Annotated in this window: 54 protein-coding genes and 1 riboswitch (1 of these 55 only partly in view); of the genes, 25 read left to right on the top strand and 29 right to left on the bottom strand. The window is 63.3% G+C overall.

Going from position 1 to position 56,658, the window contains the following annotated elements; genetic code table 11:
• The 3 genes from ttcA to D0B32_RS31805 form a co-directional block, all read right to left on the bottom strand.
• Positions 1 to 243 carry the 5' portion of a tRNA 2-thiocytidine(32) synthetase TtcA gene (ttcA, locus tag D0B32_RS31815; protein WP_117338408.1) on the bottom strand. It extends 759 nt beyond the left edge of the window, so the window shows 243 of its 1,002 coding nt (coding positions 1–243); its start codon is at positions 241 to 243; its stop codon lies off the left edge, out of view.
• Between the two features lie 3 nt (positions 244 to 246).
• Positions 247 to 642 carry a dihydroneopterin aldolase gene (locus tag D0B32_RS31810; protein ID WP_117338406.1) on the bottom strand — a complete coding sequence of 132 codons (396 nt, stop codon included), beginning with the start codon at positions 640 to 642 and terminating at the stop codon, positions 247 to 249.
• Between the two features lie 94 nt (positions 643 to 736).
• Positions 737 to 1,561, bottom strand: a complete 825-nt coding sequence (locus tag D0B32_RS31805) for an SDR family oxidoreductase (protein ID WP_117338404.1) — start codon at positions 1,559 to 1,561, stop codon at positions 737 to 739.
• 13 nt (positions 1,562 to 1,574) lie between these two features.
• Between D0B32_RS31805 and D0B32_RS31800 the strand changes: the two genes are divergently transcribed.
• Entirely contained in the window at positions 1,575 to 2,774 is a 1,200-nt protein-coding gene (locus D0B32_RS31800; protein WP_117338402.1) for a class I SAM-dependent methyltransferase, read from the top strand.
• Between the two features lie 43 nt (positions 2,775 to 2,817).
• Positions 2,818 to 3,012, top strand: a complete 195-nt coding sequence (locus tag D0B32_RS31795; RefSeq protein WP_117338400.1) for a DUF2905 domain-containing protein — start codon at positions 2,818 to 2,820, stop codon at positions 3,010 to 3,012.
• Between the two features lie 1,100 nt (positions 3,013 to 4,112).
• Here the strand turns inward: D0B32_RS31795 and D0B32_RS31790 are convergent.
• The 4 genes from D0B32_RS31790 to D0B32_RS31775 all read right to left on the bottom strand — a co-directional run bounded on the left by D0B32_RS31790 (position 4,113) and on the right by D0B32_RS31775 (position 9,026).
• Positions 4,113 to 5,351 (bottom strand): multifunctional CCA addition/repair protein, encoded by a 1,239-nt coding sequence (locus tag D0B32_RS31790; RefSeq protein WP_117338398.1) that lies wholly within the window; start codon positions 5,349 to 5,351, stop codon positions 4,113 to 4,115.
• Positions 5,348 to 5,995, bottom strand: coding sequence for a glutathione S-transferase family protein (locus tag D0B32_RS31785; RefSeq protein WP_117338396.1), 648 nt, complete (start codon positions 5,993 to 5,995; stop codon positions 5,348 to 5,350). The genes D0B32_RS31790 and D0B32_RS31785 overlap by 4 nt, the downstream gene beginning before the upstream one ends.
• Positions 5,996 to 6,028: 33 nt before the next feature.
• On the bottom strand, positions 6,029 to 6,982 hold the full coding sequence (locus tag D0B32_RS31780; RefSeq protein WP_117338394.1) for a complex I NDUFA9 subunit family protein: 954 nt from the start codon (positions 6,980 to 6,982) through the stop codon (positions 6,029 to 6,031).
• Positions 6,983 to 7,055: 73 nt separating this feature from the next.
• The gene (locus D0B32_RS31775) at positions 7,056 to 9,026 is read right to left on the bottom strand and encodes a lytic transglycosylase domain-containing protein (protein ID WP_117338491.1); all 1,971 of its coding nucleotides are present in this window, start codon (positions 9,024 to 9,026) and stop codon (positions 7,056 to 7,058) included.
• Positions 9,027 to 9,046: 20 nt separating this feature from the next.
• Here D0B32_RS31775 and D0B32_RS31770 point away from each other — a divergent pair, with 20 nt between their 5' ends.
• The gene (locus tag D0B32_RS31770; RefSeq protein ID WP_259295231.1) at positions 9,047 to 9,637 is read left to right on the top strand and encodes a 5-formyltetrahydrofolate cyclo-ligase; all 591 of its coding nucleotides are present in this window, start codon (positions 9,047 to 9,049) and stop codon (positions 9,635 to 9,637) included.
• An 88-nt stretch (positions 9,638 to 9,725) separates the two neighbouring features.
• On the opposite strand, the gene D0B32_RS31765 is transcribed toward D0B32_RS31770, so the two are convergent.
• On the bottom strand, positions 9,726 to 10,238 hold the full coding sequence (locus D0B32_RS31765; protein ID WP_117338391.1) for a winged helix DNA-binding protein: 513 nt from the start codon (positions 10,236 to 10,238) through the stop codon (positions 9,726 to 9,728).
• A gap of 303 nt (positions 10,239 to 10,541) precedes the next feature.
• Here D0B32_RS31765 and pxpB point away from each other — a divergent pair, with 303 nt between their 5' ends.
• The 6 genes from pxpB (at position 10,542) to D0B32_RS31735 (ending at position 17,016) form a co-directional block, all read left to right on the top strand.
• The gene (gene pxpB / locus D0B32_RS31760; protein WP_404935630.1) at positions 10,542 to 11,210 is read left to right on the top strand and encodes a 5-oxoprolinase subunit PxpB; all 669 of its coding nucleotides are present in this window, start codon (positions 10,542 to 10,544) and stop codon (positions 11,208 to 11,210) included.
• On the top strand, positions 11,207 to 12,259 hold the full coding sequence (locus D0B32_RS31755) for a biotin-dependent carboxyltransferase family protein (RefSeq protein WP_117338387.1): 1,053 nt from the start codon (positions 11,207 to 11,209) through the stop codon (positions 12,257 to 12,259). The genes pxpB and D0B32_RS31755 overlap by 4 nt, the downstream gene beginning before the upstream one ends.
• A gap of 19 nt (positions 12,260 to 12,278) precedes the next feature.
• On the top strand, positions 12,279 to 13,031 hold the full coding sequence (gene pxpA / locus D0B32_RS31750) for a 5-oxoprolinase subunit PxpA (protein WP_117338386.1): 753 nt from the start codon (positions 12,279 to 12,281) through the stop codon (positions 13,029 to 13,031).
• A 127-nt stretch (positions 13,032 to 13,158) separates the two neighbouring features.
• A complete protein-coding gene (locus tag D0B32_RS31745; RefSeq protein ID WP_117338384.1) occupies positions 13,159 to 14,040 on the top strand; it encodes a DUF969 domain-containing protein in 882 nt (293 codons plus the stop codon).
• Entirely contained in the window at positions 14,037 to 14,993 is a 957-nt protein-coding gene (locus tag D0B32_RS31740) for a DUF979 domain-containing protein (RefSeq protein WP_117338382.1), read from the top strand. The genes D0B32_RS31745 and D0B32_RS31740 overlap by 4 nt, the downstream gene beginning before the upstream one ends.
• A 217-nt stretch (positions 14,994 to 15,210) precedes the next feature.
• Positions 15,211 to 17,016, top strand: a complete 1,806-nt coding sequence (locus D0B32_RS31735; protein ID WP_117338380.1) for a tetratricopeptide repeat protein — start codon at positions 15,211 to 15,213, stop codon at positions 17,014 to 17,016.
• 3 nt (positions 17,017 to 17,019) lie between these two features.
• Here D0B32_RS31735 and D0B32_RS31730 read toward each other — a convergent pair whose 3' ends face one another.
• The 10 genes from D0B32_RS31730 to D0B32_RS31685 all read right to left on the bottom strand — a co-directional run bounded on the left by D0B32_RS31730 (position 17,020) and on the right by D0B32_RS31685 (position 28,349).
• Entirely contained in the window at positions 17,020 to 18,228 is a 1,209-nt protein-coding gene (locus tag D0B32_RS31730) for a TraB/GumN family protein (RefSeq protein ID WP_117338379.1), read from the bottom strand.
• Positions 18,221 to 19,243: a peptide ABC transporter ATP-binding protein gene (locus D0B32_RS31725; protein ID WP_117338377.1), complete on the bottom strand. Its 1,023-nt coding sequence runs from the start codon at positions 19,241 to 19,243 to the stop codon at positions 18,221 to 18,223. Before D0B32_RS31725 ends, D0B32_RS31730 begins: the two co-directional genes overlap by 8 nt.
• Positions 19,240 to 20,232: an ABC transporter ATP-binding protein gene (locus D0B32_RS31720; RefSeq protein WP_259295232.1), complete on the bottom strand. Its 993-nt coding sequence runs from the start codon at positions 20,230 to 20,232 to the stop codon at positions 19,240 to 19,242. The genes D0B32_RS31725 and D0B32_RS31720 overlap by 4 nt, the downstream gene beginning before the upstream one ends.
• A 92-nt stretch (positions 20,233 to 20,324) precedes the next feature.
• Positions 20,325 to 21,242, bottom strand: coding sequence for an ABC transporter permease subunit (locus D0B32_RS31715; protein ID WP_117338375.1), 918 nt, complete (start codon positions 21,240 to 21,242; stop codon positions 20,325 to 20,327).
• Between the two features lie 168 nt (positions 21,243 to 21,410).
• Entirely contained in the window at positions 21,411 to 22,421 is a 1,011-nt protein-coding gene (locus D0B32_RS31710) for an ABC transporter permease subunit (protein ID WP_117338373.1), read from the bottom strand.
• Positions 22,422 to 22,565: 144 nt separating this feature from the next.
• Positions 22,566 to 24,194 carry an ABC transporter substrate-binding protein gene (locus tag D0B32_RS31705; RefSeq protein WP_117338371.1) on the bottom strand — a complete coding sequence of 543 codons (1,629 nt, stop codon included), beginning with the start codon at positions 24,192 to 24,194 and terminating at the stop codon, positions 22,566 to 22,568.
• A gap of 342 nt (positions 24,195 to 24,536) precedes the next feature.
• The gene (gene metF, locus D0B32_RS31700; RefSeq protein ID WP_117338370.1) at positions 24,537 to 25,367 is read right to left on the bottom strand and encodes a methylenetetrahydrofolate reductase [NAD(P)H]; all 831 of its coding nucleotides are present in this window, start codon (positions 25,365 to 25,367) and stop codon (positions 24,537 to 24,539) included.
• 33 nt (positions 25,368 to 25,400) lie between these two features.
• On the bottom strand, positions 25,401 to 25,754 hold the full coding sequence (locus D0B32_RS31695; RefSeq protein WP_117338369.1) for a phage holin family protein: 354 nt from the start codon (positions 25,752 to 25,754) through the stop codon (positions 25,401 to 25,403).
• A 123-nt stretch (positions 25,755 to 25,877) separates the two neighbouring features.
• Positions 25,878 to 27,299 carry an adenosylhomocysteinase gene (ahcY, locus tag D0B32_RS31690; RefSeq protein WP_117338367.1) on the bottom strand — a complete coding sequence of 474 codons (1,422 nt, stop codon included), beginning with the start codon at positions 27,297 to 27,299 and terminating at the stop codon, positions 25,878 to 25,880.
• Positions 27,300 to 27,330: 31 nt separating this feature from the next.
• Positions 27,331 to 27,466: riboswitch (S-adenosyl-L-homocysteine riboswitch) on the bottom strand.
• 94 nt (positions 27,467 to 27,560) lie between these two features.
• A complete protein-coding gene (locus D0B32_RS31685; RefSeq protein ID WP_117338366.1) occupies positions 27,561 to 28,349 on the bottom strand; it encodes a glycosyltransferase family A protein in 789 nt (262 codons plus the stop codon).
• A 272-nt stretch (positions 28,350 to 28,621) separates the two neighbouring features.
• On the opposite strand from D0B32_RS31685, the gene D0B32_RS31680 reads away from it, so the two are divergent.
• Complete coding sequence (locus D0B32_RS31680) at positions 28,622 to 29,575, top strand: LysR family transcriptional regulator (protein ID WP_117338363.1); 954 nt, start codon at positions 28,622 to 28,624, stop codon at positions 29,573 to 29,575.
• 140 nt (positions 29,576 to 29,715) lie between these two features.
• On the opposite strand, the gene D0B32_RS31675 is transcribed toward D0B32_RS31680, so the two are convergent.
• Both D0B32_RS31675 and D0B32_RS31670 read right to left on the bottom strand, forming a co-directional pair.
• The gene (locus tag D0B32_RS31675) at positions 29,716 to 31,461 is read right to left on the bottom strand and encodes an OmpA family protein (RefSeq protein ID WP_117338477.1); all 1,746 of its coding nucleotides are present in this window, start codon (positions 31,459 to 31,461) and stop codon (positions 29,716 to 29,718) included.
• A gap of 381 nt (positions 31,462 to 31,842) precedes the next feature.
• Positions 31,843 to 33,477, bottom strand: a complete 1,635-nt coding sequence (locus tag D0B32_RS31670; protein WP_117338361.1) for a GMC family oxidoreductase — start codon at positions 33,475 to 33,477, stop codon at positions 31,843 to 31,845.
• 461 nt (positions 33,478 to 33,938) lie between these two features.
• On the opposite strand from D0B32_RS31670, the gene D0B32_RS31660 reads away from it, so the two are divergent.
• Together D0B32_RS31660 and D0B32_RS31655 are read left to right on the top strand one after the other, a co-directional pair.
• Complete coding sequence (locus D0B32_RS31660) at positions 33,939 to 35,615, top strand: isovaleryl-CoA dehydrogenase (RefSeq protein ID WP_117338358.1); 1,677 nt, start codon at positions 33,939 to 33,941, stop codon at positions 35,613 to 35,615.
• A 107-nt stretch (positions 35,616 to 35,722) separates the two neighbouring features.
• A complete protein-coding gene (locus D0B32_RS31655) occupies positions 35,723 to 37,141 on the top strand; it encodes a coniferyl aldehyde dehydrogenase (protein ID WP_117338356.1) in 1,419 nt (472 codons plus the stop codon).
• A gap of 15 nt (positions 37,142 to 37,156) precedes the next feature.
• Here the strand turns inward: D0B32_RS31655 and D0B32_RS31650 are convergent, their stop codons facing one another.
• The 5 genes from D0B32_RS31650 to fliE form a co-directional block, all read right to left on the bottom strand.
• Positions 37,157 to 37,528 (bottom strand): EscU/YscU/HrcU family type III secretion system export apparatus switch protein, encoded by a 372-nt coding sequence (locus tag D0B32_RS31650; RefSeq protein WP_117338355.1) that lies wholly within the window; start codon positions 37,526 to 37,528, stop codon positions 37,157 to 37,159.
• Positions 37,528 to 39,042 (bottom strand): flagellar hook-length control protein FliK, encoded by a 1,515-nt coding sequence (locus tag D0B32_RS31645; RefSeq protein WP_117338353.1) that lies wholly within the window; start codon positions 39,040 to 39,042, stop codon positions 37,528 to 37,530. The genes D0B32_RS31650 and D0B32_RS31645 overlap by 1 nt, the downstream gene beginning before the upstream one ends.
• Before the next feature lie 80 nt (positions 39,043 to 39,122).
• Complete coding sequence (locus D0B32_RS31640) at positions 39,123 to 39,449, bottom strand: flagellar protein FliT (protein WP_117338351.1); 327 nt, start codon at positions 39,447 to 39,449, stop codon at positions 39,123 to 39,125.
• Positions 39,446 to 39,889 carry a flagellar export chaperone FliS gene (fliS, locus tag D0B32_RS31635; RefSeq protein WP_117338349.1) on the bottom strand — a complete coding sequence of 148 codons (444 nt, stop codon included), beginning with the start codon at positions 39,887 to 39,889 and terminating at the stop codon, positions 39,446 to 39,448. Before fliS ends, D0B32_RS31640 begins: the two co-directional genes overlap by 4 nt.
• Before the next feature lie 233 nt (positions 39,890 to 40,122).
• Positions 40,123 to 40,458 (bottom strand): flagellar hook-basal body complex protein FliE, encoded by a 336-nt coding sequence (fliE, locus tag D0B32_RS31630; protein WP_117338347.1) that lies wholly within the window; start codon positions 40,456 to 40,458, stop codon positions 40,123 to 40,125.
• 239 nt (positions 40,459 to 40,697) lie between these two features.
• Here fliE and fliF point away from each other — a divergent pair, with 239 nt between their 5' ends.
• The 13 genes from fliF (at position 40,698) to fliR (ending at position 53,679) form a co-directional block, all read left to right on the top strand.
• Positions 40,698 to 42,497, top strand: coding sequence for a flagellar basal-body MS-ring/collar protein FliF (gene fliF / locus D0B32_RS31625; RefSeq protein ID WP_117338345.1), 1,800 nt, complete (start codon positions 40,698 to 40,700; stop codon positions 42,495 to 42,497).
• Positions 42,487 to 43,482 (top strand): flagellar motor switch protein FliG, encoded by a 996-nt coding sequence (gene fliG / locus D0B32_RS31620; protein ID WP_117338343.1) that lies wholly within the window; start codon positions 42,487 to 42,489, stop codon positions 43,480 to 43,482. The genes fliF and fliG overlap by 11 nt, the downstream gene beginning before the upstream one ends.
• The gene (gene fliH, locus D0B32_RS31615; RefSeq protein WP_404935629.1) at positions 43,469 to 44,155 is read left to right on the top strand and encodes a flagellar assembly protein FliH; all 687 of its coding nucleotides are present in this window, start codon (positions 43,469 to 43,471) and stop codon (positions 44,153 to 44,155) included. Before fliG ends, fliH begins: the two co-directional genes overlap by 14 nt.
• Positions 44,149 to 45,819 carry a flagellar protein export ATPase FliI gene (fliI, locus tag D0B32_RS31610; RefSeq protein ID WP_117338339.1) on the top strand — a complete coding sequence of 557 codons (1,671 nt, stop codon included), beginning with the start codon at positions 44,149 to 44,151 and terminating at the stop codon, positions 45,817 to 45,819. The genes fliH and fliI overlap by 7 nt, the downstream gene beginning before the upstream one ends.
• Before the next feature lie 2 nt (positions 45,820 to 45,821).
• Positions 45,822 to 46,271, top strand: a complete 450-nt coding sequence (gene fliJ, locus D0B32_RS31605; protein WP_117338338.1) for a flagellar export protein FliJ — start codon at positions 45,822 to 45,824, stop codon at positions 46,269 to 46,271.
• A gap of 248 nt (positions 46,272 to 46,519) precedes the next feature.
• A complete protein-coding gene (locus tag D0B32_RS31600) occupies positions 46,520 to 48,073 on the top strand; it encodes a flagellar hook-length control protein FliK (RefSeq protein ID WP_117338336.1) in 1,554 nt (517 codons plus the stop codon).
• A gap of 896 nt (positions 48,074 to 48,969) precedes the next feature.
• A complete protein-coding gene (gene fliL / locus D0B32_RS31595) occupies positions 48,970 to 49,479 on the top strand; it encodes a flagellar basal body-associated protein FliL (RefSeq protein WP_117338334.1) in 510 nt (169 codons plus the stop codon).
• Between the two features lie 55 nt (positions 49,480 to 49,534).
• On the top strand, positions 49,535 to 50,533 hold the full coding sequence (gene fliM, locus D0B32_RS31590; protein WP_117338332.1) for a flagellar motor switch protein FliM: 999 nt from the start codon (positions 49,535 to 49,537) through the stop codon (positions 50,531 to 50,533).
• Positions 50,526 to 50,987: a flagellar motor switch protein FliN gene (gene fliN / locus D0B32_RS31585; protein ID WP_117338330.1), complete on the top strand. Its 462-nt coding sequence runs from the start codon at positions 50,526 to 50,528 to the stop codon at positions 50,985 to 50,987. Before fliM ends, fliN begins: the two co-directional genes overlap by 8 nt.
• The gene (gene fliO, locus D0B32_RS31580; protein ID WP_117338328.1) at positions 50,984 to 51,625 is read left to right on the top strand and encodes a flagellar biosynthetic protein FliO; all 642 of its coding nucleotides are present in this window, start codon (positions 50,984 to 50,986) and stop codon (positions 51,623 to 51,625) included. The genes fliN and fliO overlap by 4 nt, the downstream gene beginning before the upstream one ends.
• 129 nt (positions 51,626 to 51,754) lie before the next feature.
• Positions 51,755 to 52,522 (top strand): flagellar type III secretion system pore protein FliP, encoded by a 768-nt coding sequence (gene fliP, locus D0B32_RS31575; protein WP_117338475.1) that lies wholly within the window; start codon positions 51,755 to 51,757, stop codon positions 52,520 to 52,522.
• Between the two features lie 70 nt (positions 52,523 to 52,592).
• Entirely contained in the window at positions 52,593 to 52,862 is a 270-nt protein-coding gene (fliQ, locus tag D0B32_RS31570) for a flagellar biosynthesis protein FliQ (RefSeq protein WP_117338326.1), read from the top strand.
• Between the two features lie 34 nt (positions 52,863 to 52,896).
• Entirely contained in the window at positions 52,897 to 53,679 is a 783-nt protein-coding gene (gene fliR, locus D0B32_RS31565; RefSeq protein WP_117338324.1) for a flagellar biosynthetic protein FliR, read from the top strand.
• Positions 53,680 to 53,701: 22 nt separating this feature from the next.
• Here the strand turns inward: fliR and D0B32_RS32405 are convergent, their stop codons facing one another.
• From D0B32_RS32405 to D0B32_RS32815, 4 genes are all read right to left on the bottom strand, one after another.
• Positions 53,702 to 54,001, bottom strand: coding sequence for a hypothetical protein (locus tag D0B32_RS32405; RefSeq protein ID WP_147329593.1), 300 nt, complete (start codon positions 53,999 to 54,001; stop codon positions 53,702 to 53,704).
• Between the two features lie 1,013 nt (positions 54,002 to 55,014).
• Positions 55,015 to 55,167, bottom strand: a complete 153-nt coding sequence (locus D0B32_RS31555; protein ID WP_117338321.1) for an RHS repeat-associated core domain-containing protein — start codon at positions 55,165 to 55,167, stop codon at positions 55,015 to 55,017.
• Positions 55,168 to 55,285: 118 nt separating this feature from the next.
• On the bottom strand, positions 55,286 to 55,603 hold the full coding sequence (locus D0B32_RS31550; RefSeq protein WP_117338319.1) for a hypothetical protein: 318 nt from the start codon (positions 55,601 to 55,603) through the stop codon (positions 55,286 to 55,288).
• 86 nt (positions 55,604 to 55,689) lie between these two features.
• On the bottom strand, positions 55,690 to 56,658 hold a 969-nt coding region (locus D0B32_RS32815; protein ID WP_259295230.1), incomplete at its 5' end, for a polymorphic toxin type 37 domain-containing protein.

Below are 56,658 nucleotides of genomic sequence, written 5' to 3'. Positions count from 1 at the left end.
GAGCATGGCGTAGCTGTCTTTGCCGCCGGACAGGCACACCATCACCTTGTCGCCGTCCTCGATCATGTTGAAGTCGCCAATGGCCTGGCCGACCTGGCGCGCCAGTCGCTTGAACAGCTTGTTGTTTTCGTAGGCTTCTTTCTGTTCGCGACGCGTCAGCGCGGGCTTGCGCGCGCCGGCTTCGGCAGCCGCGTCGGCGGCCGCTTGCGCATTCTGGGCGCCTACCATTTCAGGAGCGTTCATAGCTCAATCCTCTTTGATGCCAAACACTTCGACGCCCACCGCGTCGCAGTCCGGATACACGTCCGGCTTCTCCGTCGAAACCGACGCCGCCCGCACATTGGGATGAGCGAGCAGCGCTTTCAACAGGTCGTCGCACAGCGTTTCCTGCAGATGAATATGACCTTGCTCGACACGCCGCGCGATGGTGGCGCGCATGAAGTCGTAGTCGACGACTTCGCGCAGCTTGTCTTCGACGGGCGTCGAGAGCGCGAGCGGCACGAACAGTTCGACGTTGATCACGACGCGCTGCTCGCCGCGCTTTTCGAAGTCGTGCACGCCGATGTTGATGTGCACTTCGTAATTGCGCAGAAAAAGCCGGCGGCAATCGGCTAGCCGGGGATGCGAAAGAGCGGCAAACATGGTCGTTCCAGTCAAAAAAAGCGTGCGGGGCACGCAAAGGGGGCACCTGTGGAGCACGAAGGCCGCCGGGCGGCCTTCATCTACGTCATGCGCTTCAGGCGCCCTTCAAAAACATCACGTCACGTGGCGACGGCACCAGATGCTGGCCACCGTCGACCACCAGCGTCGTGCCGGTCACGCCCCCGGCTTCCGCCAGATACAGTGCGGCGGCGACGATATCCTCCGGACGCGACGCGCGGCCAAGCGGCGTGACACGGTGCGCCGCTTCGAAGCCGTCAGCCGTCTGACCGGCCGATTGCAGCGTCAGGCCAGGCGCGAGGCCCACCACCCGCAACTTTGGCGCGAGCGCCTGGGCCAGCGCCACCGTCGCGGTCTGCAACGCCGCCTTCGAGAGCGTGTACGACAGAAAGTCCGGATTCATGTTGTACAGCTTCTGGTCCAGCAGGTTCACCACGACACCGCGCAGCGTTTCGTCGCTGCGGGCCGCCTCGGGCGTTGCCTCGTACAGCATACGCGCCAGCACGAGCGGCGCGCCCACATTGATGGCGGTTTGCTGCAACAGACGCTCGTAGCCGACATCGCGCGCGGTATCTTCCTCGAAGCTCGACGCATTGTTGACGATGCAAAGCGGCCGCCCGAGCGCCGCCGTGCAGGCCGGGATCAGCGCGGCGACCTCGGCCTCGACGGCCAGATTGGCCCGCAACGCCACGGCCCGCCGGCCCAGCGCGCCGATCTCGGCGACCACTTCGTCCGCTTCAGCCTGCGACGAACCAAAATGGACGGCCACGTCCCAGCCCCGGCTCGCGAAGCCGAGCGCGAGCGCGCGGCCGATGCGGCGGGCGGCGCCCGTGACTAGCACGACGCGCGAAGCAGCCGACCGGCCAGCGTGGACGGGGAAAGTGTCGGAAGGGACGGTCATTTACAATACGCGGATGAATCCGAAAGCTCACCAACCCGACAGTTTACCTGCTCCCGGCCCAGGCGCGCTTGCGCAGTCAGAAGCACTGGCCGCGCAGATCCGCGCGCAGATCGCAGCCGCCGGCGGCTGGCTGCCGTTCGACCGCTATATGGAGCAGGCGTTGTACGCGCCGGGGCTGGGCTACTACGGCGGCGGATCGGTGAAGTTTGGCCGCCGTCCTGAGGACGGCAGCGACTTCGTCACCGCGCCGGAGCTTTCACCGCTGTTCGCCGCGACACTGGCCCGTCCGGTCGCGCAGGCGCTGGAAGCGAGCGGCACGCGTCACGTGATGGAATTCGGCGCCGGCACCGGCAAACTGGCCGCCGGCCTGCTCAACGGACTGCAGGCGCTGGGCGCATCGGTGGATTCGTATTCGATCGTCGATCTTTCAGGCGAACTCCGTGAGCGACAGCGCGCCACCATCGAAGCCGAAGCACCGGAGTTGGCTGCGCGCGTGCGCTGGCTGGATGCGTTGCCGACGCAGTTCGAAGGCGTGGCGATCGGCAACGAGGTGCTCGACGCGATGCCGGTGCGGCTGTTTGCGCGCGCTGACGGCAACTGGAATGAACGCGGCGTAAAGTCGGAAGGCGAAGGTTTCGCGTTCGACGATCGGCCCGTTACGTCGCCGCAGGACGCAGCGTTTCTTGCCAGTGTTGAACAGGAAGGTCAGTTGGATGGCGATTACCTGACCGAAACGCACGACGCCGCGCGCGCATTCACACGCACCGTTTGCACGATGCTGACGCGCGGGGCGGCATTGTTGATCGACTACGGCTTTCCGCGCCACGAGTACTATCACGCGCAACGCGCGGGGGGCACGTTGATGTGCCACTACCGGCACCGGGCGCATGTTGATCCGTTTGTGTATCCGGGTTTGCAGGACATCACCTCGCACGTCGAGTTTACGGGTATTGCGGAAGCCGGCGTTGAAACGGGTGCGGACTTGCTGGGGTATACCTCGCAGGCGCGCTTTTTGTTGAACGCGGGGATCACCGAGGTATTGGGCGAGATCGACCCCACGGATATCGCGCGATATTTGCCGGCGGCAAATGCCGTGCAGAAGTTGTTGTCCGAAGCGGAGATGGGCGAACTGTTCAAGGTGATCGCGTTTTCGCGGGGGATCGATGCGACGCTCGACGCGTTTGCGAGTGGGGACCGGTCGCATACGCTTTAGGGATTTGCCTGCTCGTTCAATGTGGTGGCTTTAGGGGCGTGGGATGATTCGCTGGCTTTTGACGACGTTTATTGCCGTGGCGGTGTTGTCGAGTTGCTGGCCGTGGCTCAAGAAGATTGGCATTGGGCGTATGCCGGGCGATGTGACTCTCAGGTTGTTCGGGAAGGAGTATCCGTTTCCTTTTATGTCTACGCTTGTTTTGTCGATGGTTTTGTCTCTTCTGGCCAGGGTTTTATAAAGGTTTGGTTTTTTCTTGCAGAAGGCTTTTTGGTTTTTGTTTTGGCCTTTCCTTGTTTTCTTAGTGGTCTATTTGCGTTGCCCCTGTGCGGGGCGGCACTCACTTTTCTTTGCCGGCCGCAAAGAAAAGTAAGCAAAAGAAAGCGGGCTCACACCGCCAGCCTGTAGGTGTCTCCCTCGCCGCTCTCGCGGTATTGGTCCGAGACGAGATGTGCCCTCGCATCCTCCCCGTTCGTGACAAAGGACTCATTCATCCCACTCCGCACTTCGTGCGTCGCGGTTGGGTATGCAAGAGAAAGCTAATGTGCGCGCGGAGCGCGCGCTCCCTCGGTGTTGCCAAATACGCGAGAGTTCATCCTTTAATCAGGATGCCGAATCTTCGAACGAGCCGCCGCAAGCAAGGAGTTGTGCCATTCGGCGGAGCGCGCAGCGCGACGCTGGAACCCCGATGGCCAAAACCCTTAGGAAACCGACCGAAAGCCGGCTCAAACCGTTATGCCCAACGGCGGAGCGCGCAGCGCGACGCTGGAACGAATGACGGCCTGGTCACTAAGGGAAGTTGCGCGAGAGATCATCTCGTCTCGGACCAATGCTGCGGGAGCGGCGAGGGAGACACCTACAGGCTGGCGGTGTGAGCCGCTTTCTTTTGCCTACTTTTCTTTGCGGCAGGCAAAGAAAAGTAGGTGCCGCCCCGCACAGGGGCAACGCAAATAAACCAATAAGAAATCAAGGAAAGGCCAAAACCCTTAGGAAACCAACCGAAAGCCGGCTCAAACCGTTATGCCCAACGGCGGAGCGCGCAGCGCGACGCTGGAGCGAATGACGGCCTGGTCACTAAGGAAAGTTGCGCGAGAGATCATCTCGTCTCGGACCAATGCTGCGGGAGCAGCGAGGGAGACACCTACAAGCTGGCGGTGTGAGCCCGCTTTCTTTTGCTTACTTTTCTTTGCGGCCGGCAAAGAAAAGTGAGTGCCGCCCCGCACAGGGGCAACGCAAATAAACCAAAAACAAAACAAGGAGAGGCCAAAGCCCAAATACCAAAGACCAAAGACCAAACAACCAGACCAAACAACCCCACCACCAGCGCCGCAGGCAAAAACCTCACCCCCCCTTAAGAGCACCTTCAACAGCCCGAACCCTCTCCCGATGCACAGCATCCTTAATCCCGGCAGGCTGATCACTAAAACCTGCAGCAATCGCCCCCGCATCCACAGCCCGCGCAGCGACCAGCGCCACCCTTAACCGCTCCGCCTGCGGATACTCCGCCGCCTCAAACCCTAACCGCCCGCGCGCATCCGACTCACACGCCTGCAACGCCTCTGCAAACCGCGCCGGCTTACGCAAAGCATCACTGCGTTCGAACAACCGGACGAGCGCCCCCGCCCCCATCTCCATCACGCGATGAATATTTCCATGCTCACGCGCGACCAGCACAGCCAGATCGCGGCAATCATTCGGCACCCGCAAGCGCTCGCAAAATGGCTTCAGCAAATCGACGCTACGACCTTCATGTCCGATATGCCGCGGCAACACATCTTCCGGCGTTGTCGCTTTACCCAGATCATGCGTCAACGCCGCGAACCGCACCGGCAACGCATAACCCTGCGCGGCGGCATGGTCGACCACCATCATCACATGCACGCCCGTATCCACTTCGGGGTGGTAGTCCGCTCGCTGCGGCACGCCAAACAAGCCATCTATCTCCGGCAAGATCCGCGCAAGCGCCCCGCACTCGCGCAACACTGCGAACATCCGGGACGGCCGTGTCTCCATCAGCCCACGTGACACCTCTTGCCAGACCCGCTCCGGCACCAGCGCATCCACCTCGCCTGCTGCCACCATCTTGCGCATCAGCGCCATCGTTTCGGGTGCCACGGTGAAGTCCGTGAAGCGCGCGGCAAAACGCGCCACGCGCAAGATGCGCACGGGGTCTTCCAGAAAGGCATCGCTGACATGCCGGAACACGCGTGCCTGCAAGTCAGCCTGGCCGTTGAACGGGTCTACCACCGGTCCGGTCAGCGTGCCGTCGGGCCACACCTCGCGCGCCATTGCGTTGACGGTCAGGTCGCGCCGCGCGAGGTCCTCTTCGAGCGTGACGTCCGGTGCATAGAAAAACTGGAAGCCGTGATAGCCGGCGGAGGTCTTGCGCTCGGTGCGTGCCAGCGCATATTCCTCATGCGTCTGCGGATGCAGAAACACCGGAAAATCCTTGCCCACCGGCCGGTAGCCCTGCGCCACCATCTGCTCGGGCGTGGCCCCCACCACGACGTAATCGCGATCCTGCACCGGCATGCCCAACAGTTCGTCGCGGATCGCTCCGCCCACAGCATAGATGTTCATGCGACGTTGTCGTAGTAGCCGATCGCGTGACCTTCCTGCAGCGCGTCCTGAATCCACGCCTGCACGCTCGGCTCCTGCGTGACTCGCTCGGCGTACGCCGCCGCCATCTCGGACAACGCGGGCTTCCACGTGTTGAAGCGCATCACGACTGGTGCATACATGGCGTCGGCAATACTGAAATCGCCGAACAGAAACGGGCCGCCGTAATCGCAGATGCAATCCGTCCAGATCTCATCGACACGCGCAATATCCGCCAGCGCGGCGGGGGTCGCGCCCTTGCCGGGGAAGGACGCGCGAATGTTCATCCACATGTTCGTGCGCAGATCGCCGAAGCCCGAGTGCATCTCCGCACTCACGCAACGCGCGTGACCTCGCCTGATCGGGTCGCGCGGCCACATCGCATGCTGCGGAAAACGCTCGGCGAGCGTTTCGGCAATGGCCAGCGAATCCCACACCGACGAGCCATCGTCTGCGATCAGACACGGCACCTTGCCGGAAGGCGAATGCGCGAGGATCGAGTCTCTCGTGTCGGGCTCACCCAGACGCACCCCCACTTCCTCGAACGGGATACCGAAGTGCTTCATCAATACCCAGGGCCGCATCGACCACGACGAATAGTTCTTGTCACCGATCAGCAGTTTCATGTTTCACGCTGTGAAGAAGAGAAAACGGAAAACTCACCGTCCAGCCGTGGCCCGGAACGTATTGAAGCGCGAGCGCATCGACCCGCCGGTGAGATAGACGGGCGCAATGGTCTCGATGCTGGCGGGTTCGATACCCAGCTCCGGAGCAAGCGGCCCGCTCAGCACGCTCGGCACTTTCATGGAATCGAGATTGTCACGCGAGATGATCGGCTCGCCCGGCGCCATTTCGAAGCTGAGTGCCTGCAACCGCGCCAGCGAATCGGGCAGACGCATGATGCGGGCGTGCCGGCCAATGGCATCGCCGCAATACTTCACCAGTTGTTCGAGCGTGTAGACGCTCGGGCCGCCCAGTTCGTAGGTACGGCCAGTCGCGGCGTCGAGATCGAGCACGTTGACGATCGCCTTGGCGACGTCGGCGACATAGACCGGCTGGAATTGCGCGTCCGGCATGGCGAGCGGTATCACCGGAAAGATGCGCTGCAGAAACGCGAACTGGTTGAGAAACTTGTCCTCAGGGCCAAACACCACGGACGGCCGGAAAATTGTCGTGGCCAACGAGGACGCGTGCACCGCCTTTTCGCCATCGCCCTTGGAGCGCAGATACATGCTCGGACCATTCGAATCCGCGCCAATCGCGCTCATGTGGATCAGGCGATGCACCCCCTTGCCTTCGCAGGCTGCGACGATTTTGGTCGGCAATTCGACGTGCGATCGCGCAAACTCGGCGCCGTAGGGTGTGCCGCGTTTGCCATGCAGCGTGCCCACCAGATTGATCACCGCATCGGCGTTTTCGACGAAACGCGCGAGCTGCACCGGATCGAAGACATCGGTTTCGATCACATCAATGGGAAGCAGCGTGAGATGGCGCGCGTTGTAGCGGCGCCGCGTGGCAAGGCGCACGTCTTTGCCCAGCTCGACCAGCGAGTTGACGAGATGGCTGCCAATGAAGCCCGAGCCGCCGATGATCGCAATGGCTTGATGTCGCATTTTCGACTCCCTGGGTGGAAGCCGCGGCAACGGCTGCAGTGAAGCGCCGCCGCAGCACGCGGCGGCACGACGCTTACGGAGCGATATAACCCAGCCGCGCCTTCAGCGATTGCGGACGGCCCTCGAACAATGCCGCGTAGTAGACCGTGTTGGACAACACATTCTTGACGTAGTCACGCGTTTCGTTGAACGGAATCGTCTCCGCGAAGATCGCTCCTTCAACCGGGTGCGCCAGCCCTTCCCGCCATGACTTCGGACGGCCCGGCCCGGCGTTGTAACCTGCCGTAGCCAGCACTGCGGACCCGTCGAACTGATTGTAGATCATCGACAGATAGTTGGTACCGAGCAGGATGTTCGTGTCGATGTCGTTCATCTGCTCACGCGAGATGGGCCCGAGGCCGATCTTCTTCGCCACCAGTTGCGCAGTGCCCGGCATGAGCTGCATCAAGCCGCTTGCGCCGACGTCCGAGCGTGCGTTCATGATAAAGCGCGACTCTTGCCGAATCAGCCCATACGCCCATTCGACGTCGAGCCCATTGGACTGCGAATCGCGCTCGACGATATCGCGGAACGGCGAAAGATAGCGCAGCGAGAAGTCGTGATCGGTCTTCGTACGGTCCGCCGTGTTGACGGTGCGGTCATACAGTTCGATACGCCGCGCGTACTCGGCAACCGCCAGCAATTGCCGGTCGCTCATGGTGCGCAGCGGCCAGTTCCATTCGCGGTTGCCTTCCAGCCGCAGATTGAGCTGGTAGAAACGCTGCGCCAGCGCCAGGCCCGGCGTATTCGCGGCCTGCTGAATTTCCGCGTCCGTCACCACGGTCTTGGGCGGCACCGTGATCTTCTGACCCAGTTCTTCCAGCGCGAGTTGCCCATAGAAGTTGTAGCCCGACGCAATTTGCGTGAATTCCTGGCTAGCTTGCGCGGTCTCGCCCGCCTGCTTCAGCGCGCGCGCATGCCAGTAGACCCAGGCCGGCTGGTTGCGCAGCGCGGCCGGCATCTGTTCGATCGACCAGCGCACCATCGTCCAGTCGCCGGCGAGCAAGGCGCTGCGGGTGCGCCATTCGTAAGCCGGATTCGACAGCAGCGGCGCGTTGGCCGACAGCCGGTACCAGTCCACCGCCGTGGGCATCTGCTTCGCAGCCGCCTGGTAAGCAATGGTGCCCCAGCCGATGGCGCGCTCAGGCGAAGTGAGCGACGGCGCGACTGACGCAAAGGTGGCCGCCGCCATAGCCGGATCGTTGCGCGCCATGCGCGTAATGGCCAGCAGCGCCAGTTGATGCGACTGCGGATCAGGCCCGACACCGCGCGCCAGCAACAGCGGCGGCGTACTCGCGGCCTGATCGAACAGCGTCGGATCGGGACGTTGATTGCCCAGGGCGTCGACCAGTTTCGCGCCGGTGTTGGTGTTGTTCTGCTCGTAAGCGAGACGGATCTGCTGCCAGACATCGTCGGCGCTGAACTGCTGGTTGATGGCGAGTGCGGTGACCAGATCGACGCAACCGTCGCCGTACCACTTCGGGTCCACCAGTAGCGCACGCGCTGCGTCCGCCACGTTCTCACCATGCGCCGCCCGCGATTCGAGCGCGTAGCACTTCACCTGCGTGTCGTCGTTCAGCACGAAGCGCGCGTATTGCTGGTCGAAGTTGTTCCAGTCGTGACGCGCGCCAAGGATCACCAGATAGTCGTTGCGCATGCGGTCGGCGATGGCCTGACCGTCGTACTTCTGCAGGAACGACAGCACAGGGGCATCAGGCGCGTCGACGCGCGGATGCCCCGACGAATCGAACAACTGCGGCTTGAGCTGGAAGTACTCCAGATACGAAGGCGCCGGATAGTCCGGAATCATCGCGGCCAGTTGCGCGGCGCGAGCGGGGTCGTTGTTGCGCGCAGCCTCACGAAGCTGCACGAAAATCTGGTCGTCGTTGGAGAGTGCTGAAGGCGGAACAGGTCTGACCGCAGAAGCCGTACTACATGCGACGAGTGACGCAGCGGCAAGCGCAAGACCGACCGCGCGATATACTCGAAAGAGGCGTTTTGACATCGTTGTTTCTGGAGCGCGAAGTGAACCCAAGCATAGCACGCAACCCCATCGCAGAATCGAAAAACGCGCTGCGCAAACCGTTGCTGGAAGCGCGTTTACAGGCGGCTTCCGAGCCCGCTGCCCAGGAGGCGATGAACCGCCGCGTGCTCGATGTTTTGCAAATGCATCAACCGGCTTGCGTGGGCTTTTACTGGCCGTTGCGCGGCGAGTTCGATGTGCGTGGGGCGATCGCCATCTGGCTGGCCGGCAGTGCCTCGCGTGCGGCTGCATTGCCGGTGATCGGCCAGCCTGGCGAAGCCCTTCAGTTCCACGCATGGGCACCGGATACGCCCATGAAGATCGGCCATCACCGGATTCCCGAGCCCACCTCGCAAACCGTGCTGATCCCCGATTTGTTGCTGGTGCCGTGTGTTGGCTTCGATGCACAAGGCTACCGGCTCGGTTATGGCGGTGGTTACTACGATCGCACGCTGGCGGTGTGGCCCGCTGCGAGCAAACCGGTCACGGTCGGGATCGCCTACGAAACATGCCGCATTGAAACGCTCGCGCGCGAAGCGCATGACATCCCACTCGACCTCGTCATCACCGAAGCAGCCTGTTATCCGGACTGAGCCAGGCGCACCACACCCAAAGCGCACGAAGCACACAAAACGCAGGCAAAGCACACGCATCACGCAAGCGCGCGGCTCCCCTCCACATTCACAGTGAAGCCGCGGCCCGCGCCGCGGTGTCATACAACCCCGACGCGTTACGCATCAACTGCGCCGCCTCGCCGATCTGCTGGTTGGTCAGCCCGCTTTCCTTGAGCGTGGCAATCAGGCAGCTCTCGCGCACGTCGCGATACTTCAGGCATAGATCGCGGCCCGCCTGGGTGGCGGCGAAGAAGACTTCCTTGCCGGTCTTTTCGCTTTTTACATACCCTCTAGCTACGAGCTTCTTCAACGCGTAGGTGGCGACGTGGGTGTCCTCGATGTTCAGCACGAAGCAGATGTCCGCGAGTTTCTTGCGGCGCTCGCGATGGCTCACATGATGCAGCAGCGAGACCTCGATGGCGGTCATGTCCTTTTCGCCCGCCGCCGACATGCAGCGCACCATCCATCGGTTGAACGCATTGCTCGCCATGATGAGCCCGTACTCCAGCTCGGACAGCTCCGCGCTCGTTTCAGAAACAAGGTGTTCCGAGGAGACGATTTTGGTGGGATGACGCGACATGACAGTGGCTCTCGGTACGCAAAGGGAAACGTGCGCCTCCAATATGTCGCAAGACGGCGTCCCTGTTACGCATGGCCCATGTGGACCATGCACGGCGCGGGACTTCGTTCAGGACGGGAACCGGGAGGCCAGCCGGTGTTTTAAGGTGAGCGCAGTGTACGACGCGCGGCCTGATTTGATGCCTGGCAAAAACGCTTATTGATAATTTATCAATATTTTCTCAATAATGTGCACCATCACTTAGGGAAGCGACCGCGCATGCCGATAACCCAAGAACCCGCAACGAACCCGCGGTCCACCTGAATGCATGAATCAGCCATGAACGCTCCACGCATCTTCCCGTTCGGCGACGCCGCGCTTGTCTGCGAGGCGCCCGCCCCTGCGACGCTCGATTGCCAGCGGCGCGTCTGGGCGGCCGCCGAAGCTGCGCGCGGCTGGCCGCATGTGCTGGAAGTCGTGCCCGGCATGAACAACCTGACCATCGTGTTCGACCCACTCGAGGCCGATCCCGCGGCGCTCACCAATCAGTTGCAGGCGGCATGGGACAAGCCCGGCGGCAAGGAAGCCCCGGGCCGCGTGGTCGAGATTCCCGTGCAATACGGCGGCGAATTCGGTCCCGATCTGGAAGCGGTAGCCCGGCATACGGGCCTCACGCCGAGAGAAGTGGTCGAGCGGCACGCAGCGGGCGACTACGTGGTCTTTTTCCTCGGCTTTCAACCCGGCTTCGCCTACATGGGCGGCCTCGAAGCCGCGCTGCACACGCCGCGGCGGGCATCGCCAAGAACGGAAGTCGCGGCCGGATCGGTGGGCATCGGCGGCGAGCAGACCGGCGTTTATCCGGCCGTTTCGCCCGGCGGCTGGCAGTTGATCGGCCGCACTGAACTCGCCATGTTCGACCCGGCACGAGCCTCGCCCACTTTGCTGCAACCGGGTGACCGGGTGCGCTTCACGATCGCGGGAATGCACACATGATCGACGTGATTCGCGCAGGTCTCTTGACCACGGTTCAGGATCTCGGGCGGCATGGCCACCGGCATCTCGGCGTCGCCCTCAGCGGCGCGCTCGACCGTCTGTCGCTCGAAGTCGGCAATCGCCTCGTCGGTAACGCGCCCGATGCGGCAGGGCTCGAAATCACCTTCGGCCCTACCGTGCTACGCTTTCCCCGCTCCACGCGTATCGCGATCACCGGCACGGAATTCGGTGCGACGCTCGACGGCAAGCCGGTCTATTCATGGTGGAGCCTGCCGGTCGAAGCCGGCCAGGAACTGACCTTGCAGGCGGCGAAACGCGGCATGCGCGGCTATGTGGCGATTGCCGGCGGCATCGACGTGTTGCCGATGCTCGGCTCGCGCAGCACCGATCTCGCCGGCCACTTCGGCGGACTCGGCGGCCGGGCGTTGCGTGACGGCGACCGCTTGCCAATCGGTACGCCACAGGCGCGCAGCGGCTCCGGCTTCAGCCCGCAGGCGCCGGAATTCGGCGTGAAGGCGCCGGCCTGGTGCAAGTTCGTGCTGGTCCACGAGCCTTTGCGGCGCGGCCGGCATCCATCGGGCGTGGCGTGGGCCGTGCCGATTCGCGTATTGCGAGGACCCGAATACGACAGCTTCACCGCCGAGGCTCAGCAGGCGTTCTGGTCGGATGAATGGCTCGTCACGCCGAACAGCAATCGCATGGGCTACCGGCTCGCCGGCACGGAACTCAAGCGCACGCACAAGCTCGATCTGTTATCGCATGCCGTGATGCCGGGCACGATCCAGGTGCCGCCGAACGGCCAGCCCATCGTGCTGATGAGCGACGCGCAGACCACGGGCGGCTATCCGAAGATAGGCGCGGTGATTCAGGCTGACTTGTGGAAGCTCGCGCAGGTCCGCCTGAACGGTGCGATTCGCTTCATCACGACGACGCCGCGCGAGGCGCGTCAGGCATTACTGGAAGAACGCGCTTATCTGCGGCAGATCGACGCCGCGATTGCCATGCACGAGGAACGCTGCGCACGCCAGTCGGCCGTGGCGGCGCTGTAAGAACACGCAGAGGAACACTATGGAAATCGACTTGAACGCCGATCTCGGCGAAGGCTGTGGATCCGACGAGGCGCTGCTCGACCTCGTCAGTTCGGCGAATATTGCATGCGGCTGGCACGCGGGTGGCGCCAATGCCATGCACGACTGCGTGCGCTGGGCGGTGGAGAAAGGCGTCTCGATCGGCGCGCATCCCAGCTTCAACGACCCGGAGAATTTCGGCCGCAAGGAGATGGACCTGCCCGCGCGCGAAATCTACGCCGGCGTGCTCTATCAACTCGGCGCGCTGTCGGCCATCGCCCAGGCGGAAGGTGGACGCGTGGTGCACGTCAAGCCGCACGGCGCGCTCTACAACCAGGCGGCGCGCGACCCGAAAATCGCCGATGCGATCGTCTCCGCGGTGCACGACTTCGATCCGTCGATAGCGGTGTTTGCGCTGGCGAACAGCGGCCTCGTGACCGCGGCGCGCGAAGCCGGCCTCACAGCCATCGAAGAAGTTTTCGCGGACCGTGGCTACCGCGCCGATGGCTCGCTCGTGCCGCGCAAGGAGCCCGGCGCGCTGCTCGAAGACGAAGACGCGGTGCTGGCGCGCACGCTCGTCATGGTGCGTGAGCAGCGCGTGCAGGCCGTGGATGGCCAATGGGTGCCGCTCAATGCGCAGACCATCTGTCTGCATGGCGACGGTCCACATGCGCTGGCGTTCGCGCGCCGCATCCGCGCCGCGCTCGAAGAAGCGGGCGTCGGCGTGCAATCCGCCAGCGCGGCACGCGCGTAAGCCCCCACCTCAGGCGCACCCAACGCCACGCAGTATGCAAACGCCCCGCCCCGCGCGGGGCGTTTGCCAGGTGCCGCAGCAACGCCAACGCGGCCGGCCATGTCGGCCACCCTGTTTGGAGACCCAGATGCAGACAGCAGTCAATTTATGGCCGCTCATCGGCGTGGCCGTCATCATCGTTGGCTTCGTGCTCCGCTTCAATCCGATGCTGATCGTGGCCGTGGCGGCGGTCGTCACCGCGCTGACCGCGCACTTCTCGCCGTTGCAGATTCTCGACGCCATCGGTAACGGCTTCATCAAGACGCGCAACATCCCGCTGATCATCCTGCTGCCGCTGGCCGTGATCGGTCTGCTGGAACGGCATGGGCTGCGCGAACGCGCGCAGAGCTGGATCGCCAGCATCAAGGCGGCCACCGCCGGGCGCTTGCTGATCGTGTATCTGCTGGTGCGCGAACTGACCGCTGCTGTCGGCCTCACTGGACTCGGCGGCCATCCGCAGATGGTGCGACCGCTGATCGCGCCGATGACCGAAGGCGCCGCCGAGTCGCGCTACGGCACACTCACCGATGCCGTGCGTTATCGCCTGCGTGCGTTCGCTGCGGCTACGGATAACGTCGGCCTGTTCTTCGGCGAGGACATCTTCGTGGCCTTCGGCGCCATCGTGCTGATGACCACCTTCCTGCGCGAAGCGGGCATTGAGGTCGAACCGATCCACGTCGCGGTGTGGGGCATTCCCACCGCCATCTGCGCACTGCTCGTGCACGGCTCTCGGCTTTATCTGCTCGATCGCAGGCTCGACCGGGAGTTGGGGCACGTGTCGGGCCACAGGCCGGGTCAAACGCCGGCCCAAACGGCGGGAGGCGAATCTGGTCGCGGTGGTTCCTTCAACGCCGGCACCAACGCCAACGCCAACGCCAACGCGGAAGTCAACGCTCAAGCTGAAGCGAAAGCGAACACCAGCGCGACCGCCGCTCCAAACAGCCCCGCGGCGCCCGGAGACCAGCCATGACGCTGACGATCAACTATCTGTTCTGGCTGCTCGGCATCGTGCTGCTGGTGGTCGGCGGCATGATCATCACCGACAGGGATCACCCGCGCCGCATCAGCGCCGGCGGCTTCTGGATTCTCTACGCGTTGATCTTCCTGATTGGCGATCTGTTGCCGCCCGCCGTAGTCGGCGCGCTGGTGATCGTCATGGCGCTGATCGCCGGCTTTGGCGGCGTGACGGCGGCACGGCCCAGGGTATTGTCGCCGGAAGCCCGTCAGGCGAGCGCCCGCCGGCTCGGCAACAAGCTGTTCGTCCCGGCGTTGACCATTCCGGTCGTCACCGTCGTCATCACGCTCGCCGCGAGTCATCTGGTGTTCGGCGGCGTGCCGTTGATCGAAGCGAAGAACGTAACGCTGATCGGCTTCGGCGTTGGCTGCGTGATCGCCCTCGCCGTGGCCTGCGTGATGACGCGCGACACGGTCGGTCAATCCATGAAAGAAGCGCGCCGTCTCGTCGATGCCCTGTCATGGGCCGCTGTGCTGCCGCAGATGCTTGGCATGCTCGGCCTGGTGTTTTCCGACGCAGGCGTAGGCAAAGCTGTCGCGCACGTCACCACGGCCTACGTCAACCTGGACTACCGCTTCGTGGCGGTGGCCATTTACTGCATCGGCATGGCGGTATTTACGATGGTGATGGGCAATGGCTTCGCTGCCTTTCCGGTGATGACCGGCGGCGTGGGTGTGCCAATCCTCGTGGGCGTGTTCCACGGCAACCCGGCGGTGATGGTGGCGATCGGCATGTTCTCCGGCTACTGCGGCACGCTTATGACGCCGATGGCCGCCAACTTCAACATGGTGCCCGCCGCCCTGCTCGAACTGCCTGACAAGAACGCGGTGATCAAGGTGCAGGTGCCTACTGCGCTGGCCATGCTGGCGGCGAACATCATCCTGCTCAATTTTCTGATGTTCCTGTAACGAGACTCGGTGACGCCCCTCGTGGCCCCCGCAAGCCTTTTAAGGGATAACCGACCACTGCTGAAACGCCAACCACTGCGACTCGTCACGAAATTTAGGATGTATCTGATCGAAGCGGAAAGGCCCGGGACCTAAGCTGGGGGATGTTCATTCATCCACCCGCCCAGGCTCGCGCGCTCGTCGCACATGGCGAGCCGGCGCTCCCGAGCCGATCATCATGAACCACGCCCCCGACACCCGCGACGCGCACGCCGAAGCAACCTCGCCGTCCTACCTTTCCGCCCTCGTTTCAAACGCCCTGCATTCGCATCGCGCCGGCCAGCTCGACGCAGCCGCACCGCTTTACGAGGAAGCGCTCACCATCAATCCCATTCACGTCGAAGCGCTGCATTACTTCGGCGTGCTACAGCATCAGCGGCGCAATCACGCCGCCGCTGCCAGTCTGCTCGACAACGCGCTTCGGCTTGCGCCCACGGATGCGATCTGCTGGAGCAATCGCGGTCTCGTCGCGGCCGCCCTCGCGCATCCTGAAGAAGCCGTGCGCTGCTACCTGCAGGCCTTGCAGCTTCAACCGGATTTCGCAGACGCGCGCAACAACCTCGGCGTGACCTTGCAGGCTCAGGGCCAACTCGAAGCCGCCGTGCATCAGTATCAGCAGGCGCTCGCGCTCGATCCGTCCATGGCGGACGCCTGCCTGAACCTCGGCACCGCGCTCTCCAAACTGGAGCGCTACGACGAAGCGCTGGCCTGCTATGAACAGGCGCTCGCGCTCGACCCTCACTCCGCCGAGGCGCATTTCAACGCCGGCAACGCGCTCACCGCGAAAGGTGACAGCGTCGCCGCCATCGAGCGGTTCCGGCGTGCCATCGAATTGCGGCCTGGCTTTGCCAAGGCGCACATCAACCTGGGCAGCGCGACCGGCAAACTCGGCAACTATGCCGAAGCCGAACAGCAGTACCGTCTTGCCGTGGCAATCAATCCGAACCCGACCAATCTGGTATGTCTTGGCGGTTCGCTCGCCGCGCAGGCCAAGGTGGACGAAGAGATGGTGTTTTACCGGCACGCGTTGCAGATCGACCCGAACTACGTCGACGCCCATCAAAACCTGGCGTGGGCGCTGCTCAAACGTGGCGACTATGCGGAAGGCTGGGCGTCGTATGCGAAGCGCTGGCGTCCGGTGGATTACGCGGCGATCGCCGTCGAAGGCGTGCAGGAATGGCACGGCGAACCGCTCGAAGGACGCAGCATCCTGCTGGTCGGCGATCAGGGCTTTGGCGATCAACTCCAGTTCCTGCGCTATGCGCGCACGCTCGAACAGCTTGGCGCGACGGTCGACGTGTGTGTCCGCGAGCCGCTCGTGCCGCTCGCGCAAACTGCGCCGGGCGTACGTCGAGCGTGGAGCGGCAACGCCGAGGGCCGCTACGATTTCTGGGTGCCGCTGATGAGCGTGCCTTCGTGCGTCGGTACGGAGCTGTCAACGATCCCGGCTGATGTTCCGTATGTGTCCGCCGACGCGTCGAAGATCGACGCCTGGCGCGTGCGTGTCGACGAGGCCGCGGGAACGCGTCTCAAGGTTGGTCTGGTGTGGGCGGGCAGCCCGACCTTCGGCAACGACCGTTACCGCTCCATGTCGTTCGCCGATCTCGCGCCGCTTGGCGAAGCCGAAGACATTGCCTGGTTCTCGCTGCAAAAGGGTCCGGCGCAAGCGCAACTGGCCGACGCCCCCGTCGGTTTCCAGCCGTTCGATTTCACCGCCAATCTCACCGATTTCACCGAAACGGCAGCGCTCGTGATGAATCTGGATCTGGTGATTGCCGTCGATACCGGCGTGGCCCATCTGAGCGGCGCGTTGGGCAAGCCGGTCTGGGTGCTGCTGCCGTTCAATTCGGACTGGCGCTGGCTGGAACACCGCAGCGATTCGCCGTGGTATCCGACCATGCGGCTCTTCAGACAGAGCACGCTGGGAGATTGGGCGCCGGTGATGGCGAATGTCGTGGACGCGTTGCGCAGCGAGCAGGTGTAGTCCTCACCCCGCCTCCACCACGAAGCCGCGTTGGCGCAGCAACTGCAGCACGCCCTTCGGGCCGCCGAGGTGCAATGCCCCAATCGCCACGAAGACCGGCTTGTTGGGCGCGGCGATCAGCATCATGCGCGACACGAAACGCCGGTTGCGCTCGTTGACGATCTTGTTGTCGATGGAATCGGAGACGCGTTTGTCGCGTGCCAGCGAATCCGACTTCGCCGCCTGCCACGCCGAGAGCGCATCGGCATCGCCCACCTGCCAGAGCCGGTGCAAGGTGCGCACGTCCGCCACGTTCTCGGCCGTCGTCTGCATCAGATCCTGCGCCAGCATCTCACGCTGCTGGGCCAGCGACAGGCTCGTAAAAGCGCGCATCTGCTCGCCCAGCGTCTCGAGCCCCACCACCTTGCCGCGCTGATGCAGATACACGTTCTGCAATTGCGCCTCCGTGCCGTACTCGGTCTGCAAGCCGGCGCTCAGCGAATCGTAGGTCTCCACCAGCAATGAGGCGAGCCACGGCCGCATGCGTTTCATCTCGTCGAGCGCGGCGGGATTGTTGCGCATCCGCAGTTCCAGCTTGTGCCAGAGCGGCTCCGGCAGCAGTTGCGGCAAACATTCGCGGCGGCAGACGCCGTACTTCGACACATCGTCCTGCGAGATCAACAGATCGTCCGGCGACAGTTCTAGCGCCAGGGTCGGCGACGCCGCCAGTGCCGCGAGGATCGAGCGACGGAACGGCTCGCGTGGCGGGTAGTCGGCGGGGTCGCCCACGTGCAGCGTGCCCAGCAGATAAATGGTCGTGTTGCCGCGTGTCGCGACATAGAACGGCATGCGCGCGGGCTGCGCGCGCACGGGTCCGCTCGTGGTATTGCCCGAATTCGCAGGCGGGGGATTGAAGCCCGGCAAGGTTGCGCGCGGGGGCGGCGGCGCGGTGGGTGCGCCTGGCACAGTCGGCGCGCTCGGCGATGGACCAGGGGCAGCGGGAACGGCGGGCACTGCCGGCAGCGGCAAAACCGGCCGCCCGCTTTGCGCAGGCGTGTTAGCGGCCGCGCCCGCGGCAAACGCCGCAGCGATCGGCCAGTTCGAACCATGACTGACGCAGGCGAGCGTGACACAACCCAGCAGCCACGTGCGCAGGCGTCGCGTGAAAACGGCACGGGTGCCGCCTTCACGCAGGCAGCGCGCACGACGACGCGCCGCCAACGCTTCAGGCATCCATGTCCCCCACCTCCTCGGCGCGATGGCATGACACCTGACGTCCATCCACTTCGCGCAGCCTGGGCTCCTCGCTACGGCATCGGTCAATGGCATACGGGCAACGCTGATGAAACGTGCAGCCCGAAGGCGGATTGAGCGGCGACGGCATCTCGCCCTGGAGTTTGATCTTGATGGTGCGATCCGCCTCGAAGATGGACGGTGTCGCCGACATCAACGCCCGCGTGTACGGATGACGCGGCTTCGAGAAAATGCGCTTCTTGTCGCCCAGTTCGACGACGCCACCGAAGTACATCACCATCACATCGTCGGCAATATGCTCCACCACCGACAGATTGTGCGAGATGAATACGTAGCTGGTCTTGAACTGCGCCTGCAGATCCATGAACAGATTGAGAATCTGCGCCTGGATCGACACATCGAGCGCGGAAACCGGCTCATCCGCGACCACGATCTGCGGATCGAGAATCATCGCGCGCGCAATCGCCACGCGTTGCCGCTGACCGCCCGAGAACATGTGCGGATAGCGCTTGGCGTGCTCGGGCCGCAGACCCACTGTGCGCATCATCTGCGCGATCCGCTCGGCGCGTTCGGTCGCGCTCAACTGCGTGTTGATGGCGAGCGGCTCGCCCAAGGTCTGCTCGACGGTCTTGCGCGGATTCAGCGAGGCAAACGGATTCTGGAACACCATCTGCACGCGGCGCCGCAAGGCGGCAATGCGCGCGTGATCCGCACCGGCGACGTCCTCACCGTCGATCATCAACCGGCCGGCGGTCGGCCCTTCGATCATGGTCAACTGACGCGCAAGCGTGGACTTGCCGCAACCGGATTCGCCCACCACCGCCAGCGTCTTGCCGCGATCCAGCGAGAACGACACGCCATTCAGCGCCTTGACGGTGCCGTGACCAAACATGCCACGCCGCACCGAGTAATGGCGCGCCAGTTGATCTGCGACCAGCACATGATCGCCGCCCGCCTGACCCGCGGGGCGCCGCGTTTCGGGTACTGCATTCATCGTGCGCCTCCTTGCGTGTGGATGTTGGCATCGCCAGTGAGATTCAGCGGCTTGATACAGCGTACCTTGGCCACTTCCGCATGACCTTGCAACGGCGTCAGCGCCGGCCGCGCCTTCATGCAGTCGTCCACTACGTACTTGCAGCGCGGCGCGAACAGGCACCCTTTGGGCCGGTCGTCGCGGCCCGGCACCATACCCGGCAACGCAGCCAGCCGCACCGCGCCGACATTGTGCTCGGGAATCGCAGCCAGCAGCGCTTCGGTGTACGGATGATGCGGCGCGGCGAAGATATCCGGCACCTTGTTGGTCTCGATGATCTCACCCGCATACATCACGGCCACGCGCTGCGCCACTTCGGACACCACGGCCAGATCGTGCGAAATCAGCACGAGCGCCATGCCGCGTTCCTTCTGCAGCTTCACGAGCAATTCCATAATCTGCGCCTGGATCGTGACATCCAGCGCAGTGGTCGGCTCATCGGCAATCAGCAGCTTGGGATTGCAGGCCACCGCCATCGCGATCATCACGCGCTGGTTCATGCCGCCTGACATCTGATGCGGAAACGATTCGATGCGGCTTTTTGCGTCCGGAATGCCGACCTGATCGAGCAGTTCAAGCGCGCGCTGATGCAGCGCCGCGCCACGCAAGCATTCGTGCAGTTTCAGGACTTCCTTGATCTGATAGCCGACCGTGTAGCTCGGATTCAGACTGGTGAGCGCATCCTGGAACACCATGGCAATGTCTTTGCCGATGATCTTGCGACGCTCCTTCGGCGAGGCGTTCAGCAGATCCTTGCCGTCGAAACGGATCTCGTCGGCGCTGACCTTGCCGGGCGCATCGATCAGGCCCATCAGCGCCATCATCGTCACGCTCTTGCCTGAACCAGACTCACCGACCACGCCGAGCACTTCACCGGAGGCCACGTCCAGGTTGATACGATCGACGGCAGGCAGGCCGTTGAAGTTCACCGCCAGATTGCGGATGGTCAGCAGATTGCCGCCAGCGCGCGCGGCACCGCCCGCAGCGTGCAGACCCGCACCGTCCGGGGACGGCGCATAAAGCGAATGTGGTGATTGTTTCATTAGGCCATCCGTTTCAGTTTGGGGTCGAGCGCGTCGCGCAGCCCGTCGCCGAGCAGGTTGATCGCCAGCACCGAGATCAGGATGGACAGACCGGGCATGGTGACGATCCACCACGCGCTGTCGATATAGTCACGCGCCGAAGCCAGCATGGCGCCCCATTCCGCCGATGGCGGTTGCACGCCAAGGCCGAGAAAGCCGAGCGCGGCGGCATCGAGAATTGCCGAGGAAAAACCGAGAGTGGCCTGCACGATCAGCGGCGCGGTGCAGTTCGGCAGCACCTGCGAGAACATCAAACGTGCGGTGCCGGCACCGGCCACGCGCGACGCCGTGACGTACTCCTTCTGCAATTCACCGAGCGCCGATGCGCGCGTCAGACGCACGTAGCCCGGCAATGCGACGATCGCAATGGCGAGCATGGTATTGATCAGACCGGGACCGATGATCGCGACCACGGCGACCGCCAGCAACAGCGACGGCAACGCGAGCAGCACGTCCATGATGCGCATGATCGGCGTATCGGCCCACTTCTCGAAGAAAGCCGCGATGAGACCGAGCACGACGCCCGGAATCAGCGCGAGCACGACCGAGACGAAGCCGATCCAGAACGACAGCCGCGCGCCGTACATGAGGCGCGAGAGGATGTCGCGGCCCGCTTCGTCGGTGCCGAGGATGAACTTCCAGTTGCCGCCGTCGAGCCACGCGGGCGGAATCTTCACGTAGTCGCGGTACTGCTCGATTGGACTATGTGGAGCGATCAACGGCGCGAACACCGCGACGAAAATCAGCAGCAACACGACCACGCCGGCCGTGACCGCGCCACGGTTACGGGAAAAGTTTGCCCAGAATTCGCGGGCCGCGAGCGCCCGCCCGCCTGGCGGCGTGACTGCACTGGGGATGCTGTTTTGGATGTCGGACATCATGCCTCCCGCAGAGCCGCCTCAAGGGAGGCATGCGCCCCCTCGGGGGGCAGCGAACGAATGTGAGCGTGGGGGTGCATGATTCCCTCCCGCAGAGCCGCCTCAAGGGAGGCATGGGCCCCCTCGGGGGGCAGCGAACGAATGTGAGCGTGGGGGTGCATAGTCTTTTTACCTCGTATGGCGAATGCGTGGATTCAGCACGCCGTACAACAGATCGACGATCAGATTCACGACGATCACGAGGGTGGCGATCATCAGAATGCCGCCCTGTACCACCGGGTAATCGCGCCGGCTGATCGCATCGATCAGCCACTTGCCGACCCCGGGCCACGAGAACAAGGTCTCCGTCAGCACCGCGCCCGCGAGCAGCGTGCCCACCTGCAAACCAATCACCGTCACCACCGGTATCAGCGCATTACGCAATGCATGCACGACGATCACCCGCCCCGGCGACAAACCCTTCGCGCGCGCCGTGCGGATGTAATCCTCACGCAGTACTTCCAGCATGGACGAACGCGTCATGCGCGCCACCACCGCCAGCGGAATCGTACCGAGCACGATGGCCGGCAGAATCAGATGACTCACCGCGGACGTGAACGCGCCTTCGTCGGTGGACATCAACGAATCGATCAGCATGAAACCGGTGACGTGTGGAATGTCGTACTCGACGGCGATACGTCCCGACACGGGCGTCCAGCCGAGCTTCACCGAGAACAGCATGATGAGAATCAAACCCCACCAGAAGATAGGCATCGAATAGCCGGTGAGGGCCGTGCCCATCACGCCATGATCGACGACCGTACCGCGCCGCAGCGCTGCGAATACACCGGCCGGCAGTCCCACGATGAGGGCGAACAGCATCGCGCAGATGGACAGTTCGACCGTGGCCGGGAAGCGGGCAAGGAACTCGTCCATCACGCTGGTGTTGGTGATGATCGACATGCCGAGGTCGCCATGCAGCGCGCGCCCGACATAGTGGAGATATTGAACCGGCAGCGGCTCATCGAGGCCGAGCCGGTGCATGGCCGCGGCGTGCATCGCCGGATCGACCCCGCGCTCGCCCATCATCACTTCGATCGGGTCGCCGGGTATCAGGTGAATCAGCGCAAACGCGAGGATCGTGATGCCGATGAAAGTCGGTATCACCATGCCAACGCGGCGCAAGACAAAACGAAACATGGTTTGTCCCCTTGGTCTTGATGAACGGAAAACACAACCGGCGACGAGGGCTTGTGACCCCGGTCGCCGGACCATTTCGACCAGTTTTCTAACCGTGCGAAAAACGGACTGCGTCAGTCATTGCGGCAAGCCAGACGGCTCGCCTTATTGCACGCCCACACCGTCGAAGCGTGCATAACCCAGCGGCTCGATGCGCATGTCGGTCACCTTCTTGCTGACCGGCTGATACACCGTCGAGTGCGCGATCGGCGAGAACGGCAACTGCTGCGCGAAGATCTGCTGCGCCTGCGTATAGATCTGCGTGCGCTGGCCTTGATCCGAAGTCGTACGGCCCTTCTGGATCAGATCGTCGAACGGCTTGTAGCACCACTTGCCGAAGTTGTTGCCGTTGATTGCCTCGCAGCCGAGCAGCGTGCCGAGCCAGTTGTCCGGATCGCCGTTGTCGCCGGTCCAGCCAATCAACATCGAATCGTCTTCACCTGCGTGAGCACGCTTGATGTACTCGCCCCACTCATACGTGACGATCTTCGCGCGCACGCCGACCTTGGCCCAATCCGCCTGGATCATTTCCGACATCAGGCGTGCGTTCGGGTTGTAGGCGCGCTGCACGGGCATGGCCCACAGCGTGATGTCAAAGCCATTCGAGAGACCCGCCTTGGCAAGCAGTTCCTTGGCCTTGGCCGGATCGTAGGACAGGCTCGGCAAGCCCTTGTCGTACGACCACTGCGTTGGCGGCATCGGATTCGTCGCGGACTGGCCTGCGCCCTGGTAGACGGAGTCGATGATCGCCTTCTTGTTGATCGCCATGTCGAGCGCCTTGCGCACATCGACGTTATCCAGCGGCTTGTGCTGCACGTTGTACGACAGGTAGCCCAGGTTGAAGCCCGGCTGCGACGGCATGGCAATGCTGCTTTCCGCCTTCAGCGGCGCGATGTCCGCCGGACGCGGATAGCTCATCACCTGGCATTCGTCGCGCTTCAGCTTCTGCACGCGCACGCCGGCATCCGGCGTGATGGCGAAGATCAGCTTGGAGATCTTCACTTCGTTCGGCTTCCAATAGTCAGGATTGCCGTCGAAACGGATCGTGGCGTCCTTCGTATAGCTGCGGAAAATGAACGGGCCCGTGCCCACCGGCTTTTGATTGAGGTCGGCTGCCTTGCCCGCCTTCATCAGCGAATCCGCGTACTCAGCCGACTGGATGGACGCAAACTCCATCGCCATGTTCTGGATGAACGGAGCGTTCACTTCCTTCAGCGTGAAGCGCACCGTGTACGGGTCGACCTTCTCGACCTTGTCGATCAGCTTGTCGAGGCCCATGTCCGTGAAGTACGGGAATTGCGCCGGGTACGCCTTGTTGAACGGCATGGTCGGATCGAGCATGCGCTGGAACGTGAACACGACGTCGTCCGCATTGAATTCGCGGGTCGGCTTGAAGTACGCCGTGGTCTGGAATTTGACGCCATGACGCAGATGGAACGTATAGGTCTTGCCATCCGGCGAGACGTCCCATTTCTCAGCGAGGCCCGGCTCGACCTTGGTACCGCCGCGTTCGAATTCGACGAGGCGATTGAAGACGGTGAACGTATTGGCCGTGAAATCAGTGCCCGTGGTGTATTGGGCAGGATCGAAACCCGCAGGGCTGCCTTCTGAGCAGTAGACCAGGGTTTTTTTCGGAATCGCGGCATGCGCCACGCTGGCGCCAACCATCGATACCGCTGCGGCTGCGACGAGCGTCGTGATCCGCGCGGCGCGCAACAGATTGTTTTGCTTCATGTTTCCTCCAGGTTCGAGGCTGGCTTTCACCAGCGTAGCGCGATATTACTAAGCATGGCTCGCTGCAACAAGCGGAGGAAAATGCTTCAGTTGACGATTGGAAACAATCCTTGACTTTGATCCACGGCGGGTCACGGTGGGTTGCGCCGGGGTAGCGCACGCCGTGCGTGCGCAAAAGCAGGCATCTCAGGCTATTTTAGGCTGTCAGCGTGGATTGCACGGCGCTTAAGCAGGCGCGGGGAGACAGGACGGGGAGCGGGACGGGAAAGCGGGACGGCTGATTGGCAAGGAAGAGCACCGCGCGGCGCGAGGACCGCGCGGTGTATGGCCGAAGCTCGACGTTTACGCGCCCAGCCGCTCGCAGATGGCCTGGGTGGCCGCTGCGTTGTTAAGGGTGTAGAAGTGCAGCCCCGCCACGCGTGCATCGACGAGCCGCTGGCACAGATCAGCGACCACATCCAGTCCGAAGGCACGAATCGACTCGCGATCGTCGCCGTAGCTTTCGAGCCTGCGCGCCACCCAGCGCGGCACTTCCGCGCCGCACATCTCGGAGAAACGCATCAACTGCGAGAAGTTGGTGATCGGCATGATGCCGGGCACGATAGGCACGTCGACGCCGAGCTTGCGGGCATCGTCGACAAAGCGGAAGTACGCGTCCGCGTTGAAGAAGTACTGCGTGATCGCCGAGTTGGCCCCGGCCTTCACCTTGCGGGCAAAGTTCTCGAGGTCGTGGCGCGGCGAGCGCGACTGCGGGTGGTACTCGGGGTAGCCCGCCACTTCGATCCAGAACCAGTCGCCGAATTCGGCGCGGATAAAGCTCACCAGTTCCGATGCGTAGCGCAGTTCACCAACCGAGCCCATGCCGGAGGGCAGATCGCCGCGTAACGCGACGATATGACGGATGCCGTGCGCGCGGTACTCGTTGAGGATGGCCCGCAGGCTGTCCTTCGACGAGCCGATGCACGACAGATGCGGCGCGGCCTCGAGACCGTCCTTCGCCATATCGACGACGGTATCGAGCGTGCCTTGCTGCGTCGACCCACCGGCACCAAACGTGACGGAGACAAACTTCGGCTTCAGCGCCGCGAGTTGCGCGCGGGTGGCGCGCAGCTTCTCGACGCCATCCGGCGTCTTCGGCGGGAAGAATTCGAATGAGAGTTCGAGCGGGTTCATGACTCAATCGCCGTGGTAAAAATTCAGCCCACTTCAGCCAAGACTGCGATTGCCGAAGATGAGCGCGGACAGCAGCCACGAAACAATGCTGTACAGGATCGAGCCAATGAACGCCGACCAGAACCCCGATACTTCGAACCCCTTCAGCAGCGACGCGCACAGCCAGAAGCACAGCGCATTGACCACCAGAATGAAGAGTCCTAGCGTGAGAATCGTCACCGGCAGCGTCAGCAGAATCAGCACCGGCCGCAGCACGGTGTTGATGAGGCCAAGCACCACCGCCACGATCAGCGCGGTGCCGAAGCTGCGAATGTGAATCGACGGCACGAGGTAGGTGATGATCAGGAGCGCGAGCGCATTGATCACCCAGGTCAGCAGCAAGGTCATGTAAAGCTCCTGTTGGGCCGAGAGTCCTTGATTGAGCGGAGCAGGCAGGCGCGGCCGTAATGCGCGCCGCGCCATCGGGCGAGCCGTCGTGACGGCCCGCCTGGTTGCCTGCCGTGAACCTGCTTAGTAACGGTAGTGGTTCGGCTTGAACGGACCGTTCTTGTCGACGCCGATATAGCCGGCCTGTTCGTCCGACAGCACGGTCAGATCCACGCCGATACGCGCCAGATGCAGGCGCGCCACCTTCTCGTCGAGATGCTTCGGCAGCACGTACACCTTGTTCTCGTACTTCGCGCCTTCGGTGAAGAGTTCGATCTGCGCGAGCGTCTGGTTGGTGAACGAGTTCGACATCACGAACGACGGGTGGCCCGTGGCGCAACCCAGGTTCACGAGGCGGCCTTCAGCCAGCAGGATGACGCGCTTGCCGTCCGGGAAAATGATGTGGTCGACTTGCGGCTTGATGTTTTCCCACGTGTACTGACGGGTCGAAGCAATGTCGATTTCCGAATCGAAGTGACCGATGTTGCAGACGATCGCGTTGTTGCGCATCGCCTTCAGGTGGTCATGACCGATCACGTGGAAGTTGCCGGTGGCCGTCACGAAGATGTCGGCCTTGTCGGCAGCGTATTCCATCGTCACGACACGGTAGCCTTCCATTGCCGCTTGCAGCGCGCAGATCGGATCGATTTCCGTGACCCACACCGTCGCACCCAGACCACGCAGCGATTGCGCGCAGCCCTTGCCCACGTCGCCGTAACCAGCCACGACAGCAATCTTGCCGGCGATCATCACGTCCGTTGCACGCTTGATACCGTCGACCAGCGACTCACGGCAGCCATACAGGTTGTCGAACTTCGACTTCGTGACCGAATCGTTGACGTTGATGGCCGGGAACGGAAGACGCCCTTCCTTCTCCATCTGATACAGACGATGCACGCCGGTCGTGGTTTCTTCCGTCACGCCCTTGATGTGCGCGAGACGCGTCGAGTACCAGGTCGGGTCGGCGTCGAGGTGACGTTCGATCGACTTGTACAGCGCGATTTCTTCTTCGTTGGTCGGCTTGGCGATGACCGAGCGGTCCTTTTCTGCCTTCGAGCCGAGGATCAGCAGCAACGTGGCGTCGCCGCCGTCGTCGAGAATCATGTTGGCGAATTCGCCGTTCGGCCATTCGAAAATGCGGTGCGAGAACTCCCAGTATTCGTCGAGCGATTCGCCCTTGAACGCGAACACCGGCGTGCCGGCCTTGGCGATCGCCGCGGCAGCGTGATCCTGGGTCGAGAAGATGTTGCACGATGCCCAACGCACGTCGGCGCCGAGTGCCGTCAGCGTTTCGATCAGCACGCCCGTCTGGATGGTCATGTGCAGCGAACCCGCGATGCGCGCGCCCTTCAGCGGCTGCTGCGTCTTGTACTCTTCGCGCGTCTGCATGAGACCGGGCATTTCGGTCTCGGCGATGTTCAGTTCCTTGCGGCCCCAGTCGGCAAGCGACAGGTCGGCAACGATGAAGTCCTGGGAATCTTTGGAATCGTAGACTGCGGCGTTCATCACGCCCTCCTTTCTAAAAATGACTAGAAATTTGACGTGAGCGCCGTTCGATGCGGTGGTTTCTGAAGCGCATAGCGCCTTCAGTCCGTCCGATTGAAAGTCTCCGAGCCTGGCAGGTATCCGGCGAATCTCGATTCACCGCCCCTGTCGCAACGCTCCTCGGAGACGAATGGCGATTGTAGCAAATCGAGATGGATTCGGGGTGACGCGGCGGGAGGGTCGATACGGCCTTGCAGGGCAGCCGCGCGAGTGTGGTTTCGGCTAGGTGGGGTGGGTTGTTGCGGCTTCTGGCGCGGGTGCGCTCAACGCACGCAGTTGGGCGAGATTGGCCTTGGCGGCTTCGACGAATACCTCCGACAGACGGAACGATTCGGCAACATCTTCGGGACGCGCCTGCTGCATGCCCATGAAAATCCGGAAGTAACGTTCAGCGTGGATGCGCGCGTGGTAATGCATGCGCACGCGCTTGCTATCGACGAGGCGCTGGTTGCCGAACAACTCACGCAGCGCCCACGAAAACGCGCCATCTTCGCCGCCGTTGCGACGAAAGAAAGCGTCCATCGGAAATCCGCCCAACGCGGCAAACGCAGCACGGCGTATGACGAGGCTGCTGGGCACCGTGTTGCTGAGCGTGGCGCCGAGCGAATCAAACGCGCTGTGCGTGGTGATATCTGCCGGAAAGCCGCTGAATTCGACGTCGAGGCGAATCGCCGCCTCGGCGGGATGCTGTTCGAGATAGAGGCTCGCTGCCGCCAGCGCGGCGGGGAAATACTCGTCGTCGGCGTCGATGAAAGCGAGCAGCGGCTGATCGGCATGCAGCGCACCCCAGTTGCGCGCCCGCGCCGCGCCGCCGTTCACCGGCATGGGCAACAGACCGACGCGGGCATCGCGTTCGCCGTATTGCCGAACGATCGCCATCGAATCATCGGCGGAGCCGTCGTCCACGACGATGATCTGCGCCGCTTCCGGCTGGATCAGACAGCTTTCGAGCGTGCGGGCCAGGGTGGCGGCGGCGTTGTAGCAAGGGACGATGATCGAAATGGGCAGCATGGGAACGGCGAAGCGGCTAAAACGGCGGGAAAGGAAACCAACGGCTCGATGATTCGAGCGCGCGAATGCCAGGGCAGACGCGGCTGGAACGACCTTCAATCATAGTTCGAGTGCGCGCAGACGCATCCTGAAAACACGGTGAGCCAGAGTGTCGCGGCGTGCTCACCTTGCGTTATCGCAACGCCCCCCCCCTCGATCCCTACCCTCAATATAACTATAATCACTCACCATTACCTCAACCATTCCATTTTGGAATTCCGGAGCCTGACATCGTGGAACTTCGTGCCCTGCGCTATTTCGTCGAAGTCGTGCGCCAGCAGAGCTTTACCGGCGCGGCCGAGCAGATGTTCGTCACGCAGCCGACCATCAGCAAGATGGTGAAATCGCTGGAGGACGAAATCGGCACGCCGCTCCTGCTGCGCGACGGCCGTCAGATGGTGCTCACCGACGCCGGACGCATCGTCTATCAGCGCGGTCAGGACGTATTGGCGGTGCACGCCCAGTTGCAGGCGGAGCTCAACGATCTGGATGCGATGGAACGCGGCCAGTTGACCATCGGCATCCCGCCAATGGGCGGCTCGCTCTTCACACCGGCCATCGCGGCCTTCAGGCAGCGCTATCCGAAGATCGAGCTGAAGCTGTTCGAACAGGGTTCGCGGGCGATCGAAACGGCGCTCATCAACGGAGAACTGGAGCTGGGCGGCGTGTTGCAACCCGTTGACCCGGAGCACATCGACGTGCTGCCGATCACCCATCAGGTGCTGTGGCTGGTGGCGCGGCGCGGCTCGCGGTGGGACGCCATGCAGCAGGTGCCGCTGGCGGACCTTGGCGCGGAGCCGTTCGTGTTCTATGGCGAGAGTCTCGCGCTCAACGACGTCGTGTTGAATGCCTGCCGCGACGCGGGCTTCATGCCGACCATCGTCGGCCGCAGCGGCCACTGGGACTTCATGGCGGCGCTGGTGCTCGCCGGTGTCGGCATTGCGCTCTTGCCCGCGCCGTACTGCCGGCGGCTCGATGCGACGCGCTTCTCCTGCCGTCCAGTGGTCGAACCCGAGATTCCGTGGGAAATGGCGATTGGCTGGCGGCGTAACGGCTACCTGTCGCATGCCGCACGGGCCTGGCTCGACGTGGCGCGCGAAACGCTGCAAGCGCAGGCCGGCGACGATCTCATGCACTGGCCGAATATCGGCATCAGCGGCGCGGCGCCTGCGACGACCTCGCCGTAAAACAACTCGTAAGCAACTCGGCGCAATAGCGCCAACGCAGCAAAGCCAACGCAATAAAAAATGCCGCCCGGCTCACGCCGGACGGCATTTCACGCAGCGCGGTAAATCAACTGCAAGCGCTGTCTACACCCCTTCGACGCTTACTGCGCCGTGACAAACTCGATGCGGCGGTTTGCAAAGCGGCCGCTCGCGGTGTCGTTGCTCGCCACCGGACGCGCATCGCCGTAACCCTGTGCGGTCAACGAATCAGCCGGCACGCCAGTCTTGACGAGGAACGCGCGCACCGATTCCGCACGCTTCTTCGACAGTTGCAGGTTGGCCTGCGCACCGCCTACGTTGTCCGAATAGCCCGCCACTTCCAGCTTCGGTGCGCTGCCGTTGTGCGCGCAAGCCATCAGCACTTGCGCCGACTGACGCAGGTCGTCCACCGCCGAAGCCGGCACATGGGCGCTGGCGCTTGCGAAGTTGATCACCTGCAGATTCAGCACCTTGACGACATCCGCCGTGGTGCACGAGCTGTCCGGCGAGAGCAGTCCCTTGATGGCGCTGCGGAACGATTGCGTAGCGTTGGCCACGGCTTGATCCACATTGAACGAGCCGATGTCATACGACGCGCCGAACAGTGCCTTCAGGCGGTCCAGCCAGCCGAGCTTGGCATTCGCTGCCGCGCCGCTCAGTTCGATATGCGCGCCGTTCACTTTCACTTCCGCGCCCGGCAATGCCATCAGCGGCAACAGGGCGTCGACGTGCGAGAGCCAGTCGGCCGGCTTGGTGTCCGGGTCGACGGTGATGTTCGCGTTGAAGTGGTCGGCGCCGAACTTCCTGGTCAACGCGTCGAGCAATGCGGCCTTCTCGGCCTCGCTACCAACCGTTGCATTCAGCGTCGGCTTGCCGGCTGCGTCCACCGTGAAGGTCAGCAGGCTGTCTTTGGTCGGTGCCGGCGCGGCGGCCGGTTGCGACGCTTCTGCCGCGCTGGCAGCCGTCGCTTCAGACGCGAGAGGTGCCGAAGCAGCGACATCGGAAGCCGCCACAGCGGAGGCTGCCTCGGGCGCGGAGGCTACCATGGCGCCGGACGCCTGCTGCGCGGGTGCGGCGACCTGTGCAGTCTGGTCCTCATGACAGCCACGCAGGAACAGGAACGCCAGTACGGCCGCAATGGCGGCCAGCAGCCACCACAGCCATTTGTGCGAGCGCTTCTCTTCACGCAGCACGGCGTCGACCGGCACGCGGGGCGTGCCTTGCGAGGAAGGCGTGGATTGCGCCACCGGCGTAGCCGGTGCAACCGGATGGTCGATGTGAGCGGAAACCGCCTTCAATTGCGTGAGGACATTGCCCACGAACGCGGCAACGCCGCCCGCGCCAAGCGCCGACAACAGACCGTCGTTCAAAAAACCGCCAATGAACGGCAGTTGATGCCCAAGCAGCGTGGGCAACTGGCCGACATTACCGCCGCCCTGGAAATGCCGCTTGAGCACGCCCAGCAGCGTGGCGCCAACGATGCCCGTCAGTGCATGCGTGGAGTGCGCGGGGACGCCAGTCTGGGCCGCGACGGTGTCGCTCAGGCCGTCGACGCGACGATCCAGCACGCGTTCCAGCAAATGCCGGCCCATGCCTTCGAGCTGGCTCATGCCGGCCGTGCTCGACAGCAGTTGCGGCAGTTGTTCGCCAATGTGAGCGTTAACGTCCGGCGACATGATCGCGGAGTACAGCGAACGCGTGCCTTCGAGCGTGGAGCCCTTTTGCATCAGTGCCGCGATCAGCGCGGGCGCTGCCGTACCGATCACCTTACCGGTTGCATCAGGCGGCAGTCCGATGCGTTCGGACAACTGCCGCACGACTCCGTCAGACAGCGCGGCTTGAATCAGTTGAATCACATTAATACTCATCGACTCGCTTCCTTGAATTTCCGAACGCGCCACCTGACACGCTCATTTTCGCCGCGAAATTATAGAGGCGTGAAAATCTCAAAAACGAGTCGACAAGATTAATTACATGATCAAAATGAAGCGCAAAAACGCCTGGTCTTAATCTATTTCAAAACCGCTCAACCCAAGGCGTGCAGCCGCATCACGCGACACGCACATATCCGACAATAACTGAGTTTAATTCTGTCGGATGACCCCACAAGAACCCCGCTCAAATTCAATCAATTAATGACAAAAATACCAGTCACGATTTTGAACAATATTTGCGCGTTATCAATCGAGGCGCATTTCCTTTAAACGATTAAACGACTAAACGCCCGACGATTCACGCGATTTATTCTGTCATACCGTCACCCCAGCCGACGCATGCTCCACCCCGCGCCGCGCCGCCGCGATGAAATCCGCGGCGCGCTCGCCGATCATCACAGTCGGCGCATTGGTGTTGCCGCCGATCAGCGTCGGCATCACCGAGGCATCCACGATCCGCAGACCGGACACGCCGCGCACCCGCAACTGCGGATCGACCACCGCCGCGGCGTCGCTCCCCATCCGGCAGGTCCCAACCGGGTGATAGATCGTGTCGGCATGCGCGGCGATGGTGGCACGCAGCGCGGCGTCGTTTTGACCCGCATGCGTGTACAGCTCCTCGCCGCCATGCATCGAAAGTGCTGGGGCATCGAGAATCCGCCGCGCCATGTACACGCCTTCCAGCAGCAGATCGAGATCGCGCGCATCGCTCAGGAAACGCGGGTCGATCACCGGCGCCGTGCGGGCGTCAGCATTGGCGAGCGTGACCGTGCCCCGACTGTGCGGACGCAGCACACACACGTGCAGCGAATAACCGTGCCCCCAGTGCATACGACGGTTGTGATCGTCGACCAGCGCCGCGCAAAAATGCAATTGCAGATCCGGACGATCCAGCGTCGGCTGGCTCTTCAGAAAGCCGCCGGCTTCGGCGACATTGCTCGACAGCATGCCCGTGCCGTGCCGCATGAAGCTCACGAACTGCGGCAGCATGCGGGCAATGCCGCGCACCGAAAAGCCGGTGGGCTCGATCGACGCCACCCGCTTGTTGATCGTGAAGTCCACGTGATCGATCAGGTTTTGCCCCACCTGCGGCGCGTCGTGAAGCACCGGCACCCCGAGCGCCTGTAACTGCGCCGCCGGCCCGATGCCCGAGCACATCAGCAGTTGTGGCGAATTGAAGGCGCCCGCCGCGAGGATCACCTCGGCACGCGCTTCCAGTGTTTCAGTGCGCCCGCCGCGCACGATTTCGACGCCGCGCGCCGCTTTGCCGTCGAACACCACGCGCAGCACCGTCGCATCCGTCAGCGTGTGCAGATTCGGCCGCGCGCGGTCGTAGACATAGGCGCGCGCCACGCTGCAACGTCGGCCGTCGCGTTGTGTGACCTGATAAAAACCAATGCCCTCCTGCTCGGCGCCGTTGAAATCGCCATTCAGCCGATGACCGGCTTCCTGTGCCGCCTGCACGAAGCGCTGCGAGAACGGATTGCGAAAGCGCAGATCGCTCACGGTGAGTGGCCCGTCGGCGCCGTGCCATGCATCGGCACCGCGCTCGTTGCCCTCCGCGCGGCGAAAATACGGCAGCACGTCTGACCACGTCCAACCGTGGCAGCCCAGCTCGGCCCATTCGTCGTAATCGAGCGGATGCCCGCGTGTGTAGATCATCGCGTTGATCGCGCTCGAACCGCCCAGCCCGCGCCCGCGCGGCTGGTAGCCTCGCCGCCCCGCCAGTCCCGGCTGCGGGGTGGTCTCGTAGCTGTAATTGGTCTTGAGCTTGAGTTGATTCGGCACCAGCGCCGCCACGCCGACCGGCATGTTGACGAACAGATTGCGATCCGTGTGCGGACCGGCTTCGATCAGCGCGATCGTCGCGTCAGGGCAGCGATCCGCGAGACGACTCGCCAGCGCACAGCCGCCCGAGCCCGCCCCTACGATGATGTAGTCGTATTGCATGCGCTCCTCCGGATTGCGGGCCCGTTGCTGGCGCCCGCTGTCTCGTGCACACTTGTCTACGTGTGTTTTCAGCGCATTGTAGGGAGCGTGACGCCATTGAGGCAACTTCGCGTCAGAGCCTTCCCTCTAAACGTAGGAGACCTCAGCCCCTATGATGAAAGGCCGTGGGAAGCGTGGGCACGGTGTCATCGCGAACGTCAGTCGTGCGCCTGCTGCCACGCCGCCCGGCACCGGGAAGCCTTGATCGTCATCCGCATGCACGGCATGGCCACGCGCCGTGCGCGGTAAATTCAAACGCAGTGCCAGGCATTCGTTGCGAGCGGGCGTGCGGTATCGCGGCAAGTCAAACAGCGCGCTCACCGCGCTCAAACCGCGAATGCACACACCACTGCGCCACGACTGGGCCAAAACCGGACCACACCGTGCGCCAGACCGAGCAACCGGAGCAATGGAGACAGCAGATGGAACGGCAATATCCCGGCAAGACGCACGACGTCACGAATCAGGTTCCGCCGCTTGCGAATTACAACCTGTTTGCCAGCGATGCCGCGCTCACCGCCGCCCTCGAACGCGAAGGCGCGGGCTGGCATCGGGACGCGCTGCTGCGTGATGGCGCCGCGCTCACCTCACCTGAAACGCTCGCACTCGCCGAACTCGCGAACCGCCACAAGCCCGAGCTATTCACCTACAGTCCGCGTGGCGAGCGCATCGACGCACTCGAGTTTCACCCCGCGTGGCACGAACTGTTGTCGTTGCTGCGACGCGAAGGTCTGCATGCGTTGCCATTCTCCGATCCGCAGCGCGGCGCGATGCCTGCCCGCTGCGCCGGCTACTTCCTGCATGCGCAACTCGAATCCGGCTCGCTGTGCCCAACGACGATGACTTTCGCCAGCATCCCCGTGCTGCAACGCGAGCCCGCGTTGTTCGACACGCTGCGCGACAAGCTCTACGCCCGCGAACACGACCCACGCGACCTGCCGCTCGCGCAAAAGGGTTCGGCGTTGATCGGCATGGGCATGACCGAGAAACAGGGTGGCTCGGACGTGCGCAGTAACCAGACGCGTGCCTTCGCCACGCGCGGCACTGGACGTGGCGCCGAATACCGGCTGGTCGGCCACAAATGGTTCTTCTCCGCGCCGCAGTGCGACGCGCATCTGGTACTCGCACGCACCGAGGATCACGAGGGACTGTCGTGCTTCTATGTGCCGCGCTTCGCGCCGGACGGTAGCAAAAACACCGTGCAGATCCAGCGTCTGAAAGACAAGCTCGGCAACCGTTCGAACGCCAGCAGCGAAGTCGAATTCCTCGACGCGTTCGGCATCCTGATTGGCGATGAAGGGCGCGGCGTGCCGACCATCATCGAAATGGCCAACTACACGCGGCTCGATTGCGTGATCGGCAGCGCCGCGCTGATGCGTGCGGCGCTGGTGCAGGCAATTCACCACGCGCGGCATCGCAGCGCCTTCGGGCGGCACCTCGTCGAGCAGCCGTTGATGCGCAACGTGCTCGCCGATCTCGCGCTGGAGTCGGAAGCCGCCACCGTGCTGTTCATGCGTCTCGCCCGCGCGTTCGAAGACAGCGCCAGCGTCCCCGAGGAGCGCGCATGGCGCCGCATCGTCACGCCCGCGGCGAAGTACTGGGTCTGCAAGCGCACGCTCGAATTCACCGGTGAGGCGATGGAAGTGTGGGGCGGCAACGGTTATGTCGAAGAAGGACCGATGGCGCGCTTTTATCGCGAGGCACCGGTCAACTCGATCTGGGAAGGTTCGGGCAACGTGATGTGCCTCGACGTGCTGCGCGCCATCGAACGTGAAGCCGAAGCCGCGCAGGCACTGTTCGCCGCGTGGCAGTCGGACGCGCAGGCCCACCCTGCATTGCGTGCGGCGCTGGAACGGTTGAGCGCCATGCTGCACGGCGCGCCAGAATCGCGTGAAGCGTCGGCGCGGCGCATCGCGCAGCAGATCGTGCTGATCGCACAGGCCACCTTGCTGCTGCGGCACGCGCCAGCAGCCGTAGCCGATGCGTTCATCGCAACCCGGCTCGGTGACGAACGCGGCGAAGGGGGGCGCGTGTACGGCACGCTGCCCGCCGGCTTCGATCACGCGGCCATCGTCGAACGGGCGTTCCAGGTGTCATGACATGAGTGAACCCGTGCCACTCGCCGGATCATCAAAAGACTGAATCACCGAAACGAAACAAAACAAAGCGCGGTCCACCGCGCCCCGACATCAGCAAGGGAGACAGCATGAAAAACGATTTGCCGGAGCTTGCGTCGCTCGAAGCCCTGCTGCGCGAGCAGCGTCACGCGTATCTGCGCGCGCCCTACCCGTCATGGGAAACCCGCGCGACGCATCTGAAGGCCCTGCGCGCCATGCTCCTCGACCATCGCGACGCACTCGCCGACGCGATGAACGCCGACTTCGGCAATCGCGCCAAGGAAGAAGTGTTGCTCGCGGAATTCCTGCTGCTGAAAGGCGAGATCGACGGCGCGCTCAAGCACGGCAAACGCTGGATGAAATCGCAGCGACGCAGCACCAACAAGTGGCTGCTGCCTGCACGCGCCAAGGTGGTGCCGCAACCGCTCGGCGTGGTGGGCATCATCGCACCGTGGAATTACCCGGTGCTGCTTGCAGCGGGTCCGCTCGTCAGCGCGCTCGTGGCAGGCAATCGCGCCATCATCAAGATGTCGGAGCTGACGCCGCGCACCGCGGCATTGTTCGAACAACTGATCAGTCGCACCTTCGCGCGCGACCACGTGGCCGTGGTGAATGGCGACGCCGCACTCGCCGCCGCATTCAGCGCGCAGCCGTTCGATCACATTCTTTTCACCGGTTCGACCCGAGTCGGGCACGAGGTCATGCGCGCGGCGGCCGAGCATCTGACGCCCGTTACGCTCGAGCTGGGCGGCAAGTCGCCGGCCATCGTCGGGCCACAGGCACGCTTCGACAACGCGGTGGATAACCTCGTCGCCGGCAAGACGCTCAATGCCGGGCAGACCTGTGTCGCGCCGGACTATGTGCTGGTGCCGCGCGGCAAGGAGCAGGCGTTCATCGAACGGGCGCGCACCCGGATGAGCGCGATGTACCCCGGCTTCGCGACCAACCGCGACTACACGTCGATCATTTCCGAGCGTCACTTCGCCCGTCTACAGCGCCTCGCGGATGAAGCCGTAGCCGCAGGCGCGCAACTGCATCTGCTCGCCGATGGCGCAGCGGATGCTGCCGCGCGACGTTTCCCGCTCATGGCCGTGACGAACACGCCCGATACGTGCGCGCTACTGCAGGAAGAAATCTTCGGACCGCTGCTGCCCGTCATCCCGTACGACACGCTCGACGAAGCGATCGCCTACATCAACGCGCGTCCCCGCCCGCTCGCACTCTATCTGTACGACGACGACGCGGCGACCATCCGCCGCGTTGAGCGCGAAACCATTGCGGGCGGCATGGCGGTCAACGAAACGTTGATGCATCTGGCCTGCGAAAGCCTGCCGTTTGGCGGGGTGGGAGCGAGCGGGATGGGCGCCTATCACGGCTACGACGGTTTCGTGACGTTCTCGAAGATGAAACCGGTACTGACCCAGGCCCGCTGGAATGGACGCGGGCTGATCGCGCCGCCGTACGGCAAGCGCGTCAAGGCGTTGTTGAAGTTGATGATGCGCTTTTAGGCGCACCGGTTTGTTTCAGCCGCCCGGTGCATCCGTGGCGGCAGGACGTTGAGCATTCGAGGCCGCCGTTTCGGCTGCCGTCGCGACCACGTCGACGACGTTCGACGGCGTCTCGTCGGCAGCGCCGCTTTCCAGCCGATGCAGCCACGCCAGCAATTCCGCCACCGCCTGATAAAGCTGCGGCGGAATGCGTGAGTCGAGGTCCACCTGCATCAGCAGCGACACCATTTCCGGCGCCTCGTGCACGTACAGGCCGGCTTCCTTCGCGCGCTGCACGATCATGTCGGCGACCAGCCCATAGCCCTTCGCGATCACGCGCGGTGCGTGGTCGTTGCCCTTTGCGTCATAGACGAGCGCTGCGGCGCTGCGGCGTACCGTGCGGCTCATCACAGGTCCCAGTCGAAATCGTTGTCGGCTTTCTGGAGCGGACGCTGCGCACGCGTCGTGCGTTCGCCACGGGCACTGCGACGCTCGGCCGGCAGCACTTCCGTGGCCGGCGCCGAGCGCGCGTAAGCCGATGCCGCCGCGGCCTGCGCGGCAGCCGCAGCGGCCGCATTGAACGCGCTGCCGGGCGAGCCGCCGCCAATCTCACGGATCGACAGGCCGCTCAGTTCGATCCCAGCCGCCGCCAGGCGCTGCCGGAATCCTTCGCTTTGACCGCTGAGCCGCGCGGCGCCGAGCGGACTCGCCAGCACGCGCGCCGCGAGTCGGGTGCCGGTGAGCGTCAGTTCGGCGTCGACGGTGCCGAGCAGCGGCAGCGACAACGTAAGACGGGTGCGCCACGGATAGTCCTGCTCGCTGGCGGCGCCACCGCCGCTGCGCTGCCATTCGTCGCCGTCCTGCTGGATGGTCCAGTCGAGCTTCGCGCCCGGCCACGCTTCGCCGGTCCAGCGGAACTGACCGGTCGCGAGCATATCGAGCTGCTGGCGCACCAGCGGCACCGTGGCGGCGTCGATGGCAGCCGCCACGGATTGCGTGGCCTGGGTCGGCGTGTCGCCGAGCCCGACGCTCGCGGCGTGCAGCGCGGCGCGGTCCGGTTGCGATGAGAGTTCCGTTAGGGAATCGGCGAGCATCTCCGAGGCTGCAAAGCGCGCCGCCTGCGGCGTCTGGATCGACGGCATGACGCGGGCATTGGCGCTATCCGCGGTCGCGCCGCTCTGTGCAGTGCCGGCGCGCCCCGGTTGCTGCGACGCAGCCGTCGAAGACGTAGCCGAGCCATTGCCGGGCTGAACGACCTCGGCATCGGCGGCCCAATTGAGCGGCAGTTGCGTCGCGCCATCGGCAAGGCGGTTTTGCGGTTCGCTGGCCAGATCCGCCGGGGTCAGTTGACCCGCCAGCCATTGCGCCAGATGCGCTTCGTAGAAAAGGCCGCTGCCCGCCACGGTCTGTTCGAGCGCCGCCGCCAACGCGGCCACCGGCACAGGGGATGCCGCCACATTGGCCGCCGTCACGTTCGCGGCGCCGGCGGGATCGGCGGAGGCGCTGGCCGCTTGCGCGGCTGCGGTATTCGCGCCACCCAGGCCCGAGGCCGAGCCCGCGCCCGCGGAAAACAAGGCCGCCGCATCCGCCTGGCCGCTCAGCGATTCAAATAAGGGGAGTTCGGTGATTTCGACGTCGAGCGCCGGCGCCGCCGGCCAGATAGGCGCCTGGCCGACCACGGCCGGGGTCGCTTCGCCGCCGGACAGCACGATCGCATTGAGCGTCAGCGCAATGGCCGACAGCGCGGTTTGCGCGGAGGCTGGCGGTTCGGTGTTGCCGGATATATCAGGCGTGGCCGGCGTGTCGACGCCGACCGTGGACGCGCCGGCCTGTGCCGTGCTGGTCGCGCCGGGTGCGATGTTGAGCAGACTGTCGACCCGGCTCGCGAGCAGCGAAGCGATGGCCGTGTCGATTCCGTTCATGCCGGTTCCTCGTAAGAAAACGCCGTCGCGTTTTCATCTCTTCTTCTGGCTGCGCACGGCACGCGCAGACCTGGATGCGCTCAGCCTGCGCCGTACAGTTCCTTCAACACGCGCGCCTGGCGGCCGGCGAACAGCGCCGACAGCGTCGCCATGCGTGGGTTCGCGAGATCGCGGATCGCCGCGTCGTCGGCGAGAATCTGGCGGATCAGGTCGAATTTGCGGGCGCGTTCACGCTCATTGAGCCGCACGCCGGTTTCCGCTTCCTTGAGCGCGTCGACCAAATGTCGGTATTCCTCCTGCAACAGCACCAGATCGTTCCAGAGAGCGCGGCGCGCGGTTGTCAGCATGCGTGCGGATATCGCTGCGATTGCCTCGTAGCGGGCAAAATATTCTGTATTCGATGTCATCTCACACTTTCCGCGGCTGGCTGTGTCGCCATCCGCGCGATCTCCGGAGCTATCCCGATCCAGGCTTCCTCGAGCGTGGCCAGCAAGCCGTCCACTTCGACCAGCATCGCTTCGCTCGTCTTTACGTTGGCCTCGAACAGCCGCCGCGTCATATACCCGTACAGCGCATATAAACGCTCCGCAACCTCGCCGCCCGCCTCCACGTTGAGCGACGACTGCAGCCCGCTTTCGATGATCCGGATTGCCTTGCTGATCGCCTCTCCGCGCGCCGCCACCGAGCGCGGCCCGTTCTGCTGCAGGTGCATGCGCGCCTGAGCAATGGCCTGCCGGGCTCCCTGGTACAGCATCACGATCAGACGGTGCGGGCTTGCGCCCAGCACGCCCGTCTCGACGCCGACACGTGCATATGCGTTGGCTCCAGCGTGTCCCGGGGAAAACATCGGCGCTTCTCCTGTCGTGCGGATTCGGAAAGTTTGAGATGGCATCCGGACGCATGATTCGCGTCCGGATTTCTGCCTGTACCCGGGTTATCGGATAGGCAGCCGGAAAGCTTTAGGCCGCGGTAAGGAGGTTTAAGGCGGAATGGGGCGAATGCTTACTCAGCATGCAAACCGTCTGACGCCCGACAAGCGGGCATCAGAACGATTGCGGTGAGAATGCGCGGCGGCACCCGTCAGACTGACATCTGCATGATGTCGTTATAGGCAGACACCAGTTTGTTGCGCACCTGCAGACCGAACTGGAAGCCGAGATTGGCTTTCTGACCGTCGATCATGACGTCGTTCAGGGACACATTGGGAGCGCCCACTTCGAACGCCTTTGCCTCGCCCACGGCGTGCTGCTGATCGTCGCTGATCTTGTCGAGCGACGACTTGAGCGCCGCCGCAAAACCGCTCGAATTCGCGGCGTTGGTCTGGTCGGCTGCTGTCTCGGTGCCGCCGGCTGCCTGCGCCGCCATCGACTGCATCTGTTGCAGCGCCGACGAGAGCGCGTTCACGGGCATGGTCATTGTTCTCTCCAGAAGGAAGGTCGACCGGCATGGCGAACCCCGCCGATCTGAGCGAAAGCATAGCAGCGGGGGTTTGGCGAAAGCCGCGAAAGTAGGGGGGAAACCCCGCTCTATTCGAGCAATCGGCTTGTGTGCGCCTGCGCATAATTCCAATCGTGAAAGTCTCTGTCCATGCGCCTCGCCGACCTCGGTGAAGTGGCAGGCAGGACCCCAGGCATCCCCCCGGAGATACCCGACGCATGGATTCGTCAGCCAACTCGTTGATCAACCCCGACGCCCGCATGGGCCTCGCCGGCACGCAGCCGGGCGCAGGCGCGCCCAGCGCCGGCCAGGCAGGCGGCGCCGCGGACCTTAGCGGCGGCGGTCTCGGCGGCAACCTCAGCGGCAACTTCACCCAACGCCTGTCCGGCCTCACGCAGATGCGCGGCAATCCGCGCGCCCCGCTGATCTTCGCGGTGGCCGTGCTGGTGGCCGTGGTGGTCGGGTTGTGGCTGTGGTCGCGCGCCCCAGACTACAAGGTGCTGTATAGCAACCTGTCGGATCAGGACGGTGGTTCGATCATCGCCGCGCTCCAGCAGGCCAACATTCCCTACAAGTTCTCAGACGGCGGCGGCGCCATCCTCGTGCCGGCCGACCAGGTGCACGAGATGCGTCTGCGGCTCGCCTCGCAAGGCTTGCCGAAGAGCGGCTCGGTGGGTTTCGAACTGATGGACAACGAGAAGTTCGGCATCAGCCAGTTCGCCGAACAGATCAATTACCAGCGTGCACTGGAAGGCGAACTGGAACGCACCATCGAATCGCTTTCCACCGTGCGCTCGGCCCGCGTGCATCTGGCCATCCCGAAGCCGTCCGTGTTCGTGCGCGACAAGGAAGCGCCGTCCGCCTCCGTGCTGGTGAATCTGTACCCCGGCCGTATGCTCGACGAAGGCCAGGTCGTGGCGATCACCCATATGGTGGCCTCGGCGGTGCCGGATATGCCGGCCCGTGGCGTGACCATCGTCGATCAGGACGGCAATCTGCTCACGCAACCGGCCTCCGCCGCCGGGCTCGACGCGACGCAACTCAAGTATGTGCAGCAGATTGAGCACAACACGCAGCAGCGCATCGACGCGATCCTCGCGCCGCTGTTCGGCGCCGGCAATGCGCACTCGCAGGTGAGCGCGGACGTCGACTTCTCGCAGGTGGAACAGACCTCGGAGAACTTCGCCCCGAACAACAACCCGTCGCAGGCCGCTATCCGCAGCCAGCAGACCAGCACCGACACCGAGCAGTCGAGTGGCGGCGCCTCCGGCGTGCCGGGCGCGCTGTCGAACCAGCCGCCGCAGCCGGCCTCGGCGCCGGTGAATGCGCCGAACGGTGCGGGCAACGGCGCGCCGTCGATCCCGATCAGCGACCGCAAGGACGCCACCACCAACTACGAACTCGACAAGACGGTGCGGCATTACCAGCAGTCGATGGGCGGCATCAAGCGTCTGTCGGTGGCGGTGGTGGTCAACTATCTGCGCGTCGTGGATGCCAAGGGCCACGCGACGATGCAGCCGCTCACCGCCGACAAGCTCACCCAGGTCAATCAACTGGTGAAGGACGCGATGGGCTTCGACGCGCAGCGCGGCGACTCGGTGAACGTGGTGAACAGCGCCTTCACGTCGGAAGTCGACCCGAACGCCGACCTGCCGTGGTGGCGCACGCCGGACATGATCGCGCTTGCCAAGCAGATCGCCACGTACGTGGGAATTGGCGCAGTGGCCTTGTTCCTCTACTTCGTGATGGTCAAGCCGGCCGTGCGCCGCGCTTTCCCGCCGCCGGCGCCGCCCGCTGCCGCCCTGCTGTCCTCGGACGAGCCGGTGCTGCTCGACGGCATTCCGGCAGCCGAGCGCAACGGCGTGACCGCCATCGAAGAGGGCGACACCGAACTGATGTCGTTCGAAAGCGAGAAACACAAATTCGAGCGGAACCTGGAATACGCACGCAACATTGCGCGCCAGGATCCGAAGATCGTAGCAACCGTCGTCAAGAACTGGGTGTCCGATGAGCGCTGAAGGCGTAGTGAAGAGCGCGCTCCTGCTGATATCGATCGGTGAGGAAGAAGCCGCGCAGGTATTCAAGTTTCTAGGCCCGCGCGAGGTCCAGAAGATCGGTGTGGCAATGGCCGCGCTAAAGAACGTGACCCGTGAACAGGTGGACGAGGTGCTGCTCGAGTTCGTGCGCGAAGCCGAACAGCACACCGCGCTGTCGCTGGATTCGAGCGACTACATCCGCTCGGTGCTGACCAAGGCGCTCGGCGACGACAAGGCCGGCGCGATCATCGACCGGATCCTGCAAGGCAGCGACACGAGCGGTATCGAAGGCCTCAAGTGGATGGATTCCGCTGCGGTGGCCGAGCTGATCAAGAACGAGCACCCGCAGATCATCGCGACCATCATCGTTCACCTGGATCGCGATCAGGCCTCCGAAATCGTCTCCTGCTTCACCGACCGGCTGCGCAACGACGTGCTGCTGCGTATCGCCACGCTCGACGGCATCCAGCCGGCGGCGCTGCGTGAACTGGACGACGTGCTGACGGGCCTGCTGTCGGGCAGCGACAACCTGAAGCGCAGCCCGATGGGCGGCATCCGCACGGCCGCGGAAATTCTCAACTTCATGTCGAGCAACCACGAAGAAGGCGTGATCGAAAACGTCCGCCAGTACGACGCGGAGCTGGCGCAGAAGATCATCGACCAGATGTTCGTGTTCGAGAACCTGCTGGACCTGGAAGACCGCGCGATCCAGTTGCTGCTGAAGGAAGTCGAGTCGGAAGCGCTGATCATTTCGCTCAAGGGCGCACCGCCCGCGCTGCGTCAGAAGTTCCTCTCGAACATGTCGCAGCGGGCCGCGGAACTGCTCGCCGAAGACCTCGATGCACGCGGTCCGGTGCGCGTCTCCGAAGTGGAAACGCAGCAGCGCCGCATCCTGCAGATCGTGCGCAATCTGGCGGAAAGCGGTCAGATCGCGATAGGCGGCAAGGCGGAAGATGCGTATGTCTGATCAGGAAACCACGCGCAAGGTGAGCCTCTCGGCCTATCAGCGCTGGGAAATGGCCTCGTTCGACCCGGTGCCGCCCGCGCCGCCGGCCGAACCCGAAGTCGACGAAGGCGCTTTCGAGGCCGAGCTGCAACGTCTGCGCGACGCCGCGCACGCCCAGGGCGTCGCCTCCGGCCACGTTGCCGGTCAGGCGCTCGGCTATCAGGCTGGCTACGATCAGGGACATGCGCAAGGTTTTGCCCAGGGCCAGGCCGAAGCGCGCGAAGAAGCCGCACGGCTCGCCGCGCTCGCGGAAGCCTTCAAGGCTGCGCTCGACGGTGCCCAGCACGGCATTTCGGAAACGCTGGTTGCGCTCGCACTGGACATCGCCCAGCAGGTGGTGCGCCAGCACGTACAACACGACCCGGCTGCGCTGATCGCCGCCGCCCGCGAAGTGCTGGCCGCCGAGCCCGCGCTGATCGGCGCACCGCATCTGGTGGTGAGCCCGGCTGACCTGCCGGTGGTCGAAGCGTATCTGATGGAAGAACTGCAGGCGCGCGGCTGGTCCGTGCGCACCGACCCGGCGGTCGAGCGCGGCGGTTGCCGCGCCCACGCCAGCACCGGCGAAGTGGATGCCGGTATCGAGACACGCTGGGAGCGCGTCGCCGCTGCACTCGGCAAGGCAAGCACATGGTAAAGCCGACCATCGAAGAGATCCGCGCCAGCGATCTGACGCCGCTCGAACAGGAGCTGGCGCTGGCCTCTTTCGGGGCCGAGGCGCTGGCCGCCGAACCGCTCGAGAGCACGCACGGCTCGCACGCTGCGAATGCCTCGCATGCCCCCCATGCCAAAGCCGCCCCGCGCGATCCGCGCCACGGTCACACGGCCGCGACGTTCGCCCCTGCGAGCCGCGACTCCGCGCCGGCTTCCAGCGTGAACCTCGGGCACGCACACGCTTACGCGCCGGACCCCGCGCTGGCCGACAATCCCCATATGAACGCCTGGCGCGCGCACTTGGACGGGCTGCGCGCACGTAACGCGCTCGCCAAGCCGATGCGCGCCTGCGGACGCCTGACGCGCGCTGCCGGTCTCGTGCTGGAAGCGGTTGGACTGCGCCTGTCGGTGGGCGCGGAAGTCATGATCGAGTTGCCGCAGGGCAGCTCGCTGCCGATGGCCGAAGCCGAAGTGGTGGGCTTTGCCGGCGACAAGCTGTTCCTGATGCCGACTACTGAAGTGATCGGCCTGTTGCCCGGCGCCCGTGTCTATCCGCTCGAAAGCGCGCCGATCGCCGATCCGATGGCCGGTGCAAAGCGTCTGCCGGTGGGCTGGGAACTGCTCGGGCGCGTGCTCGACGCCTCCGGCCGTCCGCTCGACGGGCTCGGCCCGCTCGGCACGAAGATGGACGCGCCGCTCTCCGCGCCGACCATCAACCCGCTGAACCGCGAACCGATCCACAAGGTACTCGACGTCGGCGTGCGCGCGATCAACGCGCTCCTCACCGTAGGACGTGGCCAGCGCATGGGCCTCTTCGCCGGATCGGGCGTCGGCAAGTCGGTGCTGCTCGGCACGATGGCGCGCTACACCAGCGCCGAAGTAATCGTGATCGGGCTGATCGGTGAACGTGGCCGCGAAGTGAAGGAGTTCATCGAACAGATTCTCGGCGAAGAAGGTCTGGCGCGCTCCGTGGTGATCGCAGCGCCGGCCGACGTGTCGCCGCTGCTGCGGATGCAGGCCGCCGCCTATTCGACCTCGCTCGCCGAATATTTCCGCGATCAGGGCAAGCACGTGCTGCTGCTGATGGATTCGCTGACCCGTTACGCGATGGCGCAGCGTGAGATCGCGCTGGCCGTGGGCGAGCCGCCCGCGACCAAGGGTTATCCGCCTTCCGTGTTTGCCAAGCTGCCGGCGCTCGTCGAGCGCACCGGCAATGGCCCGGCGGGCGGCGGTTCGATCACCGCGTTCTATACCGTGCTGACCGAAGGCGACGACCAGCAGGACCCGATTGCCGACTCGGCCCGCGCGATTCTGGACGGCCATATCGTGCTGTCGCGCTCGCTGGCCGAAGCCGGCCACTATCCAGCCATCGACATCGAGGCCTCGATCAGCCGCGCGATGACCGCGCTGATCAACGACCCGCATCTGGAAAAAACGCGTCTGTTCAAACAGATGCTGTCGCGTTACCAGCGTAACCGCGACCTGATTAACGTAGGCGCCTATTCGAGTGGACGCGACGCGTTGCTCGACCGGGCGATTGCCTTGTATCCGCGCATCGAAGCCTTCCTGCAGCAGGGCTTTCGCGAGTGCGCGGACTTCGATGGCAGCCTGCAAAGACTCAACGCGCTGTTTGCCCAAGGAGGCTAACGATGGCGAAGCACTTCCCGATCAAGACCTTGATCGACCTCGCACAGGACGATGTGGACGCCGCCGCGCAACGCCTGGGCCGTGCCCAGCGCGAAGCCGCCGATGCGCAGACGCAGCTCGACGCCCTCGTGCGCTATCGCGACGAGTATCACGCGCGCTTCACGAATTCCGCGCAATCGGGGATGCCGGCCGGCAACATGCGCAACTTCCAGGCCTTTATCGACACGCTCGATGCGGCGATCGAACAGCAGCGCAGGCTGGTGAACGTCGCCAATGGCCGGGTCGAGACTGCCAAGCCGGACTGGCAGCGCAACAAGCAGAAGCTCGGATCGTACGAAGTGTTGCAGGCACGCGGCGATGCAGCGGAAGCGCAGAAGCATGCGCGCCGCGAACAACGCGACGCCGACGAGCACGCCGCCCGGATTCTGCGGATGCGTGCCGAAGGGGCTTGATGGGCGGTGGTTGCCGTGTGGCGGCTTTGATGCCCCGCCCCCGCGCGATGCACCGCTCGTCGGCGTTGCCGTTCGCAGCGCCGGTATCAGCACCGTTGTCAGCACCCTTATTAGCACCCTTAGCCAGCCCGCGTTGATGTCCGTAAGCGATTCAACCGTTTGATCATTCAGTAGCTCATTTGCTGCAAACCCCGCCGGGCCGGTTCGTTCCGGACGCCTGGCGATTGACTGGATAGACAGGATCAGCCATGTCGCCACTTTCGTTAATCAGTGCGCTGTTCAGTTCGTCGGACAGCACGCCGACGAGTTCGTCAGCCGACGCCGCGAGCGCACTGCCGTTCTCGCAGACCTTGCAACAGAGCATCGACTCGCAGAACGACGCGTCGCAAAGCGCCAGCAGCAGCGCGTCGAGTGCGCCGTCGACCAGCACGTCGTCTTCGTCCTCGGCGTCGTCTTCCGCTTCGTCGGCTTCGTCCGCGTCGTCGTCGGGTAGTCAGAGTGCCTCATCGTCTAGCGCGTCGAACGCGTCGGGCAGCCAGGCATCCAGCAGCTCGAATTCTTCGTCAGACAGCAGCCAGGGCAGCAGCACGAGCACGGCGTCGTCTGACAATGCGCAGCAGACCACGGGTCACAGCAGCACCACGACACACCGGGGCGATGGCAAGTCGAAGACGGCCAGCAACGGCAACGCGACGACTTCCGCCGCGGCGGCCGCGCTCGCTGCCCAGTTGAACGCCCAGGCGCAGCTTCAGGCGAGCGCCGCCAACGCGGCCGGCGACACGACCACGGACGCCGGCACAGACGCAGCGGACGGCACGATCGCAGCAGCCGGCACCGCCGCCACGACCGCAGACGACACGCATACAGGCAAGAAGGCCGGACTCGATGCAAAGACAGCAGCCGACGCCTTGCAGGCCGCGCTGGCCGCGATGAACGGCGCGCAGGGTGCGGTACCGACCCAGGCCGCAGCGGTGGGCACGGCAGCGAATGCAACCGCGGGCACAGCAGGCGCGAGCGCCGATGCGGGCGTGTCGCTGCACGCATCGACGAATGGCAAGACGCTTGCCTCCGGGACGATGCTGGGCGACGCCAAAAACAAGCTGGGCGAAAAGCTGGACGCAACGACGACGGCAAGCGCGTCAGGCTCCACGGATGCAGCAGCGGCAAAGAGTGCGGCTGACGCGCTGGCCAGCGCGAACGCGACCGGCACGCAGACCGCGGATGCGACGCTCAAGAGCACGACGGATGCGACGAATGCCGCGCTGGCTGCGACTCAGGCGGCGGCCGCCAGTGCGACGACCGCCGCGACGCAGGCCACGAACCCGGCGGCGGCAGCCGCAGCCGCAGCCGCGACGACTTTGGCGCCGACGGTTGGGAGTTCCGACTGGGAAGATGCGTTGGGGCAGAAAGTGGTGTTTCTGACGAACGCGCATCAGCAGAGCGCGGAGCTGACCTTGAACCCGAAGGATCTCGGACCATTACAGGTCGTGCTGCAGGTTGCCGATAACCATGCACATGCGTTGTTTGTTTCGCAGCATGCGCAGGTGCGGGAGGCCGTCGAGGCGGCCCTGCCGAAATTGCGTGAGGCGATGCAGTCGAACGGGATTGGGTTGGGGAGTGCCAGCGTGAGTGATGGGTTTGCTGGCCAGGCTGGGCAGCAGCAACAGGGCTCTTCTGGTCGTTCCTCCCGGCAGTCTGGTGGTTTTGCCTCCGGCGGGGATGATGGCTCTGGTGACGATTCTTCTGTCGTTGCTAATGTTGCCGTTCGGCGGTCTGTGGGGTTGGTGGATACGTTTGCTTAGTTTTTTTGTCTTGCAGACGGCTGGATAGGTGGCCTTTCCTTGTTTTCTTATCGGTTTATTTGCGTCGCCGTTTGATCGCCGTGCGGCGTTGGCCTTTCCTTGTTTTGCTTTTGGTTTATTTGCGTTGCCCCTGTGCGGGGCAGCACCTACTTTTCTTTGCCGCCGCAAAGAAAAGTAGGCAAAAGAAAGCGGGCTCAAACCGCCAGCTTGTAGGTGTCTCCCCCCGCCGCTCACCCGGCATTGGTCCGAGACGAGATCGTCTCCCACTCACCCAGCTTTCGCGGCACAGCAGTCATTCATCCCGACTACGCACTCCGTGCGTCGCCGGTCCGGTCAACTAAAGGCCTACGCGCTTCGCGCGTGGCCGCACGTTTCCGTGCGTGACCCTATCGGCTTGCCCCCCAAGTTTGGCGTGGGCGGCACAGCTGGCACCGGTGGGGTTATGCCCGTCAACGGAGCGCGGAGCGCGAAGTGGAGCGGATGATGGCTTTGTCACGGGGGCGGGTGGTGCGAGGGAGGGTCTCGTCTCGGACCACTTCGGGTTGAGGCTAGTGGTGGACACCTAAAAGTTAGCGGTGTGAGCCGCTTTCTTTTGCCTACTTTTCTTTGCGGCAGGCAAAGAAAAGTAGGTGCCGCCCCGCACAGGGGCAACGCAAATAGACCGATAAGAAAACAAGGAAAGGCCAACGCCCGAAGAGCAACAACCCGAAAAACCCCAACCAGACCGACAAAAGACAAACAAAGACCAACATCCGAAGAACGACCACCAACCCGGCAGAGCCAATAAAACAAAAGGCAAACCCAGGATTACCCCCCAAACGCCCCTCTTTTCGACCCATCAAGCGACGCTTGAATCAACAACAATTCAATCTACCCGCTCTAAGGCAAGCAAGAACATGGCATCGACCACCGCAAACCCGCAAGGCAACATTCAGCCGGCCGCTCCCGGCCCGATGAAGCGCATTCTCCTGATCGTGCTGATCGCCCTGATCGCGGCAGGCGCGGCCGGCGCCGGCGTCTGGTTCTTCATGTCCCGGCATGCGCCAGCCCCCGCTGCCGCGCAACCCGCTGCGCCCGCACCGGCGCCGCTGCCGGTGTTCTTCCCGCTCGAACCCATGACCGTCAATCTGCAATCCGACGACGGCCAGCAGCACTACCTGCGGATCGGTCTCACGCTCAAGCTCAGCGACGCCAAGATCCAGCAGGAACTCACCGATCACATGCCCGAAGTGCGTAGCCGCATCCTGCTCGCGCTATCGAACAAGCACCCGGACGACCTCGCGCCGCTCGACGGCAAGCGCGCGCTCGCCACGGAACTCAAGACACTCATCGAACAGCCCACCGACAAGGGCGATGCGCCCGTCCAGATCGAAGACGTGCTGTTCACCGAATTCGTCGTGCAGTGACGCTGCGTAACGCTGCTGCCATCATCAACCCCCAAGGGACGCACGAGGAATAGGAATGGGCCACGAAGAGTTCATGTCCCAGGAGGAGGTCGATGCCCTCCTCAAGGGCGTCACCGGCGAGTCCGACGCGGATTCGGAGCAGCATGACCGCTCCGGTGTCCGGCCGTACAACATCGCCACGCAGGAACGCATCGTCCGCGGCCGGATGCCCGGCCTCGAAATCATCAACGACCGCTTCGCGCGTCTGCTGCGTATCGGTCTGTTCAACTTCATGCGGCGCACCGCGGAAATCTCCGTCGGGCCGGTGAAGGTGCAGAAGTACAGCGAATTCACCCGCAACCTGCCGATCCCGACCAACCTGAACCTGGTCCACGTGAAGCCGTTGCGCGGGACGTCCCTGTTCGTGTTCGACCCGAATCTGGTGTTCTTCGTGGTCGACAACCTGTTCGGCGGCGACGGGCGCTTCCATACCCGCGTCGAGGGCCGTGACTTCACGACCACCGAACAGCGCATCATCAGCAAGCTGCTCAACCTGGTGTTCGAGCACTACACGACTTCGTGGAAAAGCGTGCGGCCGCTGGCGTTCGAGTACGTCCGTTCGGAAATGCACACGCAGTTCGCCAACGTCGCGACACCCAACGAAATCGTGATCGTCACGCAGTTCTCGATCGAGTTCGGCTCGACCGGCGGCACGCTGCACATCTGCATGCCGTATTCGATGATCGAACCGATCCGCGACGTGCTGTCGTCACCCATCCAGGGCGAGGCCGCTGATGTCGACCGCCGTTGGGTGCGGGTGCTGTCGCAACAGGTGCAGGCTGCGGAAGTGGAACTGAGCGCGGATCTCGCGACCATCCCGATCACGTTCGAACAGATTCTGAATATGCGCAAGGGCGATGTGCTGCCCATCAACATCCCCGAACACATCACCGCAAAAGTGGATGGCGTGCCGGTGATGGAATGCGGCTACGGTATTTTCAATGGTCAATATGCGTTGCGGGTCCAGAAGATGATCAGCGCAGCGGACACGATGAAGGAAGGTGGATATGACTGAGCTGAATGCAACGCCTGGCGCGGAGCTGCCGCCCGTCGAGGCGCAATTGGGCAGTATCGATGCGGCTTCCGACGACGTCGCGCTCGACGATTGGGCCAGCGCCCTCGCCGAGCAGAACGACAACGGCGCCGTGAGCGCGACGACGGCCGGCGTGTTCCAGCCGCTCTCGAAGGTCGAACCGAACTCGACGCGCAACGACATCGACATGATCCTGGACATTCCCGTCCAGATGACCGTCGAACTCGGGCGCACCAAGATCGCGATTCGCAACCTGCTGCAACTCGCGCAGGGTTCGGTGGTGGAACTCGACGGCCTGGCAGGTGAACCGATGGACGTCATGGTCAACGGCTGCCTGATCGCTCAAGGCGAAGTCGTGGTGGTCAACGACAAGTTCGGCATCCGCCTGACCGACATCATCACGCCGTCCGAGCGGATCCGGAAGCTGAATCGATGAAACGCTTTGCCGGACGCTGTGCGCGTCCTGAACGGAACGAGGGCGATGGCTTGCGGTCGCTGTTCATCCAGACCCGGCTTGCCGTCATCGCTGCTCTCGGCGGCGTGTCGACCCTGGCGCTCACTCCGCTCTGCGTCCGCGCGGCCGACTTGAATGCCGTCAATCACGCCGCGCAGATGGCCTCCACCGTAGGCGCCGGCACCGCGGTTCCGGCACTCGGCGTGGGCGCGGTGCTGCAAACCGTGTTTGGCCTCATCGCCGTGATTGGTCTCGTGTTTGCCTGTGCATGGCTCGCGCGCCGCTTCGGTCTGCAGCCTGGCGGCAGCCGGGGTGGTCTGGTGAAGACCATCGGCGGCGCATCGCTGGGTGGCAAGGAGCGCGTGACGGTCGTCGAGATTGGCGATACCTGGCTCGTACTGGGCGCCGCCCCCGGCAATGTGCGTCTGCTGCACAGCATGCCGGCAGGTTCGACCGGAGCGGACAGTTCTTCCACCGGCACCCTTGCACGCGACATCCATACCGGCGCCAGCACCACGCTGCCCGGCACCTTCGGCCAACGCTTCCGCGAGGCGCTCAAAGGCGAAGTCGGCAAGCACGTGGGCAAACGTTTCAACCGGCCAGACGGCGGGGATCAGTAAATGCAGTTCAGTCATCACACCGGGCGCGACGCGTCCGCCGCGTTGCGCGTCGGCTCGCACGACCTCCCGCACGACGCTTCGCACGGTATCTCCGACGCTCGTTCAACTCGCGGTCAGCGTGTGCGTGCGATGCTGCGACACGTAGCCCCCTTCGCATCACTGGCACTACCCGTTTTCGCCGTCCTGTTGATGATGCTGCCGTCGTCGTCGTTCGCGCAAACGGCCGGCTTGCCCGCCTTCAATACGAGTCCCGGACCGAACGGCGGCACGACCTATTCGCTGAGCGTGCAGACGATGCTGCTGCTCACGATGCTGTCGTTCCTGCCGGCGATGGTGCTGATGATGACGAGCTTCACGCGCATCATCATCGTGCTGTCGCTGCTGCGTCAGGCGCTCGGTACCACGACCACGCCGCCGAATCAGGTGTTGATCGGTCTTGCGCTGTTTCTCACGTTGTTCGTGATGTCGCCGGTGTTGGACAAAGCTTATAACGACGGCTACAAACCGTTTTCCGAAGGCTCGATGCCGATGGATCAAGCCGTCACGCGTGGCCTTGCGCCATTCAAGACCTTCATGCTGCGGCAAACCCGCGAAACCGATCTGGCGCTGTTCGCGCGCATTTCGCACGCGCCGCCCATGCAAGGTCCTGAAGACGTGCCGCTGCCGCTGCTGGTGCCGGCCTTCGTTACGAGCGAACTGAAAACCGGTTTCCAGATTGGCTTCACGATCTTCATTCCGTTCCTGATCATCGACATGGTGGTGGCCAGCGTGCTGATGTCGATGGGCATGATGATGGTGTCGCCTTCGACGATTTCCCTGCCGTTCAAGCTGATGCTGTTCGTGATGGTGGACGGCTGGCAGCTACTGATCGGCTCGCTCGCGCAGAGCTTCGTCTAGCGGGCCGATTTAACCAGTCTGACTGGTTCGGCTTCTTCTCTCAACAATCACTGCTTCCGGCTCACTCATCATGACACCCGAATCCGTCATGGCTATGGCGCACCAGGCGATGTACGTCGCCTTCCTGCTGGCCGCGCCGCTCCTGCTGGTCGCGCTGGTGGTCGGTCTGGTGGTGAGTCTGTTCCAGGCCGCCACGCAGATCAACGAAAGCACGTTGTCGTTCATTCCGAAACTGCTAGCCATCGCCGTCACGCTCGTGATTGCCGGCCCGTGGATGATGACGACGATGCTCGACTACCTGCGTCAGATGCTCACCAACATTCCGACGCTCACCAACTGACGTCCGCGCCCGCGCACACGCCCCCGCCCCTGCCATGTTCTCCGTCACTTACGCGCAACTGAACACGTGGATGACCGCGTTTCTGTGGCCGTTCGTGCGGATTCTCGCGCTGGTGGCGACGGGGCCGGTGTTCGGCAACATGTCGGTGCAGACTGCGGTGAAAATCGGCCTGGCCGCGTTCATCACGCTCATCGTTGCGCCGACTCTCGGCCCCATGCCGCAGGCCACGGTATTTTCCGCGGTGGGCGTGTGGATCATGGTGAACCAGTTTCTGATCGGTGCGGCGCTGGGTTTGACAATGCAGGTCGTCTTCACTGCCATCCAGGCGAGCGGCGAGTTCGTGGGCCTGGGCATGGGCCTTGGCTTCGCGACCTTCTTCGATCAGCAGGCCGAAGGATCGAGCGCCGTGCTGTCGAGCTACCTCAACGTGTTCGCGATGCTGGTGTTTCTCGTCCTGGATGGGCATCTGCAGATGATCAGCGCGCTGATCGCGACGTTCCAGTCTGCACCCATCTCCGGGGACCTGTTAGGCGCGCCGGGCTTTCGTTCGTTCGTGACCTGGGGCAGTACGATTTTTTCGTCGGGGCTGTTGCTGTCGTTGCCGGTGGTGGCGGCGTTGTTGATTGCCAACCTCGCGCTCGGTATTCTGAATCGCGCAGCGCCGCAGATCGGCGTGTTCCAGATCGGCTTCCCGCTCACCATGCTGGTCGGCATGTTGCTGCTGCAACTGATGGTGCCGAACATGATCCCGTTCTTTGCGAGACTTTTCGATAGCGGGATTGAGAGGATGGGGGTGGTGGCGGCGGGGTTGAGGTAGGTGTCGGTGCCTGGTGCGACGCTCAAGTATCTAACTGCTCAGACAGCCAGGTCCCATCGCCTGTTAGCGTTCCTACCCGCTTCTCCTTATAGTCGTAGAATAGCCACTGATCTTCATATCGATCGCCCTCTTCCAGGTATGGCCATGTCACTAGTTCCGCGCCAAGATCGAATCGGAAGACCGTCTTTACCTCTGTCGGCGAGACCTCGACCGACAGCAGTTTTTGCCCATCTAGATATTGCAAAGCTTCGTTGATGGAGTTGCTCGACGCTTCGTTGTCTGCAAGGTGCAAGCCGTTCGAGCTTATGGCCCAGTTGCACATATAGATCCAGAGATGCCACCGCCCAGACACGACTACTCGGCGACGGTCTATGGACTTGCGTACGTCAGGCAAGTCCGTTCGCGGTGAGCGCAACTCCTGGATCCGCAGGTGAGGGTCACCGTACTCGATAGTAAGAAACGATCCGACGCCTTTGCGGACCTGCCAAGCAGGCAAGCCACAGACCTCGGAAAAAGCGTTTCTTATAGGATCATGTAACGTGGGCATATTTCACCAAGACGGCTCGCCATGCAGTCTCTTGATCTAATTCGTTGACGGAAGAAACCGCAGATCGACGTGAGGCTTTATGTGTAGCGATGCTAGAGCCACCATCTGGTTCGGCTTAAGAGCAGCGCCATCAGGTGTTGAGCGTGGAAAGCAAGTACGGATTCGCGACGCCGCCGCTCCATCTGCGCGCTTACGCCCTTACATCGACGTGACATAAGTCAACCTCGTCATCAGAACACGGATAACTGACCGTTTCGAGAGCCATCCCGCAATCGGCTAACAGTCTCAACGTTTGCGATGATGCCGAGAACGAAAATACGATCGTCTCACTCAATTTATAAAATATCGCGATACGCAAAATGTTATTTGAATTTTCGTCGAATCCGCACTTCAGCAGAGTGCTCAGAAAATTTTGAATTTCTGCATCCACATCATCGACAACCTGTTCCGTGGGCGAGAGCCAAACATGAAGCTTTTTCTTCCCATCATGCCCCTCTCTCTCTTCAACGGAAAAAGACTTCTTTCATTCTGTCGATCTGCACAGCCTTCAAACCGTGGAATTGCGCATCAACCCAGATGTTAAGTTTCATATACTGTCCTAACGATGGCTTTCGCGAGGCGCCGCATCATTTGCATTGAGGGCCAGGCTTGCCTAGTCTTAACCACTCTAAATATGCAGCGCGTGCTTCATCCTTGGGCACTTGGCCATTGGGTCCCTTTTCTCCATTCATATTGCCACTGTCGCGATACCAACTCCAAAAGTTTCGTGGGAGCCCATATAGCTGATCTCAAGGCCCCAGTCCAAACGGATCACTCAGCGAAACAGGATCCCCACCCACATAAGCATACGCATTGGTCTGCCCACTGGCCCACCCAACCGGGTCCTCACTGATGAACCGCGAGGTCACCGGGTCGTAATACCGGTTCCGATAGTAATACATCGGTACTGCAGCGGCGCGTCACCGTTCACAGTTGGGCGACCGGGTCGTAGCCACATTTCTCGAATAGACCGAACAACATGATCCGGCCAAGATGTGGCTTTTTCGTCGTTACCAAAACTCAGGATTGACTTCGTAGAAATGTTCCGTCCGGGTTAATCGCCTCTTCGTCCTTGCGAGTAGGGTAGAATTTTTTCTTATCTTCCAACTCATAGAAAATTATTCCATGTATGCCTTGAGCGTCCACTTTCCTTATGCGGCGGCGCCAAATTCTTTTAAATGCCTCGTCCAACTCGTCTGGATCGCCCGACTCATATATCTCATCAATGAATGCCACGTCCTGACCAGAAGGAAAAATCAGGCCAAACTCTTCGTCTGTCGCCGAAAATATGTCGTACACGCAATTAACCGCTCCATCGACGATCTGTATATTTTTCACAGTTATTCCTTAATCAGGGAGTGCAAATCTGTCGCCATTCGTGTTCGCACTCTTGCGCGGCTTCGAATACCCACAACGATCGCTGACTAATTTCCGGGCCTATATTTCCCGCCGGGATACATGTTTCCATACTTACCGCCCGGTCCTTGTATGTCCCAATGTGGATCGCCGTGCGCTCGGCCGCCCTGTCCAGTCGGACACCAGACGTTCCCATCGGCATCTTCCCATCCCCATGCAGAGCCTCCCCGCCCTGGATTCGGATTGGGTACCCAATTTTCACCCCCTTTGGGGTCTTGAAATCCGTCCGCCGCTGAGGGCTTACCAGGCGCCTTCGGTCCGTTCGGATCATAGGCATTTCCTGGAGGCTTGGCCGACGTGATTCCGTTGACCAGGTCGTTAAACCAAGGTGGAACACGACCACCCGTGCCCGGCCCGACACCCGGCACAGGTACTGGTGTAATCGGAAAGGCCCACTGCAATCCCGACGGATCACTCAGCGAAACCGGATCCCCACCCACATAAGCATACGCATTGCTCTGCCCACTGGCCCAGCCAACCGGGTCCTCACTGATGAACCGCGAAGTCACCGGGTCGTAATACCGGTTCCGATAGTAATACAGCCCTGTCGGATCATTCTCCCGCCCGGTGTACTGCTGCGTGTTCACATCCACGGCACCGGTTCTTGTAGTCGCCCCATACGGCTGGTACGTGTACTGCGTCTGGCTCTGCTGGTTTGCATCCGTGAGCGCGATCACGTTGTTGTTCGCATCGCGCAGGATGAAGCGGTCCCCGCTGGCATCATCGCCAATGCGGCGGAACGTCAGCTCATCGAGTCCGCTCTCCGGGTACGGCGAGAACAGGCGCATACGGTGCGCCCAGTCGTTATCCGGAATCGTGAAGCTCAGTTCGTCGCCGATCCAGAACGACTGCGTCCGGTGCCCGTTGACGGTCTGGTCGCCGCGCCGCCCGTCCATGTCGTAGACAAAGCTCGCGCTCACCGTGCCGCTGATCTGCGCGAGCAGGTCCTGCCCATTCCAGCCGTACTGGTTCACCCC

The sequence above is a fragment of the Paraburkholderia sp. DHOC27 genome (assembly GCF_003429005.1).
GTDB lineage: Bacteria > Pseudomonadota > Gammaproteobacteria > Burkholderiales > Burkholderiaceae > Paraburkholderia.
Note: the sequence above shows the minus strand (reverse complement) of the source record. Positions and strands in the feature narration are given on the sequence as shown.

Coding starts and splice junctions, on each gene's coding strand:
- D0B32_RS31810 (WP_117338406.1), bottom strand. CDS start 642: ATGTTTGCCGCTCTTTCGCATCCCCGGCTAGCCGATTGCCGCCGGCTT.
- D0B32_RS31805 (WP_117338404.1), bottom strand. CDS start 1,561: ATGACCGTCCCTTCCGACACTTTCCCCGTCCACGCTGGCCGGTCGGCT.
- D0B32_RS31800 (WP_117338402.1), top strand. CDS start 1,575: ATGAATCCGAAAGCTCACCAACCCGACAGTTTACCTGCTCCCGGCCCA.
- D0B32_RS31795 (WP_117338400.1), top strand. CDS start 2,818: ATGATTCGCTGGCTTTTGACGACGTTTATTGCCGTGGCGGTGTTGTCG.
- D0B32_RS31790 (WP_117338398.1), bottom strand. CDS start 5,351: ATGAACATCTATGCTGTGGGCGGAGCGATCCGCGACGAACTGTTGGGC.
- D0B32_RS31785 (WP_117338396.1), bottom strand. CDS start 5,995: ATGAAACTGCTGATCGGTGACAAGAACTATTCGTCGTGGTCGATGCGG.
- D0B32_RS31780 (WP_117338394.1), bottom strand. CDS start 6,982: ATGCGACATCAAGCCATTGCGATCATCGGCGGCTCGGGCTTCATTGGC.
- D0B32_RS31775 (WP_117338491.1), bottom strand. CDS start 9,026: ATGTCAAAACGCCTCTTTCGAGTATATCGCGCGGTCGGTCTTGCGCTT.
- D0B32_RS31765 (WP_117338391.1), bottom strand. CDS start 10,238: ATGTCGCGTCATCCCACCAAAATCGTCTCCTCGGAACACCTTGTTTCT.
- pxpB (WP_404935630.1), top strand. CDS start 10,542: ATGCATGAATCAGCCATGAACGCTCCACGCATCTTCCCGTTCGGCGAC.
- D0B32_RS31755 (WP_117338387.1), top strand. CDS start 11,207: ATGATCGACGTGATTCGCGCAGGTCTCTTGACCACGGTTCAGGATCTC.
- pxpA (WP_117338386.1), top strand. CDS start 12,279: ATGGAAATCGACTTGAACGCCGATCTCGGCGAAGGCTGTGGATCCGAC.
- D0B32_RS31745 (WP_117338384.1), top strand. CDS start 13,159: ATGCAGACAGCAGTCAATTTATGGCCGCTCATCGGCGTGGCCGTCATC.
- D0B32_RS31740 (WP_117338382.1), top strand. CDS start 14,037: ATGACGCTGACGATCAACTATCTGTTCTGGCTGCTCGGCATCGTGCTG.
- D0B32_RS31735 (WP_117338380.1), top strand. CDS start 15,211: ATGAACCACGCCCCCGACACCCGCGACGCGCACGCCGAAGCAACCTCG.
- D0B32_RS31730 (WP_117338379.1), bottom strand. CDS start 18,228: ATGCCTGAAGCGTTGGCGGCGCGTCGTCGTGCGCGCTGCCTGCGTGAA.
- D0B32_RS31725 (WP_117338377.1), bottom strand. CDS start 19,243: ATGAATGCAGTACCCGAAACGCGGCGCCCCGCGGGTCAGGCGGGCGGC.
- D0B32_RS31715 (WP_117338375.1), bottom strand. CDS start 21,242: ATGTCCGACATCCAAAACAGCATCCCCAGTGCAGTCACGCCGCCAGGC.
- D0B32_RS31710 (WP_117338373.1), bottom strand. CDS start 22,421: ATGTTTCGTTTTGTCTTGCGCCGCGTTGGCATGGTGATACCGACTTTC.
- D0B32_RS31705 (WP_117338371.1), bottom strand. CDS start 24,194: ATGAAGCAAAACAATCTGTTGCGCGCCGCGCGGATCACGACGCTCGTC.
- metF (WP_117338370.1), bottom strand. CDS start 25,367: ATGAACCCGCTCGAACTCTCATTCGAATTCTTCCCGCCGAAGACGCCG.
- D0B32_RS31695 (WP_117338369.1), bottom strand. CDS start 25,754: ATGACCTTGCTGCTGACCTGGGTGATCAATGCGCTCGCGCTCCTGATC.
- ahcY (WP_117338367.1), bottom strand. CDS start 27,299: ATGAACGCCGCAGTCTACGATTCCAAAGATTCCCAGGACTTCATCGTT.
- D0B32_RS31685 (WP_117338366.1), bottom strand. CDS start 28,349: ATGCTGCCCATTTCGATCATCGTCCCTTGCTACAACGCCGCCGCCACC.
- D0B32_RS31675 (WP_117338477.1), bottom strand. CDS start 31,461: ATGAGTATTAATGTGATTCAACTGATTCAAGCCGCGCTGTCTGACGGA.
- D0B32_RS31670 (WP_117338361.1), bottom strand. CDS start 33,477: ATGCAATACGACTACATCATCGTAGGGGCGGGCTCGGGCGGCTGTGCG.
- D0B32_RS31660 (WP_117338358.1), top strand. CDS start 33,939: ATGGAACGGCAATATCCCGGCAAGACGCACGACGTCACGAATCAGGTT.
- D0B32_RS31655 (WP_117338356.1), top strand. CDS start 35,723: ATGAAAAACGATTTGCCGGAGCTTGCGTCGCTCGAAGCCCTGCTGCGC.
- D0B32_RS31650 (WP_117338355.1), bottom strand. CDS start 37,528: ATGAGCCGCACGGTACGCCGCAGCGCCGCAGCGCTCGTCTATGACGCA.
- D0B32_RS31645 (WP_117338353.1), bottom strand. CDS start 39,042: ATGAACGGAATCGACACGGCCATCGCTTCGCTGCTCGCGAGCCGGGTC.
- D0B32_RS31640 (WP_117338351.1), bottom strand. CDS start 39,449: ATGACATCGAATACAGAATATTTTGCCCGCTACGAGGCAATCGCAGCG.
- fliS (WP_117338349.1), bottom strand. CDS start 39,889: ATGTTTTCCCCGGGACACGCTGGAGCCAACGCATATGCACGTGTCGGC.
- fliE (WP_117338347.1), bottom strand. CDS start 40,458: ATGACCATGCCCGTGAACGCGCTCTCGTCGGCGCTGCAACAGATGCAG.
- fliF (WP_117338345.1), top strand. CDS start 40,698: ATGGATTCGTCAGCCAACTCGTTGATCAACCCCGACGCCCGCATGGGC.
- fliG (WP_117338343.1), top strand. CDS start 42,487: ATGAGCGCTGAAGGCGTAGTGAAGAGCGCGCTCCTGCTGATATCGATC.
- fliH (WP_404935629.1), top strand. CDS start 43,469: ATGCGTATGTCTGATCAGGAAACCACGCGCAAGGTGAGCCTCTCGGCC.
- fliI (WP_117338339.1), top strand. CDS start 44,149: ATGGTAAAGCCGACCATCGAAGAGATCCGCGCCAGCGATCTGACGCCG.
- fliJ (WP_117338338.1), top strand. CDS start 45,822: ATGGCGAAGCACTTCCCGATCAAGACCTTGATCGACCTCGCACAGGAC.
- D0B32_RS31600 (WP_117338336.1), top strand. CDS start 46,520: ATGTCGCCACTTTCGTTAATCAGTGCGCTGTTCAGTTCGTCGGACAGC.
- fliL (WP_117338334.1), top strand. CDS start 48,970: ATGGCATCGACCACCGCAAACCCGCAAGGCAACATTCAGCCGGCCGCT.
- fliM (WP_117338332.1), top strand. CDS start 49,535: ATGGGCCACGAAGAGTTCATGTCCCAGGAGGAGGTCGATGCCCTCCTC.
- fliN (WP_117338330.1), top strand. CDS start 50,526: ATGACTGAGCTGAATGCAACGCCTGGCGCGGAGCTGCCGCCCGTCGAG.
- fliO (WP_117338328.1), top strand. CDS start 50,984: ATGAAACGCTTTGCCGGACGCTGTGCGCGTCCTGAACGGAACGAGGGC.
- fliP (WP_117338475.1), top strand. CDS start 51,755: ATGCTGCGACACGTAGCCCCCTTCGCATCACTGGCACTACCCGTTTTC.
- fliQ (WP_117338326.1), top strand. CDS start 52,593: ATGACACCCGAATCCGTCATGGCTATGGCGCACCAGGCGATGTACGTC.
- fliR (WP_117338324.1), top strand. CDS start 52,897: ATGTTCTCCGTCACTTACGCGCAACTGAACACGTGGATGACCGCGTTT.
- D0B32_RS32405 (WP_147329593.1), bottom strand. CDS start 54,001: ATGTGCAACTGGGCCATAAGCTCGAACGGCTTGCACCTTGCAGACAAC.
- D0B32_RS31555 (WP_117338321.1), bottom strand. CDS start 55,167: ATGTATTACTATCGGAACCGGTATTACGACCCGGTGACCTCGCGGTTC.